Origin of the sequence: Variovorax paradoxus (assembly GCF_040544635.1) — a bacterium.
GTDB classification, from domain to species: Bacteria; Pseudomonadota; Gammaproteobacteria; order Burkholderiales; family Burkholderiaceae_C; genus Variovorax; species Variovorax paradoxus_R.
In genome coordinates, this window is the sequence record NZ_JBEPKJ010000021.1 from 1 (window position 1) to 55,148 (window position 55,148).

General features: G+C 65.5%; 58 protein-coding genes and 1 tRNA gene. 31 read left to right on the forward strand and 28 right to left on the reverse strand.

The genetic code is table 11. The features are described from left to right. Positions 1–99: 99 nt before the first annotated feature. Positions 100–678, reverse strand: a complete 579-nt coding sequence (gene ureE, locus ABIC94_RS26485; RefSeq protein ID WP_354376016.1) for an urease accessory protein UreE — start codon at positions 676–678, stop codon at positions 100–102. A gap of 64 nt (positions 679–742) precedes the next feature. On the opposite strand from ureE, the gene ABIC94_RS26490 reads away from it, so the two are divergent. Further along, positions 743–967 carry an AbrB/MazE/SpoVT family DNA-binding domain-containing protein gene (locus ABIC94_RS26490; RefSeq protein WP_354376017.1) on the forward strand — a complete coding sequence of 75 codons (225 nt, stop codon included), beginning with the start codon at positions 743–745 and terminating at the stop codon, positions 965–967. Then, positions 964–1,356 carry a type II toxin-antitoxin system death-on-curing family toxin gene (locus ABIC94_RS26495; RefSeq protein ID WP_354376018.1) on the forward strand — a complete coding sequence of 131 codons (393 nt, stop codon included), beginning with the start codon at positions 964–966 and terminating at the stop codon, positions 1,354–1,356. Before ABIC94_RS26490 ends, ABIC94_RS26495 begins: the two co-directional genes overlap by 4 nt. Before the next feature lie 12 nt (positions 1,357–1,368). On the opposite strand, the gene ureC is transcribed toward ABIC94_RS26495, so the two are convergent. From ureC to ABIC94_RS26515, 4 genes are read right to left on the reverse strand one after another with little or no spacing between them, the layout of a single operon-like run. Continuing rightward, a complete protein-coding gene (gene ureC, locus ABIC94_RS26500) occupies positions 1,369–3,111 on the reverse strand; it encodes an urease subunit alpha (RefSeq protein ID WP_354376019.1) in 1,743 nt (580 codons plus the stop codon). A 3-nt stretch (positions 3,112–3,114) separates the two neighbouring features. After that, complete coding sequence (locus tag ABIC94_RS26505) at positions 3,115–3,420, reverse strand: urease subunit beta (RefSeq protein ID WP_126746995.1); 306 nt, start codon at positions 3,418–3,420, stop codon at positions 3,115–3,117. A gap of 17 nt (positions 3,421–3,437) precedes the next feature. Continuing rightward, on the reverse strand, positions 3,438–4,037 hold the full coding sequence (locus ABIC94_RS26510; protein ID WP_354376020.1) for a HupE/UreJ family protein: 600 nt from the start codon (positions 4,035–4,037) through the stop codon (positions 3,438–3,440). 28 nt (positions 4,038–4,065) lie between these two features. Then, positions 4,066–4,368 (reverse strand): urease subunit gamma, encoded by a 303-nt coding sequence (locus ABIC94_RS26515; protein WP_015867014.1) that lies wholly within the window; start codon positions 4,366–4,368, stop codon positions 4,066–4,068. 105 nt (positions 4,369–4,473) lie between these two features. Between ABIC94_RS26515 and ABIC94_RS26520 the strand changes: the two genes are divergently transcribed. From ABIC94_RS26520 to ABIC94_RS26530, 3 genes are all read left to right on the forward strand, one after another. Then, a complete protein-coding gene (locus tag ABIC94_RS26520) occupies positions 4,474–8,103 on the forward strand; it encodes an ATP-binding protein (RefSeq protein ID WP_354376021.1) in 3,630 nt (1,209 codons plus the stop codon). Between the two features lie 25 nt (positions 8,104–8,128). Further along, positions 8,129–9,217: a response regulator transcription factor gene (locus ABIC94_RS26525; protein ID WP_354376069.1), complete on the forward strand. Its 1,089-nt coding sequence runs from the start codon at positions 8,129–8,131 to the stop codon at positions 9,215–9,217. Positions 9,218–9,321: 104 nt separating this feature from the next. Then, positions 9,322–10,029 (forward strand): hypothetical protein, encoded by a 708-nt coding sequence (locus tag ABIC94_RS26530; RefSeq protein WP_354376022.1) that lies wholly within the window; start codon positions 9,322–9,324, stop codon positions 10,027–10,029. Positions 10,030–10,041: 12 nt separating this feature from the next. Here the strand turns inward: ABIC94_RS26530 and ABIC94_RS26535 are convergent, their stop codons facing one another. Then, entirely contained in the window at positions 10,042–10,962 is a 921-nt protein-coding gene (locus ABIC94_RS26535) for a LysR substrate-binding domain-containing protein (protein ID WP_354376023.1), read from the reverse strand. A 99-nt stretch (positions 10,963–11,061) separates the two neighbouring features. On the opposite strand from ABIC94_RS26535, the gene ABIC94_RS26540 reads away from it, so the two are divergent. Further along, positions 11,062–12,273, forward strand: a complete 1,212-nt coding sequence (locus tag ABIC94_RS26540) for a pyridoxal-phosphate dependent enzyme (RefSeq protein ID WP_354376024.1) — start codon at positions 11,062–11,064, stop codon at positions 12,271–12,273. Between the two features lie 30 nt (positions 12,274–12,303). Further along, a complete protein-coding gene (locus ABIC94_RS26545; protein ID WP_354376025.1) occupies positions 12,304–13,284 on the forward strand; it encodes a Bug family tripartite tricarboxylate transporter substrate binding protein in 981 nt (326 codons plus the stop codon). Positions 13,285–13,301: 17 nt separating this feature from the next. Here ABIC94_RS26545 and ABIC94_RS26550 read toward each other — a convergent pair whose 3' ends face one another. Then, positions 13,302–13,610 (reverse strand): hypothetical protein, encoded by a 309-nt coding sequence (locus ABIC94_RS26550; protein ID WP_354376026.1) that lies wholly within the window; start codon positions 13,608–13,610, stop codon positions 13,302–13,304. Between the two features lie 192 nt (positions 13,611–13,802). On the opposite strand from ABIC94_RS26550, the gene secA reads away from it, so the two are divergent. Genes secA through ABIC94_RS26575 form a run of 5 tightly spaced genes read left to right on the forward strand, consistent with a single transcriptional unit; the run spans position 13,803 to position 21,201 of the window. Next, entirely contained in the window at positions 13,803–16,595 is a 2,793-nt protein-coding gene (secA, locus tag ABIC94_RS26555; protein ID WP_354376027.1) for a preprotein translocase subunit SecA, read from the forward strand. 30 nt (positions 16,596–16,625) lie between these two features. Continuing rightward, on the forward strand, positions 16,626–17,855 hold the full coding sequence (argJ, locus tag ABIC94_RS26560) for a bifunctional glutamate N-acetyltransferase/amino-acid acetyltransferase ArgJ (RefSeq protein WP_354376028.1): 1,230 nt from the start codon (positions 16,626–16,628) through the stop codon (positions 17,853–17,855). Then, positions 17,852–18,727: an ATP-binding protein gene (locus tag ABIC94_RS26565; RefSeq protein WP_354376029.1), complete on the forward strand. Its 876-nt coding sequence runs from the start codon at positions 17,852–17,854 to the stop codon at positions 18,725–18,727. Before argJ ends, ABIC94_RS26565 begins: the two co-directional genes overlap by 4 nt. After that, positions 18,724–19,179 (forward strand): (deoxy)nucleoside triphosphate pyrophosphohydrolase, encoded by a 456-nt coding sequence (locus ABIC94_RS26570; RefSeq protein ID WP_354376030.1) that lies wholly within the window; start codon positions 18,724–18,726, stop codon positions 19,177–19,179. Before ABIC94_RS26565 ends, ABIC94_RS26570 begins: the two co-directional genes overlap by 4 nt. Positions 19,180–19,233: 54 nt before the next feature. After that, entirely contained in the window at positions 19,234–21,201 is a 1,968-nt protein-coding gene (locus ABIC94_RS26575) for an acyltransferase family protein (RefSeq protein ID WP_354376031.1), read from the forward strand. 31 nt (positions 21,202–21,232) lie between these two features. Here the strand turns inward: ABIC94_RS26575 and ABIC94_RS26580 are convergent, their stop codons facing one another. The 10 genes from ABIC94_RS26580 to ABIC94_RS26625 form a co-directional block, all read right to left on the reverse strand. Then, positions 21,233–21,454 carry a DNA gyrase inhibitor YacG gene (locus tag ABIC94_RS26580; protein WP_354376032.1) on the reverse strand — a complete coding sequence of 74 codons (222 nt, stop codon included), beginning with the start codon at positions 21,452–21,454 and terminating at the stop codon, positions 21,233–21,235. 25 nt (positions 21,455–21,479) lie between these two features. After that, the gene (zapD, locus tag ABIC94_RS26585; RefSeq protein ID WP_354376033.1) at positions 21,480–22,235 is read right to left on the reverse strand and encodes a cell division protein ZapD; all 756 of its coding nucleotides are present in this window, start codon (positions 22,233–22,235) and stop codon (positions 21,480–21,482) included. A gap of 27 nt (positions 22,236–22,262) precedes the next feature. Beyond that, the gene (locus ABIC94_RS26590) at positions 22,263–23,303 is read right to left on the reverse strand and encodes a hypothetical protein (protein ID WP_354376034.1); all 1,041 of its coding nucleotides are present in this window, start codon (positions 23,301–23,303) and stop codon (positions 22,263–22,265) included. Position 23,304: 1 nt separating this feature from the next. Beyond that, positions 23,305–24,798, reverse strand: a complete 1,494-nt coding sequence (locus ABIC94_RS26595; protein ID WP_354376035.1) for an MBOAT family O-acyltransferase — start codon at positions 24,796–24,798, stop codon at positions 23,305–23,307. A gap of 75 nt (positions 24,799–24,873) precedes the next feature. Then, positions 24,874–25,479: a dephospho-CoA kinase gene (gene coaE / locus ABIC94_RS26600; protein WP_354376036.1), complete on the reverse strand. Its 606-nt coding sequence runs from the start codon at positions 25,477–25,479 to the stop codon at positions 24,874–24,876. Between the two features lie 10 nt (positions 25,480–25,489). After that, the gene (locus ABIC94_RS26605) at positions 25,490–26,455 is read right to left on the reverse strand and encodes a prepilin peptidase (RefSeq protein WP_354376037.1); all 966 of its coding nucleotides are present in this window, start codon (positions 26,453–26,455) and stop codon (positions 25,490–25,492) included. Continuing rightward, positions 26,455–27,684 carry a type II secretion system F family protein gene (locus ABIC94_RS26610; RefSeq protein WP_354376038.1) on the reverse strand — a complete coding sequence of 410 codons (1,230 nt, stop codon included), beginning with the start codon at positions 27,682–27,684 and terminating at the stop codon, positions 26,455–26,457. Before ABIC94_RS26610 ends, ABIC94_RS26605 begins: the two co-directional genes overlap by 1 nt. Before the next feature lie 27 nt (positions 27,685–27,711). After that, positions 27,712–29,451 (reverse strand): type IV-A pilus assembly ATPase PilB, encoded by a 1,740-nt coding sequence (gene pilB, locus ABIC94_RS26615; protein WP_354376040.1) that lies wholly within the window; start codon positions 29,449–29,451, stop codon positions 27,712–27,714. A gap of 116 nt (positions 29,452–29,567) precedes the next feature. After that, positions 29,568–29,644: transfer RNA gene (locus tag ABIC94_RS26620), tRNA-Pro, on the reverse strand. 49 nt (positions 29,645–29,693) lie between these two features. Further along, on the reverse strand, positions 29,694–30,686 hold the full coding sequence (locus ABIC94_RS26625; RefSeq protein ID WP_354376041.1) for a polyprenyl synthetase family protein: 993 nt from the start codon (positions 30,684–30,686) through the stop codon (positions 29,694–29,696). Between the two features lie 188 nt (positions 30,687–30,874). Here ABIC94_RS26625 and rplU point away from each other — a divergent pair, with 188 nt between their 5' ends. The 4 genes from rplU to proB all read left to right on the forward strand — a co-directional run bounded on the left by rplU (position 30,875) and on the right by proB (position 33,865). Beyond that, a complete protein-coding gene (gene rplU / locus ABIC94_RS26630) occupies positions 30,875–31,186 on the forward strand; it encodes a 50S ribosomal protein L21 (RefSeq protein WP_015866992.1) in 312 nt (103 codons plus the stop codon). A 12-nt stretch (positions 31,187–31,198) separates the two neighbouring features. Then, positions 31,199–31,459: a 50S ribosomal protein L27 gene (gene rpmA, locus ABIC94_RS26635; RefSeq protein ID WP_028259150.1), complete on the forward strand. Its 261-nt coding sequence runs from the start codon at positions 31,199–31,201 to the stop codon at positions 31,457–31,459. A gap of 84 nt (positions 31,460–31,543) precedes the next feature. Continuing rightward, positions 31,544–32,620, forward strand: a complete 1,077-nt coding sequence (gene cgtA / locus ABIC94_RS26640; protein WP_354376043.1) for an Obg family GTPase CgtA — start codon at positions 31,544–31,546, stop codon at positions 32,618–32,620. A 105-nt stretch (positions 32,621–32,725) separates the two neighbouring features. After that, positions 32,726–33,865: a glutamate 5-kinase gene (gene proB / locus ABIC94_RS26645; protein ID WP_354376044.1), complete on the forward strand. Its 1,140-nt coding sequence runs from the start codon at positions 32,726–32,728 to the stop codon at positions 33,863–33,865. Positions 33,866–33,901: 36 nt separating this feature from the next. Here proB and ABIC94_RS26650 read toward each other — a convergent pair whose 3' ends face one another. Further along, positions 33,902–34,324 carry a CNP1-like family protein gene (locus ABIC94_RS26650; protein ID WP_354376045.1) on the reverse strand — a complete coding sequence of 141 codons (423 nt, stop codon included), beginning with the start codon at positions 34,322–34,324 and terminating at the stop codon, positions 33,902–33,904. Between the two features lie 118 nt (positions 34,325–34,442). Further along, positions 34,443–35,111, reverse strand: coding sequence for an RNA pyrophosphohydrolase (locus ABIC94_RS26655; protein ID WP_354376070.1), 669 nt, complete (start codon positions 35,109–35,111; stop codon positions 34,443–34,445). A 143-nt stretch (positions 35,112–35,254) separates the two neighbouring features. Here ABIC94_RS26655 and ABIC94_RS26660 point away from each other — a divergent pair, with 143 nt between their 5' ends. Together ABIC94_RS26660 and ABIC94_RS26665 are read left to right on the forward strand one after the other, a co-directional pair. Continuing rightward, on the forward strand, positions 35,255–37,000 hold the full coding sequence (locus tag ABIC94_RS26660; RefSeq protein ID WP_354376047.1) for a proline--tRNA ligase: 1,746 nt from the start codon (positions 35,255–35,257) through the stop codon (positions 36,998–37,000). Then, positions 36,997–37,653: a lytic transglycosylase domain-containing protein gene (locus ABIC94_RS26665; protein ID WP_354376049.1), complete on the forward strand. Its 657-nt coding sequence runs from the start codon at positions 36,997–36,999 to the stop codon at positions 37,651–37,653. Before ABIC94_RS26660 ends, ABIC94_RS26665 begins: the two co-directional genes overlap by 4 nt. A gap of 24 nt (positions 37,654–37,677) precedes the next feature. Here ABIC94_RS26665 and ABIC94_RS26670 read toward each other — a convergent pair whose 3' ends face one another. From ABIC94_RS26670 to hemA, 6 genes are all read right to left on the reverse strand, one after another. After that, entirely contained in the window at positions 37,678–38,961 is a 1,284-nt protein-coding gene (locus ABIC94_RS26670) for a hemolysin family protein (RefSeq protein ID WP_354376050.1), read from the reverse strand. A 52-nt stretch (positions 38,962–39,013) separates the two neighbouring features. Then, positions 39,014–39,517, reverse strand: a complete 504-nt coding sequence (locus tag ABIC94_RS26675) for a cupin domain-containing protein (protein ID WP_354376052.1) — start codon at positions 39,515–39,517, stop codon at positions 39,014–39,016. A 19-nt stretch (positions 39,518–39,536) separates the two neighbouring features. Further along, positions 39,537–39,866, reverse strand: coding sequence for a Grx4 family monothiol glutaredoxin (gene grxD / locus ABIC94_RS26680; protein ID WP_124960760.1), 330 nt, complete (start codon positions 39,864–39,866; stop codon positions 39,537–39,539). Between the two features lie 31 nt (positions 39,867–39,897). Beyond that, a complete protein-coding gene (gene prmC, locus ABIC94_RS26685) occupies positions 39,898–40,761 on the reverse strand; it encodes a peptide chain release factor N(5)-glutamine methyltransferase (protein ID WP_354376071.1) in 864 nt (287 codons plus the stop codon). A 2-nt stretch (positions 40,762–40,763) separates the two neighbouring features. After that, positions 40,764–41,852: a peptide chain release factor 1 gene (gene prfA / locus ABIC94_RS26690; RefSeq protein ID WP_354376053.1), complete on the reverse strand. Its 1,089-nt coding sequence runs from the start codon at positions 41,850–41,852 to the stop codon at positions 40,764–40,766. Between the two features lie 98 nt (positions 41,853–41,950). Beyond that, positions 41,951–43,222 (reverse strand): glutamyl-tRNA reductase, encoded by a 1,272-nt coding sequence (gene hemA / locus ABIC94_RS26695; RefSeq protein WP_354376054.1) that lies wholly within the window; start codon positions 43,220–43,222, stop codon positions 41,951–41,953. Between the two features lie 140 nt (positions 43,223–43,362). On the opposite strand from hemA, the gene ABIC94_RS26700 reads away from it, so the two are divergent. Then, the gene (locus ABIC94_RS26700) at positions 43,363–43,641 is read left to right on the forward strand and encodes a hypothetical protein (protein WP_354376055.1); all 279 of its coding nucleotides are present in this window, start codon (positions 43,363–43,365) and stop codon (positions 43,639–43,641) included. 156 nt (positions 43,642–43,797) lie between these two features. Further along, on the forward strand, positions 43,798–44,568 hold the full coding sequence (locus ABIC94_RS26705; RefSeq protein ID WP_354376056.1) for a Crp/Fnr family transcriptional regulator: 771 nt from the start codon (positions 43,798–43,800) through the stop codon (positions 44,566–44,568). A 35-nt stretch (positions 44,569–44,603) separates the two neighbouring features. Here the strand turns inward: ABIC94_RS26705 and ABIC94_RS26710 are convergent, their stop codons facing one another. From ABIC94_RS26710 to flgA, 3 genes are all read right to left on the reverse strand, one after another. Further along, on the reverse strand, positions 44,604–45,050 hold the full coding sequence (locus ABIC94_RS26710) for a flagella synthesis protein FlgN (RefSeq protein WP_354376057.1): 447 nt from the start codon (positions 45,048–45,050) through the stop codon (positions 44,604–44,606). A gap of 5 nt (positions 45,051–45,055) precedes the next feature. Further along, positions 45,056–45,352, reverse strand: a complete 297-nt coding sequence (gene flgM / locus ABIC94_RS26715) for a flagellar biosynthesis anti-sigma factor FlgM (protein ID WP_354376058.1) — start codon at positions 45,350–45,352, stop codon at positions 45,056–45,058. 82 nt (positions 45,353–45,434) lie between these two features. Beyond that, complete coding sequence (flgA, locus tag ABIC94_RS26720; RefSeq protein WP_354376059.1) at positions 45,435–46,154, reverse strand: flagellar basal body P-ring formation chaperone FlgA; 720 nt, start codon at positions 46,152–46,154, stop codon at positions 45,435–45,437. A 165-nt stretch (positions 46,155–46,319) separates the two neighbouring features. On the opposite strand from flgA, the gene flgB reads away from it, so the two are divergent. From flgB to ABIC94_RS26775, 11 genes are all read left to right on the forward strand, one after another. Further along, positions 46,320–46,727: a flagellar basal body rod protein FlgB gene (flgB, locus tag ABIC94_RS26725; protein WP_354376060.1), complete on the forward strand. Its 408-nt coding sequence runs from the start codon at positions 46,320–46,322 to the stop codon at positions 46,725–46,727. A gap of 38 nt (positions 46,728–46,765) precedes the next feature. After that, a complete protein-coding gene (gene flgC, locus ABIC94_RS26730) occupies positions 46,766–47,161 on the forward strand; it encodes a flagellar basal body rod protein FlgC (protein WP_354376072.1) in 396 nt (131 codons plus the stop codon). A 34-nt stretch (positions 47,162–47,195) separates the two neighbouring features. Further along, positions 47,196–47,882, forward strand: a complete 687-nt coding sequence (locus ABIC94_RS26735) for a flagellar hook assembly protein FlgD (protein ID WP_354376061.1) — start codon at positions 47,196–47,198, stop codon at positions 47,880–47,882. A 92-nt stretch (positions 47,883–47,974) separates the two neighbouring features. Further along, positions 47,975–49,189: a flagellar hook protein FlgE gene (flgE, locus tag ABIC94_RS26740; protein WP_354376062.1), complete on the forward strand. Its 1,215-nt coding sequence runs from the start codon at positions 47,975–47,977 to the stop codon at positions 49,187–49,189. A gap of 7 nt (positions 49,190–49,196) precedes the next feature. Then, positions 49,197–49,943 carry a flagellar basal body rod protein FlgF gene (locus ABIC94_RS26745; RefSeq protein ID WP_354376063.1) on the forward strand — a complete coding sequence of 249 codons (747 nt, stop codon included), beginning with the start codon at positions 49,197–49,199 and terminating at the stop codon, positions 49,941–49,943. Between the two features lie 37 nt (positions 49,944–49,980). Then, positions 49,981–50,763 (forward strand): flagellar basal-body rod protein FlgG, encoded by a 783-nt coding sequence (gene flgG / locus ABIC94_RS26750; protein WP_124960772.1) that lies wholly within the window; start codon positions 49,981–49,983, stop codon positions 50,761–50,763. After that, entirely contained in the window at positions 50,760–51,443 is a 684-nt protein-coding gene (locus ABIC94_RS26755) for a flagellar basal body L-ring protein FlgH (protein ID WP_354376064.1), read from the forward strand. The genes flgG and ABIC94_RS26755 overlap by 4 nt, the downstream gene beginning before the upstream one ends. Positions 51,444–51,447: 4 nt before the next feature. Continuing rightward, a complete protein-coding gene (locus ABIC94_RS26760) occupies positions 51,448–52,563 on the forward strand; it encodes a flagellar basal body P-ring protein FlgI (RefSeq protein ID WP_436318109.1) in 1,116 nt (371 codons plus the stop codon). A gap of 8 nt (positions 52,564–52,571) precedes the next feature. Beyond that, the gene (gene flgJ / locus ABIC94_RS26765) at positions 52,572–53,564 is read left to right on the forward strand and encodes a flagellar assembly peptidoglycan hydrolase FlgJ (protein ID WP_354376065.1); all 993 of its coding nucleotides are present in this window, start codon (positions 52,572–52,574) and stop codon (positions 53,562–53,564) included. 22 nt (positions 53,565–53,586) lie between these two features. Then, a complete protein-coding gene (locus ABIC94_RS26770; RefSeq protein WP_354376066.1) occupies positions 53,587–54,087 on the forward strand; it encodes a chemotaxis protein CheW in 501 nt (166 codons plus the stop codon). 24 nt (positions 54,088–54,111) lie between these two features. Beyond that, on the forward strand, positions 54,112–55,148 hold a 1,037-nt coding region (locus tag ABIC94_RS26775), incomplete at its 3' end, for a methyl-accepting chemotaxis protein (protein ID WP_354376067.1).

Below are 55,148 nucleotides of genomic sequence, written 5' to 3' on the forward strand. Positions count from 1 at the left end.
CGTCGATGGGGTGCCTTGCGCAGCGAAATAAAGGAGGAGGCCGCAGGCCGGGGGACATTCGCGGAGCAAGGTACCCCGTCGGCGGGAGCGCGCCCTGAATCACGCATGGTCGTGATCGTCGAGCAGCTCCGGTGCAAGCACCAGCGGCTTGGGGCCTTTTGCATGCGAGTGACCATGGTCGTGCGCGTGGTCATGGCTGTGGCCAGCGCCGTGCGAATGCTCGTGTGATCCATAAGCGCCGCCCTCAGGCTCGAACGCTTCCTCGACCGCGACGACGATCAGGTGCATCGAACGCAGCATGTCGGCCAGCACATGGTCGGGTTCGATTTTCAGGTGGTCGGGCTTCAACTCGATCGGCACATGCCGGTTGCCCAGGTGATAGGCCGCGCGCGTCAAGTCGAACGGCGTGCCGTGGGCTGTGCAATGCGTGATGCGCAGCACCGGCTGCGGCGCGGCGATGACGCGCACCAGCGAGCCGTCTTCCGCCACCAGCACGTCGCCGCCGCGCACCGCAGTGCCGCGCGGCAGGAACACGCCGATCTGCCGGCCTTGCGAATCGGTGGCGTCGAAGCGGCTTTTCTGGCGCACGTCCCAATCGAGTTCGATGGTGGCGGCGCGCTTCAGCAGAACGGGCGCGAGGCCGCGGCCCTGGGGCATGAGTTTGTTGGCGATGAGCATGGAGACTTGCTTTCAGCGGGAAGACGTCGATAATATAACGGTTGTTATAACTTCGGAGTTCTTCATGTCGGCACTCAAATTGACCCAGATCGGCAATTCCGTCGGGGTGATTCTTCCCAAGGAAGTGCTGGCCCGGCTCAAGGTAGAAAAGGGCGATACGCTGTTTCTGACCGAGGCTGCCAATGGCATCACCTTGACGCCGTACGACCCCGATGTCGAAGAACAGCTGAGGCTGGGCCGCGAATTCATGCGTGAATTCCGCGACACCTTCCACCAGCTCGCCAAATGAGCGCCTGGCGCTGGATCGACAGGCGCACCTTGATCCTGCTGCATGATGAAAGCCTTGCGGAGCACGGCGGGGCCTCGGGGCTGCGCGACGAAACGATGTTGCAGTCGTCTCTGGCGCGCCCGCTCCACCTTGTGAGCTACGGATCGCCCGACGTGGCCGATCTCGCGGCGGCCTACGGCGTGGGATTGGCCAAGAACCATCCGTTCGTCGACGGCAACAAGCGCGTGGCATTCCTGTCGGTGGGTCTGTTCCTTGCGCTGAACGGCCAGCGGCTGGTGGCGATGCAAGCCGAGGCCACGCTGGTGATGTTCGACGTGGCCGCCAGCGTCATGGACGAAAGCAGCTTTGCCAGCTGGATCCGCGCCCACATGGTGCCCCGTTCGGCCTGAGGCCCGCGGCATCTAGAACAGAAAGTAGCGCTGCGTCAGCGGCAGCTGCACCGCCGGGTCGCAGGTCAGCAGATGCCCATCGGCGCGCACCGCATAGGTCTGCGCATCGATCTCCATTTTCGGTGTGTAGCCGTTGTGGATCAGATCCTTCTTGCGCACGTTGCGGATGTTCTTCACCGCGCTGAGATGCTTCGCCAGGCCGTAGCGCTCCTTGATGCCCGCCGCCAAGCCGGCCTGTGACACAAAAGTGAGCGAGCTTTTGGCGAGCGAGCCGCCGTAGCTGCCGAACATCGGGCGGTAGTGCACCGGCTGCGGCGTGGGAATCGACGCGTTGGGGTCGCCCATGGCGGCCATGGCGATGGTGCCGCCCTTGATGAGCGTGAAGGGCTTCACGCCGAAGAAGGCCGGTTTCCAGATCACGATGTCGGCCCACTTGCCGACCTCGAGCGAGCCCACTTCGTGCGCAATGCCGTGCGCAATGGCGGGGTTGATCGTGTACTTGGCCACGTAGCGCTTGGCGCGGAAGTTGTCGTTGCGCTCGTTGTCTTCCGGCAGCTTGCCGCGCTGCAGCTTCATCTTGTGCGCCGTTTGCCAGCAGCGCAGCACCACCTCGCCCACGCGGCCCATGGCCTGGCTGTCGGAGCTGAACATGCTGATGGCGCCCAGGTCGTGCAGCACGTCTTCGGCGGCAATGGTTTCCTTGCGGATGCGCGACTCGGCAAAGGCCAGGTCCTCGGCAATACCGGCGTCCAGGTGGTGGCACACCATGAGCATGTCGACGTGTTCGTCGAGCGTGTTCACGGTGTAGGGCATGGTGGGGTTGGTGGAAGAGGGCAGGAAGTTGTCCTCGCCCACCACGCGCAGGATGTCGGGCGCATGGCCGCCGCCGGCGCCTTCGGTATGAAAGGCGCAGATCGAACGGCCGCCCACGGCGGCGATGGTGTTCTCGACAAAGCCCGACTCGTTGAGCGTGTCGCTGTGGATCGCCACCTGCGTGTCGGTGGCGTCGGCCACGTCCAGGCAGTTGCTGATGGCGGAGGGCGTGGTGCCCCAATCTTCGTGCAGCTTCAGGCCCATGACGCCGGCCTCGATCTGCTCGTGCAGCGCATCGGGCAGGCTGGCGTTGCCCTTGCCCAGGAAGCCCAGGTTCATGGGAAACGCATCGGCCGCCTGCAGCATGCGCTCGATGTGCCAGGGGCCGGGGGTGGCGGTGGTTGCGAAGGTGCCGGTGGCCGGGCCGGTGCCGCCGCCCAGCATGGTGGTCACGCCCGAAGCGAGTGCTTCCTCGATCTGCTGCGGGCAGATGAAGTGAATGTGGCTGTCGATGCCGCCTGCGGTGACGATGTTGCCCTCGCAGCTGATGATCTCGGTACCCGGGCCAATGACGATGTCCACGCCCGGCTGCACGTCGGGGTTGCCGGCCTTGCCGATGGCGGCAATGCGGCCGCCCTTCAGGCCGATGTCGGCCTTGACGATGCCCCAGTGGTCGAGGATCAGCGCGTTGGTCAGCACGGTGTCGACGGCGCCGCCGGCGGTCGGTCCGCTGCCCTGGCCGTCACGCGTGCGCTGCGACTGGGCCATGCCGTCGCGAATGGTCTTGCCGCCGCCGAACTTGACTTCTTCGCCGTAGCCGCCTGCGCGCAGCGTGTAGTCGGCTTCGACTTCGATCAGCAGATCGGTGTCCGCGAGGCGAACCCGGTCGCCCACGGTCGGGCCGAAGATCTCGGCGTACGCACGCCTTCCAATCGTTGCCATGGCTTAGAGCTTTCCTTGAACGAGGCCGCGAAAGCCGTAGACGACGCGGTCGCCCGAAAAATCGACCAGCTCGACCGTGCGCTGCTGGCCCGGCTCGAAGCGCACCGCTGCGCCCGAGGCGATGTTCAGCCGCATGCCGCGCGCGGCCTCGCGGTCGAAGCCCAGCGCGCCGTTGGTCTCGGCGAAGTGATAGTGCGAGCCGACCTGGATCGGCCGGTCGGCGGTGTTCTGCACCACCAGCGTGAGCGTGCGGCGGCCGGGGTTGAGCGTGTGCTCGCCGTCGTCGGTAAAAAGTTCGCCGGGAATCATGGTGTCGCGGCGCCTTTTCAGACGGCCTGCGAGAGCAGCGTCGCGCCCAGCGCCACCACCGCGGCGCCTGCGACCCGCGGCAGCCAGGCATTGGCATGGCGCAGCGCCCAGCCGAGTCCGATGCCCGCGAGGTGCAGCAGCACGGTCGCGCCGACCATGCCGGCCAGCGTCAATGCCGCGCCCTGTTCGCTCGCGAGTTCGTGGCCGTGGGCCACGCCGTGGAAGATGGCGAACACGCCCACCACCGCCGCGGCTGCCGCGGCCGGCAGGTGGGTGCGCGTTGCAACCAGCAGGCCCAGCACGAGCAGCGAGGCCGCGATCATCGGTTCGACCGCCGGCAACTGCACGCCCGCCAGCCCCATCAGCGCACCTGCGAGCAGCATGCCCGCGAACGCCAACGGCGCCCACAGCAGATCGGGCCAGGCGCGGCGCGCGGCCAGCGCGCTCCAGAGACCGACCGCGACCATGGCGGCGAGGTGGTCCGCACCCGTGAGCGGGTGCAGAAAGCCGGTGGTGAAGCCGTGGTGCACGCCGCCGTCGGCGCCGGTGTGGGCGCTGGCCGCGAGCGGCAGCAGCATGGCAAGGAGGGCAAGGGTCTTGGAAGCGTTGTGGCGCATGACAGGGCTTTCTTGTTCTGGAGAAAAGTCAGACGATGGGTTGGTGAACGGTGACCAGCTTGGTGCCGTCCGGGAAGGTGGCTTCCACCTGGATGTCCGGAATCATCTCGGCGATGCCGTCCATCACGTCGGCGCGGGTGAGCACCGTTCGGCCCTCGCTCATGAGCGCCGCAACGCTCTTTCCGTCGCGGGCACCTTCCATGACGGCGGCGGAGATCAGCGCGACGGCTTCGGGGTAGTTGAGCTTCAGCCCCCGCGCCTTGCGGCGTTCGGCCAGCAGTGCTGCGGTGAAGATCAGCAGCTTGTCTTTTTCGCGCGGGGTCAGTTCCATGGGAGGCAGCGTCGGGTGGCGTGGAGGTCGGCCATTATTGGGCAGGCTTCGGCTTTGCAACAGTCATGCCGGTGTTCGCCAAAAGACGTATGGATGGCACGAAAGATGCACCGAAACGGTGTGAACCCCGCCGAGACTTCCACCACACCAGACGACGCGCCGCAGCGCATCGTCAAGGTGCGGCGCGACTACAACAGCTGGGTGGCGAGCGAAACGCTCGAGGACTACGCGCTGCGCTACACGCCGCAGCGCTTTAGAAAATGGTCCGAATGGCGGGTGGCCAACACGGCGTTCGGCGCGGCGTCGTTCCTCATATTGGAGGCGGTGGGCGCCACGCTGCTGGTGCAGTACGGCTTCGCCAATGCGTTCTGGGCCATCGTGGCCACGGGCCTCATCATTTTTCTGGCGGGCGTGCCGATCAGCGTGTATGCCGCCCGCTACGGCGTCGACATGGACCTGCTCACGCGCGGCGCGGGCTTCGGCTACATCGGCTCGACGCTCACCTCGCTCATCTACGCGTCGTTCACCTTCATCTTCTTCGCGCTCGAGGCGGCGGTGATGGCCTACGCGCTCGAACTCGCCCTCGGCGTGCCGCCGGTCTGGGGCTACCTGGTGTGCGCGCTGGTGGTGATTCCGCTGGTCACTCACGGCGTGTCGGCCATCAGCCGGCTGCAGCTGTGGACCCAGCCGCTGTGGCTGGTGATGCTGGTGGTGCCTTTTGTCTTCGTGCTTGTGCGCGATCCTGGTGCATTCGCGGGTATCGTGCACTACAACGGTGTCAAGACGGGTGCCAAAGGTTTCGATTTGCACCTGTTTGGCGCTGCCCTGACGGTCGGCATCGCGCTGATCACCCAAATGGGGGAGCAGGCCGACTACCTGCGCTTCATGCCCGCGCGCACCGCCGTGAGCGCCAGGCGCTGGTGGGCGGGCGTGCTGGCGGGCGGACCTGGCTGGGTGGTGCTGGGCGTGCTCAAGATGCTGGGCGGCGCGCTGCTGGCCTACCTGGCCATCACGCACATGGTGCCGGTCGAGCGCGCGGTCGATCCCAACCAGATGTACCTGGCGGCCTACGAGTATGTGTTTCCCAACTACGGCTGGGCCGTGGCCGCGACCGCGCTGTTCGTGGTGATTTCGCAGCTCAAGATCAACGTGACCAACGCGTATGCGGGCTCGCTGGCGTGGAGCAATTTCTTCTCGCGCGTGGCGCACAGCCACCCGGGGCGCGTGGTCTGGGTGGTCTTCAACGCGCTCATCGCCTTCATGCTGATGGAGATGAACGTGTTCGAGGCGTTGGGCGACGTGCTCGGCCTCTTCGCCAACATTGCCATCGCCTGGATGATGGCCGTGGTGGCCGACCTCGTCATCAATAAACCGCTGGGCCTTTCGCCGCCGGGCATCGAGTTCAAGCGGGCGCACCTGTGGGACATCAATCCGGTGGGTGTCGGTGCCATGGCGCTGGCTTCGCTGCTTTCCATCACCGCCCACCTGGGCGTTTTCGGGCCGCTGGCGCAGGCTTTCTCGGCGCTCATCGCGCTCGGCACGGCGCTTGTGGTTTCGCCGCTGATTGCCTGGGCGACCGGTGGCAAGTACTACCTGGCGCGGGGTTCGGTGGCCCATGGCGCGGTGCCTTTTGCGCCGGCAGAGGGCTCGCGCGCGGTTCGGTGGGCGCGCGTCGAGAACGACGTGGACGAGCGCGGCGCGGACGGCAGCTACCAGCGCCTCAAGGTGCAGCACTGCGTGATCTGCGAGCGCGAATACGAGGGGCCCGACATGGCCCATTGCCCGGCCTACCAGGGGGCGATCTGCTCGCTGTGCTGCACGCTCGATGCGCGCTGCGGCGATCTGTGCAAGCCGCATGCGAGCCTTTCGGCACAGTGGTCGTCGGCGCTGCGCTGGCTGCTGCCGCGCCTCAGCTGGCGTTATCTCGACACGGGGCTCGGGCATTTCCTTTTGTTGATGCTGATCATCGTGCCGGTGCTGGCGGTGGTGTTCGGCGTGCTCTACCAGCAGGAGCTGCGTGCGCTGAGCGAGAGCGCCCTGCAGCTCGCATCGCAGTCGGAGCTCGCCGAAGCGCTGGCAGGCGTGCAGCAGTCGTCGCTGCGCTCGGGTTTTCTCAAGGCCTACATGGCGCTGCTGGTGATCGCGGGCGTGGTGGCCTGGTGGCTGGTGCTGGCGCACCAGAGCCGCAAGGTCGCGCAGGAAGAATCGAACCGCCAGACCCATCTGCTGATGCGCGAAATCGAGTTGCACCGCGCCACCGACCGGGCGCTGCAGTCGGCCAAGCAGACGGCGGAAGAGGCGCGCGAGGTGGCCGAGCAGGCCAAGCTCGCGGCCGAGCAAGCCCGGCGCGCCGCCGACCAGGCCAACCAGGCCAAGAGCCGCTACATCAGCGCCATCAGCCACGAGCTGCGCACGCCGCTCAACAGCATCCTCGGCTATGCGCAGTTGATGGGCGAAGACCAGTCGGTGCCGCCGCACCGCCAGCAGGCGGTGGCGGTGATCAAGCGCGGCGGCGAGCACTTGCTGTCGCTCATCGAAGGCACGCTGGCCATTGCCCACATCGAGGCCGGCAAGCTCACCCTGCATGCACGGCCCATGCGCTTTGCCGACACCCTGCGCGAGCTGGCCGACATGTTCGAGCTGCAGGCGGCCGAGAAGGGGCTGCGGTTCCGCTTCGAGGCGGCGGGAGCGCTGCCGGAAGTGGTGCGCGCCGACGAGAAGCGGGTGTGCCAGATATTGATCAACCTGCTGGGCAACGCCATCAAGTTCACGGCCGCGGGCGAAGTGACGCTGCGGCTTTCGTATGCGCGCGAATTCGCCTCGGTCGAAATCGAGGACACCGGGCCGGGCATGACGGCCGAAGACATCGAACGCATCTTCGAACCCTTTGCGCGCGGCGACGCGGCCGCCTCTTCGACCCCCGGCGCCGGACTGGGCCTCACCATCGCCAAGATGCTGACCGACCTGATGGGCGGGGAGATGAAGGTGCGCAGCACGCCCGGGGAAGGCTCGCTTTTCCGCGTGCGGCTTTTTCTGCCGCGGGTGCATGAGGCGGTGGGCGCCTCGGGCCGGCCGGCTCCGGTGCAGCGCGTGCGGCGCGGCTACGAAGGCCCGCGCCGGCGGCTGCTGGTGGTCGACAACGAGGAGGCCGACCGCGACCTGCTCGGCCATGTGCTGGCGCCGCTCGGCTTCGACCTGCGCACCGCCGCCAGCGGCCACGATGCGCTCGACCTGATTGCAGCCGGCTTGCGGCCCGACGCGATGTTCGTCGACCTGGCCATGCCGGGCATCGACGGCTGGGAGACGATTCGCCGCGCGCGCAAGCTCGGCCTGGTCGATGCGCCGGTGGCCATCGTGTCGGCCAATGCCTTCGACAAGGGCCTGGAGAACGACGTGGGCATTGCGCCCGAAGATTTCTTCGTCAAGCCCGTGCGGCACACCGAACTGCTCGACTGGCTCGAGCGCCGGCTCGGCCTGCAATGGACAGAAACGGCCGCCAAGCCGGCGCTCGCCGCCGCGCCGCGCGACGTGCAGGCGCCTTCGCTGGCCCGGCTGCGCGCACTCGACGAAGCGGTGAGCCTGGGCTACTTTCGCGGCATCATGAACCAGCTCGACGAGATCGACACCGAAGAGCCCGAATGCATGGCATGGACCGAGGCGCAGCGCGTGCTTGCGCGGCAGTTCCAGTTCGAGGCCATGAGCCGGGCGCTTGCCGCCGCGGTGAGCGCGGCCTGAAAAAATGGCGACCGGCATGACCTCCATGGAAACCACACCGCTTGCGAAAACGTTGCGCGAACAGGGCGCCAATGGCGACCTGGTGCTGATCGTCGACGACGTGCCCGACAACCTCGCGGTGCTGCACGACGCACTCGACGAGTCGGGCTACACCGTGCTCATTGCCACCAACGGCGAGCAGGCGCTGCAGCGCGCCGCGCAGGCGCGCCCCGACATCGTGCTGCTCGACGCGATGATGCCGGGCATCGACGGTTTCGAAGTGGCGCGCCGGCTCAAGGCCGATGCCGCGACGGCGCACATTCCTATCGTGTTCATGACCGGCCTCACCGAAACCGAGCACCTGGTGGCCGCGCTCGAGGCCGGCGGGGTCGACTACGTCACCAAGCCGATCAAGCCCAAGGAAGTACTGGCCCGCATGAACGTGCACCTGCAGGGCGCCCGCCGCGCCCGGCAGGACGCACGCCAGGCCGGCCAGGCGCGCAATGCGCTCGACGCTTTCGGCTACGCCAGCATTACCGTGCGCCTGCCCGAGGGCCGGCTGATCTGGCAGACGGCGCTCGCGCGCGAGCTGCTGGAGCGTTATTGCGACACCCGCGCGCCCGAAACACCGCCCGTGGTGCTCGAATGGCTGCGGCGCCACGCGCCCGATGCCAGGCAGCAGGGGATCGAACCGCCGGTGCTTTCCATCCCGCTGAGCGCCGCCGGGCCGCCCCAAGGCGCGAGCAGCCCCCCAGGGGGGCAGCGAGGACACGCAGTGCCGAGCGTGGGGGCCTCTTCGAGCGCGAGCAGTCTCAGCCTTCGCCTGCATCGGCAAACAGGGCAGGACGATGACGGCGACGAATGGATGATCGTCATGCGCGAGGTCTCCGACACCGCCGTGATCGAGGCCATGAGCCTGAGCCTGAAGCTCACGGCGCGCGAGGCCGAGGTGCTCTACTGGGTGGTGAAGGGCAAGACCAACAAGGACATCGGCGAAATTCTCGGCAGCAGCCCCGCCACGGCCAAGAAGCACCTGGAGCGGGTGTACGTGAAGCTCGGCGTCGAAACCCGTACGGCAGCGGCCGGCGTAGCCATCAAGCGCATCCGCGAGCTTCAGCCGCAATTCGAAATCTGAAGGCTGCGCGCGACGAGCACCGGGCTCTCGCAGGCCCGTCGAGCCGGGTCATGGCGGCGACTTTCGCCGTCCCTAGAATGCGCGAGTCCTTGGCGAGGCCGGCGATGAAAGACAACAAGCGCAAAACAACAATTCGACGCCCGCAACCCGCCCGGCTGCTGGTGGTGGCCTGCCTTCTGGCAAGCGCGGGAGCGCGGGCTGCAGGCCATTTCGACGTCGACGATGCGGGCACGCTCGATGTGGGCCAATGCCAGTACGAGACGTGGTGGGGCCGCACCGGCCCGGAGCCGGTAACCGGCTTGCACATCGGCCCCTCCTGCCGCGTGGGGCCTGTCGAACTGGGGCTGAACCTGGACCGGCTTTCGGCGCAGGGCGTGCATTCGGTCACCGCCGGGCCGCAGCTCAAATGGAACTTCTTCGGACCGGCGGCCGATGCGCCGCTGAGCGCGGCGCTGTCGGCCGGTGCCTTGTTCGACCTGACGCGCGGCGGCCGTGCGGGCGGCCAATTCGTGCTGCCGGTCACGTGGCGCCCGACGGGCAGCCTGCAGATTCATGCCAACGTCGGGGCCGACTGGGCCACCGGCACCGGGGTTCGCACGCCGCGCGGCGGGCTGGCTGCCGAGTGGGCGCTCGACGACAAGGTGTCGCTCATCGCGGAGCGCAACCGCGCCTCGGGCGTCTGGACCTCGCGCATCGGCGGCCGCTTCAGCCTCACGCCGCTGATCAGCGTGGATGTCAGCGCTTCCCGGACGGGACCGCAGGGCGTGCGGGGCTTCGTCGTGGGGCTGAACCAAGCGTTCGCCTGGAAGTAAGCCCGTGCGGAATCAGCGCAGGTAGCGCTGAATGCGCTTCTCGTCTTCCGCCAGTTGCTGGCGCATGAGCGAAAGGAAGTCGCGGGCGGTGGTGGAAAGCACCTTGCCCGCGGGCAGGGCCAGCACGCAGGTAAAGAATACGTCGACCGAGAGCCGGCGCACCACGAGGCCGCGGTCCGCGTAGTCGAGGGCGGTGATCGGGTTGACCAGCCCCACGCCCAGCCCGCGCACGGCCATCTCGCACACGCTGGCCGCGTAGGGCGTCTGCACCATCACGCGAAGTGCCGCGCCCCGTTCGGCAAGGGCGATTTCGAGCCCGCGGTGCGAAGGGTCTTCGGGATTCAGGGCCAGGAAGGGCGCCTCGGCGAGTTGCTCCGGCTCGATGCACTTGAAGCGCGCCAGTGCATGGCCTTGCGGCATCACGATCACACCGGGAAACCGCGCGAAGGTCGAGTGCTCGATGCCTTCGAGCGGCAGTTCGTCGGCCATCAGGCCGAAATCGGAGACGCCCAAGGCCACGCGGTCGCGCACGTCCTTGGAGCTGAGCACCTGCAGCGACACCTGCGGCCAGGGCCTGTCGACCCGGTGCGCTTTCAGGCGTTCCAGCGCACGGGGCATGAAGCCGAGACCGAAGGCCGGGTAGCAACTGAGCTCGAGCTGGTTGGTGCCGAAGTCGCGCAGGCTGCGCATGCGGTGCTCGATGGCGTCCATGCCGATGAAGACGCGCTCCACCTCGGTCCACAACGCGCGCGCCTCGGGCGTGGGCACCAGCCGCCCACCGGTGCGCTGGAACAGGAGCATGCCGGCCTGCGCCTCGAGCCGCTTGAGCGACTGGCTGACGGCGGGTTGCGTCACATGCAGCAACGCCGCGGCCTTGCGGGTGGAGCTGGCGCGCATCAGGGCCCGGAACGTCTCTATTTCGGTGAAACGCATCGATAAATTTTGTTATCGCTTGAGTATTTCAAGCTAGATGATTTTATTGCCAGATGCCTAAGATTTCGGCACGACTTCCTACCCAAGACCGCCTGAAAAATGCCTGCGCCTGTAATGCACTTCAAGTTCGCCTCGCCCTCCGAGCCGCCCGCCGAATCGCCAGGCGCCGCGCGGGCTCGTCCGTCGCGCCCGGTGAGAAATCCCCGATTGCAGGGCTTTCGGTGCCTGCGCTGCGATGCCCCTTATCCGCTCACACTGGCGAACGACGGCTGCCCGGCCTGCCGCGCCATGGGCGTTCATGCCGGTTTGCGCGCCGACTACCGGCCCGACAGCGGCAGCCCCCTACCCATGCCCTACGCACCGGGCTTCACGCTGGGCGAGGGCGGTACGCCACTGCTGGAGATGCCGGAACTGGCGCGTCAGCTTGGCGTGGCGCGGCTCGCACTCAAGGATGAATCGGGCAACCCCACCGGCTCGCACAAGGACCGCATGACGGCCGTGGGCGTGGCCCAGGCGCTGGACTTCGGTGCCCGCACGCTGGTGCTGGCCTCTTCGGGCAATGCCGCGATCTCGGCGGCGCACTATGCCTGGGCCGCAGGCCTGGGCTGCGAAGTGGCAACCTATGAAGGCCTGCCAGCAGCCTATGCACGGCAGCTCGACGCCCTCGGTGCCCGGCGCTACATCTTTGCCGACAACGCCGGCCGCTGGGCTTTTGTGCGTGAGCGCTCACAACATCCGGACTATTTCGCGCTGACCAATTACCGCTTGCCCGCATTGGGAAGCGCGCCGCTGGCGATCGAGGGCTACAAGCCCATTGCCCTGGAGTGCCTGGCGGAGGGCGGCTTGCCCGATCACATCGTGATCCCCACCGCCCGGGGCGATCTGGCCTGGGGCATCCACGCGGGCTTTCGCGACCTGCTGGCCGCCGGGCGCATTTCGCGTTTGCCGCGGCTCTGGCTGGTGGAGCCTTTTGCGCGCCTCTCGCGCGTGCTTGCCGGCGGCGCGCTCAACGGCAACTACCCCGGCCACACCGCGCAGTTTTCCACCGCCGGGTCCACCGTGACCTTCCTGCAGTGGCAGGCTGCCGTCGCCTCGGGCGGTGGCGCGGTGGTGGTGAGCGACGACCAGGCCCGCGCGGCCCGGCGAAAGCTCACGGCCGCCGGCGTGAGCGCCGAACTGTGCGCGGCGGCCGGACTGGACGCCCTGCGCCAGCTGCGCGAAAGCAATGCCATTGCCCGCGATGCCCACGTGGTGCTGATGCTCACCGCCAACGCCTCGCGCGACCCGAGTTGGCCCGACCACGCCGTCTGAAGTCCGAGCCACCCAGAAGGAATCGAAACCATGCAAGCAATGCAACGCCGCGCCTTCCTGGCTGCCGGTTCGGCCGCCCTCTTCACCACGGCGCAGCGCGCCTGGGCGGCCTTTCCCGACAAGCCCATCAAGCTGATCGTGCCGTGGGCAGCCGGCGGCAGCACCGACGCCATTGCACGCGCCATGGCGCAGCGCATGAGCCAGACGATCGGCAGCTCGGTGATCGTCGACAACCGGCCCGGCGCCGCCGGCCAGATCGGCACCGAGGCAGCGGCCAAGGCCGCGCCCGACGGCTACACGCTGGCCATCGTCGAGTTGCCGCACGCCATTGCGCCCGCGGTAACGACACGGTTGCCCTACGACCTGCTGCGCGACTTCACGCCGGTGACGATGATCGGCACGTCGCCCCTCGTCTTCTTTGCGGGCATGGACGACGACAGCCGGGATTTCAAGACCTTCATCAAGGCGGCGGCCGCCCGGCCGATGCCGCCGGCCATTGCGCACAGCGGCGCCGGCTCGGTGAGCCATCTGGCGGCCGAACTGCTGGCGAGCCGCACGAAGATCAACTTCAACATGGTTCCCTATCGCGGCTCGGCGCCGGCGCTCACCGACGTCGCGGCGGGCACGGTAGCCGGGCACTTCGCGACGCTGGCCAGCGGTTCCAGCCTCCTGGGCGCCAACAGGATCCGCCCGCTGCTGGTGACGAGCACGCAGCACGTGAACATTCCGGGCCTCAAGGATGTGGCTGCCCTGGCGGAGAGCGGGCTCAAGGGTCTGGAGATCGACCAGTGGTGGGCCATGGTGGCGCCCGCCACCACGCCGCTGGATGTGATCGAGCGGCTGCGGCGCGAGGCGATCGCGGCGCTGGACCATCCGTCGGTGAAGGAACGCATGGCGGTGCTCGGCGTGCAGTTGAAGGGTTCCACCACGGGTGAGCTGCGGGCTTTCATGCGCGCGGAAGCCGAGCGCTGGCAGAAGGTGGCGCGCGACATCGGCCTTCAGCCGCAATAGGCCAGGCCGATTTTATTTCAGCGGCCGGATTGCACCTTGATCCGGATCGTCTTCACGTCCCAGCCCTTGTTCTGCAGCCGGCTGACCAGCATGGGGGACAACTGGCGCAGCTTGGCGGCCGCGGCGCTGCCGTTGACCAGCAGGCACCACACATCGCCTTCGGCCGGGCCCGCCTGGACGGCCGGGCGCATGGCGGGTGGGATCAATCCCTCCACGGCCCGCAGCCGGTCGCCCGCGTCGCGCGCACGGGCAATCAGGCTCGCCAGGGTGGGCGAACCTTCGGCGGCCTGCTGCAACGTGAAGGGCGGGGCGGAGCGGCGATTCATGGGTAATCCGGAGGGTGGAACAAGGGCAGCTAAAATGCCCGGTTTGCCGACGCTTGCGCCGGCAGATCCGGTCTGGAGCCGCTTGCTTTCGAGGCTTGCATTCGAAGAAGGCGCGCCCAACTGCTTTCACCATATCTTAGGGAATCCGGTCGCAGTGCCTGTCGAGTCAGGTGCCCGCCCATCTCCACGCCAATGGCAACCAACTTCCTGACCCAGATTTTCGGCAGTCGCAACGACCGGCTCCTCAAGCAGTATCGCAAGACGGTAGAACGCATCAATGCGCTCGAACCCGAGTTCGAGAAGCTCACTGACGACGGGCTCCGCGCCAAGACTCAGGAGTTCAAGGACCGCATCGCCAAGGGCGAAACCCTCGATGCCCTGCTGCCCGAAGCCTTTGCCACCGTGCGCGAAGGTTCCAAGCGCGTCATGAAGATGCGCCACTTCGACGTGCAGCTGCTCGGCGGCATGGCGCTTCACAACGGCAAGATCGCCGAAATGCGCACCGGCGAAGGCAAGACGCTGACCGCCACGCTGCCGGTGTACCTGAACGCCCTGTCGGGCCAGGGTGTGCACGTGGTCACGGTGAACGACTACCTCGCCAACCGCGACGCCCAGTGGATGGGCCGCCTGTACAACTTCCTGGGCCTGACGGTGGGTATCAACCTGCCGCAGATGCCGCGCGAGGAAAAACAGCAGGCCTACGGCAGCGACATCACGTACGGCACCAACAACGAATACGGCTTCGACTACCTGCGCGACAACATGGTGTACGAGCCGGGCGACCGGGTTCAGCGCAGCCTGAACTACGCCATCGTCGACGAGGTGGACTCCATCCTGATCGACGAAGCCCGCACGCCGCTGATCATCAGCGGCCAGGCCGAAGACCATACCGACCTCTACTTGGCCATCAACAAGGTGGTGCCCCTGCTGACCAAGCAGGAAGGCGAGGCCGATCCGCGCACGGGTGAAGGCGTGACGGTGCCGGGCGACTTCACGGTCGACGAAAAGACCCACCAGGTGTTCCTGACCGAAGACGGCCACGAAAAAGCCGAGCAGTTGCTGTCCGAATTCAAGCTGCTGCCCGAAGGCGCTTCGCTCTACGACCCGGCCAACATCACGCTGATGCACCATCTGAACGCCGCGCTGCGTGCACGGCACCTGTACCACCGCGACCAGCATTACGTGGTGCAGCAGGGTGAAGTGGTCATCGTCGACGAATTCACCGGCCGGCTGATGACGGGCCGCCGCTGGAGCGACGGCCTGCACCAGGCCGTGGAAGCCAAGGAAGGCGTGCAGATCCAGGCCGAGAACCAGACGCTCGCTTCCATCACCTTCCAGAACTACTTCCGCCTGTACGGCAAGCTGGCCGGCATGACCGGCACGGCCGACACCGAGGCCTACGAGTTCCAGGAAATCTACGGCCTCGAGACGGTCATCATTCCGCCGAACCGCATCAGCAAGCGCGACGACCAGCTCGACCGCGTCTACAAGACCACGCGTGAGAAATACGAAGCGGCAATCCAGGACATCCGCGAGTGCTACGAGCGCGGCCAGCCGGTGCTGGTGGGGACCTCGTCGATCGAGAATTCCGAAATCATCGACGGCCTGCTCACGAAGGCGGGGCTGCCGCACCAGGTGCTCAACGCCAAGCAGCATGCGCGCGAAGCCGACATCGTGGCGCAGGCCGGCCGCACGAAGATGATCACCATCGCGACCAACATGGCCGGCCGCGGTACCGACATCGTGCTGGGCGGCAACATCGAGAAGATGATCGAGGCGATCGAGAACGACGAAGGCCGCGACGACGCCACCAAAGAGGTCGACATCGCGCACGTTCGCGCCGAATGGACCAAGGACCACGAATTCGTCAAGTCGCTCGGCGGCCTGCGCATCATCGCGACCGAGCGCCATGAGTCGCGCCGCATCGACAACCAGCTGCGCGGCCGTTCGGGCCGCCAGGGCGACCCGGGCTCCTCGCGCTTCTACCTGAGCCTGGACGATCCGCTGATGCGCATCTTCGCGGGCGACCGCGTGAAGGCGATCATGGACCGCCTCAAGATGCCCGACGGCGAAGCCATCGAAGCGGGCATCGTCACGCGCAGCATCGAAAGCGCGCAGCGCAAGGTCGAGGCGCGCAATTTCGACATCCGCAAGCAGCTGCTCGAATACGACGACGTGTCGAACGACCAGCGCAAGGTGATCTACCAGCAGCGCAACGACATCCTCGACGCGGCCGACCTCACGGCGCAGATCGCGGCGCTGCGCGAAGGCTGCTTCATCGATCTCGTGCGGCAATACGTGCCGGCCGAATCGGTCGAGGAACAGTGGGACCTGGCGGGGCTCGAGAAGACGCTGTTCAACGAGTGGGGCATCGACATGCCCCTGAAGAAGGACATCGAGGCGGCCGAGGCCGTGGACGACAACGACCTCGTCGACAAGGTGGTCAAGACCGCCAACGACAGCTTCGATGCCAAGGTGGCGCTGATCGGCCAGGAAAACTTCACCCAGTTCGAACGCATGGTGCTGCTGCAGAGCATCGACACGCACTGGCGCGAACACCTGGCTTCGCTCGACTACCTGCGCCAGGGCATTCACCTGCGCGGCTATGCGCAAAAGCAGCCCAAGCAGGAATACAAGCGCGAAGCCTTCGAGCTCTTCGGCCAACTGCTCGACTCGGTCAAGAACGAGGTCACGCGCCAGCTCATGACGGTGCGCGTGCAGTCGGGCGAGCAGCTCGAGCAGGCGGCCGATGCGCTCGAGAGCCGCGGCGAGAACGTCTCGAACATCACCTACAGCGCGCCGACCGAGACCGGCGAGGTCGAGATCCGCGTCGACGAGGAAAACCAGCGCCGCATCGCGGCCGCGGGACTGGGGCTCGGCACGCTCGGCGCCGAAGCCGCCGCCTTTGCGCGCGTCGGCCGTAACGATCCATGCCCTTGCGGCAGCGGCAAGAAATTCAAGCACTGCCACGGCAAGCTCAGCTGACCCAGAAACTCCCGAAAAGAAACCACTGCCATGCCCGTGAACCTGTCCGCCCCTGATCCTGCCGCCTTGTTTGCGGTGCCCGGCGTCCGCATCGGCGTGGCCGAAGCGGGTGTGCGCAAGGCCAACCGCAAGGACTTGACCGTCGTGCTGATCGACGAAGGTTCGGCGGTCGGCGGGGTGTTCACCCAGAACCGCTTCTGCGCGGCGCCGGTGCAGGTGTGCCGCGATCACCTGGCGGCCAGCTACGGCATTCGTGCCATGGTCATCAACACCGGCAACGCCAACGCCGGCACGGGCGAAGACGGACTGATGCGCACGCGTTCCACCTGCATCGCGCTCGCGCGCATGCTGGAGATTGCGCCGGAGCAGATCCTGCCGTTCTCGACCGGCGTGATCATGGAGCCGCTGCCGGTGGACCGCATCGAAGCCGGGTTACCCGCCGCGCTGGACGACGCCTCGGAGAACCACTGGGCGCGCGCGGCCGAGGGCATCATGACCACCGACACGATTCCCAAGGCTTTCAGCCAGCAGGCGCAGGTCGGCGGCGCTACGGTCACCATCACCGGCATCAGCAAGGGTGCCGGCATGATCCGGCCGAACATGGCAACCATGCTGGGCTTCATGGCGACCGATGCCCGGATCGATCCGTCGCTGATCCAGCCGTTGGCCAGACAACTGGCCGATGCCTCGTTCAACCGCGTGACGATCGACGGCGACACTTCGACCAACGACTCCTTCGTGGTCATCGCTACCCAGAAGGCCGCGCACGCCACCATCACGTCGCTGGATTCGCCCGAGGGGCAGGCGCTCGTGGCTGCCATGCAGAACGTGGCGCGCCAGCTGGCGCAGGCCATCGTGCGCGACGGCGAAGGCGCGACCAAGTTCATCACCATCCAGGTCGAAGGCGGCCGCGATGCGGCGGAGTGCAAGCAGGTGGCCTATGCCGTGGCGCATTCGCCGCTGGTCAAGACCGCGTTCTTCGCCAGCGACCCGAACCTGGGCCGCATCCTGGCGGCCGTCGGCTATGCAGGCATTGCCGATCTCGACCAGACCGGCATCGACCTGTTCCTCGACGACGTTCACGTGGCGGTCAAGGGCGGGCGCAATCCGTCGTACCGCGAGGAAGACGGCCAGCGTGTGATGAAGCAAAGCGAAATCACCGTGCGCATCGGCCTGGGCCGCGGCAATGCGAGCGAAACGGTCTGGACCTGTGACCTGAGCCACGACTACGTGACCATCAACGCCGACTACAGGTCATGAATGAACAGTTCCAGAAGCTGCTAGAGCGCGCCGAGCAGCTGATCGGCCGCATCGAGTCGATCCTGCCGCAGCCGCTGGCGGCACCGGCCGACTGGAACGCGTCGATCGCATGGCGCTATCGGCGCCGCAGTTCGGGCCATGGCGTGCTCGAGCCGGTCAAGCATGTGGCCGCGATGGCGCTCGATTCGCTGAAGGAAATCGACGTCCAGAAGGAAAAGATCGAACGCAACACACGCCAGTTCGTCGAAGGCAAGCCGGCCAACAACGTGCTGCTGACCGGTGCGCGCGGCACGGGCAAGTCGTCGCTCATTCGCGCCTGCCTGCAGGCCTATGCGCCGCAGGGGCTGCGCCTGATCGAAGTGGACAAGGCCGAACTGACCGATCTGCCGGACATCGTCGAGGTGGTGTCGCAGCGGCCCGAGAAATTCATCGTGTTCAGCGACGATCTGAGCTTTGACGAAGGTGAGCCCGGCTACAAGGCGCTGAAGTCGATTCTGGACGGTTCGATTGCGGCGGCCACGCCCAACGTGCTGATCTACGCGACCAGCAATCGGCGCCACTTGCTGCCGGAATACATGAAGGACAACCTCAGCTACACCCACACCGAGGACGGCGAAGTCCATCCCGGCGAGGTGATCGAGGAGAAGATTTCGCTGTCGGAGCGCTTCGGTCTCTGGGTGAGCTTCTATCCCTTCAGCCAGAACGAATACCTGGCGATCGTCGCGCAGTGGCTGTCGTCGTTCGGTGTCGACAAGGCCGCCATCGAGGCAGCCCGGCCCGAGGCGCTGGTCTGGGCGCTCGAGCGCGGTTCGCGCAGCGGCCGCGTGGCTTACCAGTTCGCGCGCGATTACGCCGGGCGGGCCGCTGCATGAGCGCGCAGCTTCAAGAGCCGCAGCAAGGCCGCAAGCACACCGAAGTGGCCGTCGGCGTGCTGATTCGCCTGGCCGACGACGCACTGCTGCTGTCGACGCGTCCCGCAGGCAAGCCCTACGCGGGCTTCTGGGAGTTTCCGGGCGGCAAGATCGAGGCCGGTGAAACGGTGGAGCAGGCACTGCGCCGCGAGTTGCAGGAAGAACTGGGTATCACCATCGCGGGCGCCGAGGTCTGGAAGATCACCGAGCACGACTACCCGCATGCACTGGTGCGGCTGCACTGGTGCAAGGTCACGGCCTGGAGCGGCGAGTTCGAAATGCGCGAAGGGCAGGAAATGCGCTGGCAGCAACTGCCGCTGGATGTGACGCCGGTGCTGCCCGGCGCAATACCGGTGCTCGAATGGCTGGCCGAGGAACGCGGCATTCCGTACGCCGCCGGGTCAGCGGCGTAGTCCCTCTTCAAAAAACAATCAGGACCGCCACAGCGCGTTCAACGACCCCTCGAGATGCTGCATCCCAAGTACCGACCGGACATAGACGGCCTGCGTGCCATTGCCGTGGCCTCCGTGGTGATCTATCACGCGTTTCCCGGTGCGCTGCCCGGCGGCTTCATCGGTGTCGACATCTTCTTCGTGATCTCGGGCTTCCTGATCTCGACCATTCTTCTGCAGAGCCAGGTGGCGGGCGATTTCAGCTATCGGGACTTTTATGCCCGGCGCATCCGGCGCATCTTTCCGGCGTTGATCCTGGTGCTGTTCGCCACCTTGTGCTTCGGCTGGTACATGCTGCTGTCCGACGAGTTTGCGCAGTTGGGCAAGCAGGTCACGGGCGGTGCGGCCTTCTTTGCCAATTTCGTGTTCTGGGCCGACGCGGGCTATTTCGACACCGCCGCGGAAACCAAGCCGCTGCTGCATCTGTGGTCGCTGGGCATCGAGGAACAGTTCTACATTTTCTGGCCGGTGCTGCTGGGCGTGGCCTGGCGCCGGCGCTGGCCGATGATCCGCGTGATCCTGGTCATTGCGGTGGTGTCGTTTCTCGTCAATGTGCTCACGATCCATCCGTTTCGCACGGCGGCTTTCTATTCGCCGGCTTCGCGCTTCTGGGAGTTGATGGTGGGCGGCATCCTGGCGTGCATGCGGCTGAAGCCCGTTGCGCCGAGCCGCATGCGCAGCCACGTGCAGTCTTTCGTCGGGGTGGGCCTGCTCGCACTCGGGCTGGTGATGATCCGCGGCGACAAGGCCTTTCCCGGCTGGTGGGCCTTGCTGCCCACGCTGGGTGCCGTGAGCTGCATTGCGGCCGGGCCCACGGGCTTCCTCAACAAATACCTGCTGTCGAACCGCGTGATGGTGTGGATCGGGCTCATCAGCTATCCGCTCTATCTCTGGCATTGGCCGCTGCTCGCCTATGCGCGCATCCTGAGCGACGGTTTGCCGTCACTGCCTGTGCGCGTGGGAGCGGTTGTTGCGAGCGTGGTGCTGGCCTGGTTGACCTACCGGTTCGTCGAGCGCTACACGCGCACGCGCACCAGCCCCGGCTTGCTGCGCGTGCTGGCGGGCCTGGGCATTGCGCTGGTGGTCGTGGGCCTGGTGGTTTTCTCCGGGGCACTGCAACCGCGCCACCACGACATCCGTCTCCAGCAGATCTCCGAGGCCGCGGCCGACGTGGGCTACTACGACGACTTCAAGAACTACGAACTCGGGCGGCATCTGCTCTATCAAGTCGGCAAAGGCCCGCGCAAGAGCCTGTTGATCGGCGACAGCCATGTTCAGCAGTACGGTCCGCGCGCCGAGGAACTCGCCCGCACGGCGCCGGACAAGGCAAACACCATCTACTTCGCGACGCAGGGCTCCTGCCCGCCGATCCCAGGCGTTTTCGCCGATGCGAACGTGGGCTGCGCCGAGCGGCGCACGGCCGTGCTGGACTTTGCCCGCAGCCCCGAGATCGACACGGTGGTGATTGGCGGCTGCTGGAACTGCTATTTCATCGCCGGGGGCGCACCGGGCTATTACTTCCGGGATGCGAGCGGCGCGGCGCATCAGTTCCGGGGCGGCGACGGCATGGCGCTGGCGTTCGATTCGCTCGGCCGGCTGCTGCGCGAACTGTCGAGCAAGGGCAAGAAGGTCTATCTGCTGCTCGACATTCCGGTGACCCCCGATTTCGAGCCCAAGCGTCTGCTCGAAGGCAGCCGGCTGACGTCCATGAAGGTGTCGACCTCGATGCCGACGCTGCCGATACCGCAGGACCAGCGCGAATTGAACGACCGCCTGCGGCAGATCGGCATTGCGAGCGGCGTGGAGGTGATCGACGCGGTTGCCAACCTGTGCACGTCGGATGGCCAGTGCCTGCGGACCATGTCCGATGGTGCCCCCGCATACAAGGACGCCGGCCACTTGCGGCCCAAGTACACGCGTTCGTTTGCGACCTACATGGATCGCGCGCTGCTGGACGCGGGTAGCGGGGCGCCGAAGAAATAGATAGCGAGATAGCGCGGAGGGAGCCGCAGCGCTACTGCTGCAGCTTCGGATCGCCGAAGGATTCGTCGTCAGGCGGTTCCTCAGCGGGCATCTTGAATTCCTCGTTGGCCCATGCGCCGAGGTCGATGCCCTTGCAGCGCGCGCTGCAGAAGGGCCGGTAGGGGTTGCTCACGGCGTAGACGCTGTCGCCGCCACAGGCTGGGCAGCGGACGATGCGCTCGCCGATGTCGTTATGGGTCCTGCCGTTGCTCATGGCGTGTCCTTGCCGTCTGCTGCGCTCAAGCGCAGAGCGTGAGTTCGAAGGCGGCGTCTTCCGTGCTCTGGTGCAGGCGGTCGTCGGCCTCGTGCTGCATCATCCGTACCGAAACCATGAGCCGGTTGCCGCTGATTTCCGGCACCAGCCCGAGCCTCGGGTCGATGCGCAGGCGCAGCAACTGGAAGCTGCGCCCCTGCGGCAGGTTCTGCTGAAACTGGCCGTGGGTGGCGATCACCTTGTAGGGCACGTCGGCGTCGCGCAGCAGCTTGAGCAGCAGGTAGATGGATTCGGCCAGCGGCGCGAGCGTGCTCGACCAGCGCTCCAGATCCGCGCGCCGGCTCGATGCGCTGCGATGCTGCCAGGCGTAGTACGCGGGCAGGTCGAACTCGCAGGTACCGCCCGGAATTCCGGCGCGGCTGCGGATGCTCATGAGCCACTCGTTCTCCGTCAGCGCCTGGCCTGCCTTGCCGGCCACGCTGTTGAGCGCCGCGAAATTGCGTTCGAGCTGGGTAACGACCTGGTCCAGGGCGGCCTCGGCGATCGCCGGATTGCCCCGATAGCTGTTGAAGACGTTCTTGTGCTTCTCGAGGTCGCGCATGACGTCGGCCTTGAGGTCGGCGCGCGCGGCAACATCCATGATCTCGAAAATCGTGATCAGGGCGAAATGATGGGAGAGCGCGGATTCCGCGGGCACCAGCTCGCCAAGGCGGCGGAACAGATGCTCCAGCCTCAGGTAGGTCCGGATGCGCTCGTTGAAAGGGTACTCGTAGAGGATCACGCGTTCGGGTTCATGTGAGGGACGAGTTCATGGCGATTTCGTAGCCGCCGGAGCCGGCTGCACTTCTCGCACAGCCTCCAGCATACGCTGACCGAAGAGCAAGTACCCGGCGGTGGAAACATGCGTTTCGTTGGCGGGATACAAGTCTGTGATTTTGAAGCGGTTCTGCTCGGACAGTGTAAAAAGATCCGGGCCGATCTTCAGGTCGTTGAACCTGCTCCGGAATGCAGCGGCATGGCTCTGGTCGAGATACACCGTGCTCTTGTTGGGCACGACCATCCAGATAATGCGCAGGGACGGTGCCATTTTTTCTGTGAACTTTGCCATGAAGGTGGCGGAGTCCGCGGTGAGCGGCGCCATCAGACGGTCTTCGGCCGTCATGAGCAATTTGTTGCAAGCCACATGGCTGAATTGCTTGCAGCCGTCGGGTACGGTGCGCGCGTCGATAAGGGGGCCCCAGCGGTCGGGCGTGTTGGTCCAGCTCTCGGAACGTTCGATGGCGCGGGTGTTCCGGTAGGTCAGCCAGCCCCTCAGCAGTTCTGCGTCCCAATTCAGATGGAAACCGGTAGGTGCGGGCTTGGACGGATTTTCGAAGGGAGGGGGCGACGGCAAGAAGGCGTACTTCATGCCCGCACATTTTTCCGAGACTTCGATGCGCCCCTGAAGCAGGCGCTCGATGCTTTCGATGATGACGACCTTGCCCTTGAAGCCGGACTTGCGCACCCAGTCCGAGAAGTCGTCGCACATCGGCCCTGTTTTATCCCAGTGCGCCGTCGCCACGCGGTAGCCGGCGCCGACCAGTGGCGACTGCCAGGCATAGCGGACCGAAAAACTGTCGCCGATCACCAGCACATCGGCTTCCTGGATCGACGAGGCCTTGATGTTGGCGTCCGGAATCGGCGGGGGCGGGTGGTGCCATCCGAAATCGCGCTCGGAAATGCGCCCGATGCGGGTCAGGTCGCCATAGGGAATGGGTGTCAGCAGGCTCATGACCAGCAGCACGCAGCAGACGAGAAAGCCTGCGGCGAAGATGGCGAGCCACATGCGGGCCGGTTTCGTGTCTTCCATGTCAGAACTGGAAATAGAGGAAGGGACTGTAGTTGCCGAATTTCGACACGCACAGGCCGAAGAGGAACACGCATCCCAGGCCCGTCAGCACGGTCGCGATGCGGTTGAGCGCGGGGCGGCCGGCCAGTGCAGCGACCGACGGGATCCAGCGGTCGAGCGTGATGGTCGGGGGCAGGGCCAGGCAGATGAAGAGGCCGACCAGCATGGTCTGGAAGAACTCGGGCTTGCGGAACGGCACCTTGAACTCGCCGAAGGCACTCGGCAGCACGCCGTGCAGGCCCAGCATGCCCTTGTAGATCTCGATGGCCGCGGTCATGCTGTCGGCGCGGAACACCACCCACGCCACCATCACGCACAGGAAAGTGATGAACCATCCGAGCACACGGCCGAGGCGCGACGAGCTTGTGTTGCCGCGCCGGACCGTGGCGTTCCAGAGATGGTTGACCATGAGGAAGAGGCCGTGCAGTGCGCCCCAGATCACGAAGGTCCACGCGGCGCCATGCCACAGGCCGCCCAGCAGCATGGTGAGAAACAGGTTCAGGTAGCGCCTGGCCGGCCCCTTGCGGTTGCCGCCGAGCGGCACGTAGAGGTAGTCGCGCAGGAAGTTGGACAGCGAGATGTGCCAGCGGCGCCAGAACTCGATGATGTTGGTCGACTTGTACGGCGAACGGAAATTCAGCGGCAGCTGCACGCCCACGCACAGAGACAGGCCGACCGCCATGTCCGAATAGCCCGAGAAGTCGAAATAGATCTGCAGGGTATAGGCCAGCACGCCCAGCCACGCCGTGTACAGCGAGGGCAGCACGCCTTCATGGACACCCTTGAACATCATGTCCGCATACTGTCCGAGCGGGTCGGCGATCAGCATCTTCTTGGCCAGTCCGAAGACGAAGATGCCCAGGCCGAGCGCAATGTTGCTGGCGCTGATCCGGTAGGTGGACGGGTTGCCGAACTGCGGCATCATCTGCGCGTGATGCAGCACCGGGCCCGCGATCAGGTGTGGGAAATAAGTGACGAACAGCACGTAGTGAATGAAACTGCGCTCGTGCACCTTGCCCTGCCAGCAGTCGACCAGGAAGGCGATCTGGGTAAAGGTGTAGAACGAGATGCCGATCGGCAGCACGATGTGCAGCAACGGCAACTGCGAGAGGCCCGCCGCGGCCAGCCCGTCGTTCACATTCGAAACGAAGAAGTTGGCGTACTTGAAGATCGCCAGCACGCCGAGGTTGACCACCAGCGCAACGATCAGCAGGGACTTTCGCTTGCGGTCGTCCCGCCCTGGGGCCGGTGTCAGGCGCAGGCCGAACCAGTAGTTGATGCAGATCGACGCCAGCAGCAGCGGAAGGGCCTTGACGCTCCACCAGCCGTAGAAGAACAGCGACGCGAGGGCGAGAAATCCGGCGGCGGCCCGGGCATTGCGCTTGCCGATCAGGAAGAAACCGATCAGGACCAGCGGGAAAAAGACAAAAATAAAGGGGTACGAATTGAAAAGCATCGCGGGGAATGGCACCCCGGTGAGCGCCTTCTCTGTCTTGATCGTTATGCAGCCGCTGCAGCGGCAAGTCTCGAATTATCGCGTGCCGGGCGAAGCCCACAGCTTCCAGAGACTCCGCACCTGGGCGCCGAGTTCCTCCAACGAGAGCGACTCGTTGAAAATGACCGCATCCGCGGCCGCCCTGCGCAGCTTGCGCGGGGCTTGCTGGGCGATCACCGCACGCACGGCTTCGGGTGCCCAACCCGAGCGGGCCACGACGCGGCGCAACTGCGTCTCCTCGGTTGCGTCGACCACGAGCACCCTGTCGACGAGGGCGCGCCAGCGGCCGGATTCAACCAGAAGCGGCACATCGAAGACGACCGTGGCGTCCTGGCCGGCGGCGAAGGCCAGGCGCTCCGTCTCGGCGCCGATCAGCGGATGCAGGATCGATTCGAGGCGCTTCCTTGCGCTGCTGTCGGCGAAAACGAGTTGCCGCATGCCGGCGCGATCCAGGCCGCCATCCGGCGCAATGACGGTGCGGCCGAATGCGGTCTCGATGGCCGGCATTGCGATGCCGCCGGGTTCTGCAATGCGGCGTGCAATGGCGTCGGTGTCGACCAGCACGGCGCCTTCGGCGACCAGCAGCGCAGCAACAGTGCTCTTGCCGCTTCCGATCCCGCCCGTCAAGCCGATGCGCCGCATCACGCGCTCTTCAGCGAATCAATGGGTCGAGCGGGAAGGCGAAGGGAATCCATTGCCGCACAAGTTCAGGGCCTGCCACGAGGCAGACCAAGCCCGCGCCGGCAAGGAAGGGGCCGAAGGCCATGGGAATGTCCTTGTGCGCCAGCTTGCCGACGAAACGCAATGTCAGGCCGATCACCGCGCCCACCAGCGAAGAAACGAGGACGATGGCGATAAGGTAATCGGCCCCGAGCCAAGCGCCCAATGCAGCCAGCAGTTTGAAGTCGCCATATCCCATGCCTTCCTTGCCCGTGACCAGGCGATAGCCATGGTACACAAGCCAGAGGCTCAGGTAGCCGAACACGGCGCCCCAGACCGCGGAATTCAATGAAGTGCCGGTCCATCCCATGGCCGCCCCGATGAGGCCGAGCCACAGCAACGGGTAGTTGAGTGCGTCGGGAAGGAACTGCGTGTCGAAATCGATCAGGAACTGGCAGACCAGCAGCGCTGCGAATGCCGCCCAGAGCGCACCCGTGGGCGTCAGGCCGAAGCGGTAGGCACACAGGGCGAACAGCGCTCCAGTGATCAGTTCGACGATCGGGTAGCGCGGGCTGATGGTGGTCTTGCAGGAGGCACAACGGCCCCGCAGCACCAGGTAGCTCAGCACCGGAATGTTCTGGTACCACCGGATCTTGTGCCTGCAGGCCCCGCAGCGCGAAGCCGGACGAGTCAGATCGAACGGCGGCAGCGCCTCGATGGCCGCGGCCGCCTTGTCCGCCGCGGCTTCGAGCCCCGCAGGAGGCGGTGTCTTCGGCCCGAACACCAAGGTCCAGAGCGACGGCACGTCCTTGGACGACATGAGATTGGCCACGGCATCGGCCAGCCAGCCCCGGTACATCATCACCGGGGTGCGGTAGATCACCACATTGAGGAAACTGCCGACCAGCAACCCAAGGACGCCTGCGAAAACGGCGTCGAACTCCTGCGAAACCAGCATCAAACGACTTGGCCCAGCTTGAAGATCGGCAGGTACATCGACACCACGATGCCGCCGATGATGGTGCCCAGGAACACGATGATGATGGGCTCCATCAGGCTCGAGAGGCCCGCAACCATGTCGTCCACTTCAGACTCGTAGAAGTCGGCGGCCTTGCCGAGCATGTGGTCGATGGAGCCGGACTCCTCGCCGATGGCCGTCATCTGGATCACCATCGAGGGGAACAGGTTGACGTTGGTCATGGCCGTGGTGAGACTGGTGCCGGTCGAGACCTCTTGCTGGATCTTGGCCGTGGCGTCGCCGTAGACGGTGTTGCCCGAAGCGCCTCCCACTGAATCCAATGCTTCGACCAGCGGAACGCCAGCGGCGAACATGGTGGCGAGGGTGCGAGTCCAACGGGCGATACACGATTTCTCGATGAGCGTACCGAAGATCGGCACGCGCAGCAGTGCACGGTCCATCACTCGCTGCACACGTTCGTTACGCTTCCAAGCCTGCAGGAAGAAGTAAATCCCGCCGCCGATCACGCCGAAGATCAGCCACCAATACGCGACGAAGATTTCGCTGATTGCCATCACGAACAGCGTCGGTGCGGGCAGGTCGGCGCCGAAAGATGTGAACACCTGCTTGAACGCTGGAATCACGAAGATCATGATGATGGCCACCACGACGAATGCGACGACCACCACGGAGGTCGGATACATCAGCGCCGACTTGATCTTCGACTTGATCGCCTCCGTCTTCTCCATGTAGGTGGCAAGACGGTCCAGCAGTTCTTCCAGGATGCCGGCCGCTTCGCCGGCTTCCACCAGGTTGCAGTAGAGATTGTCGAAATACTTCGGGAACTTGCGGAAGGCCGCCGAAAGCGAGGTGCCGGTCTCCACGTCGCTTCGGATGTCGTTCAGCAGCTTGGCAACGCTCGGATTGGCATTGCCCCGGCCGACGATGTCGAACGACTGCAAAAGCGGCACGCCGGCCTTCATCATCGTTGCCAGCTGGCGCGTGAAGATCGCGATGTCCTTGGGCTTGATGGACTTGCCCGAGCGCATGCGGCGCTTCTTGATCTTGGATGCAAGAACCCCTTGGCGCCGCAATGCGGCCTGCACCTGGTTTTCGCCGGCGGCCCGAAGCTCGCCGCGCACCAGCTTGCCGTTGCGGTCCTTGCCTTCCCACTCGTAGACAAATTCCTTGAGTGTGTTTGAAGTGCGGGTGGATGCCACTGTTGCCATTCGATCTCCGATTTTGCAGTGTGTTCGTTATTCGTTGGTGACCGCCACCACTTCTTCGAGTGAGGTGAGCCCTTGCATGACTTTTCTGAGCCCGGACTGCCGCAGCGAGCGGACGCCCTCGGCTTCGGACTGGCGTGCGATGTCCATCGCGCTGCCATCGCGCAGGATGATGGCCTGGATGGCTTCCGAGATCGGCATCACCTGGTAGATGCCGACACGGCCCTTGTAGCCGCTGCTGCACGCCGAGCAGCCGACCGGCCGATAGGGTTTCCAGGAACCGTCGAGCTCTTCTTCCTTGAAGCCCGCGTCGAGCAGTGCCTGGCGTGGTACGTCGGACGGCGCGCGGCACACATGGCAGAGACGGCGCGCCAGCCGCTGCGCGGTGATCAGGATGACGCTCGAGGCGATGTTGAACGGGGCAATGCCCATATTCCGCATCCGCGTGAGCGTGGTCGGGGCGTCGTTGGTGTGCAGCGTCGAGAGCACCAGGTGACCCGTCTGGGCCGCCTTGATCGAGATGTCGGCCGTTTCGAGGTCCCGGATTTCGCCGACCATGATGATGTCGGGATCCTGCCGCAGAAAGGCGCGCAGCGCGGTCGCGAACGTGAGGCCGGCGCGCTCGTTGACGTTGACCTGGTTCACACCCGGCAGATTGATTTCGGACGGGTCTTCCGCCGTGGCAATGTTCACGCCGGGCTGGTTGAGCAGGTTCAGGCAGGTGTAGAGCGACACCGTTTTGCCCGAACCCGTGGGGCCGGTGACCAGCACCATGCCGTAGGGGCGGCCGATTGCATGAAGCAGCCGTTCCTTTTCGTCGGCGTCGTAGCCGAGCGCATCGATGCCCAGGCGCGCGCTGCTCGGATCCAGAATACGGATCACGATCTTCTCGCCGAACAGCGTGGGCAGCGTGCTGACGCGAAAGTCGATCACCCGATCGGGGCCGATCTTGAGCTTCATGCGCCCGTCTTGCGGAATGCGCTTTTCGGAAATGTCGAGCCGCGAAATCACCTTGATCCGCGACGCCAGCTTGTCCTTGATCAGCGTCGGCGGGCTGGCGATCTCGCGCAGCTCGCCGTCGATGCGAAAGCGCACGCGGTAGTTGTGCTCGTAAGGCTCGAAGTGAATGTCCGAGGCGCGCATGCTGACGCCGTCAAGCAGCATCTTGTGCAGAAACCGAACGACCGGCGCATCCTCGACTTCGGCGATAGCCGCCTGTTCGTTCGCATCGCCCGACGCATCGGCCGTGACGTCGTCGAACTCGAACTCCCCGCCACCAACGATATTGTTGAGGGTTTCCGACGCGCTGACCGCGGCGGCCTCGATCATGCGCGACAGCTTGTCGTACTCGGCAATGACCCAGTCCACACCCATCTGGGACGCGAACTTGATCTTTTCCACTGCCTGCTGGTCCGAGGGGTCGGCTGTTGCAACAATGAGACGGTTGTTGCGCTTGCTGAGCACCACGATGCGGTAGGCGAGGCACAGCTTCGGGTCGAGCAGGTCCTTGGGCAGCCGCTGATGGTCGATCGCGTCCAGGTCGAGCAGCGGGGCGCCGAAGGCGGAAGAAAGCGTGTGGGCCAGGTCGGCGGCCGAGACGGCGCCGCTGCCGGTCAGCTCGGCAATGAAACTGGTTCGGCCGCTCAGCGACTTCTGATAGATGTCTTCCGCAATCTTCGCAGGAAGCTTACCGGCCGAAACCAGGGCGCGCGCAAGGCCCGGGAGGGCGATTTGCGTGTTTTCTTTAACAGGAAGTTCGGCAGCAGCCATTCAGCGAAATTGCAAGAGATGTGAAAAAATGCTTCACGATCATCGCTGAACGCCCTCGCCCTGTAAATCGCTAAGCAGCAACAGGCATGGGCATTATTGGTGCCAGCCAAAAAGACTGGTCGGGGTGAGAGGATTCGAACCTCCGGCCTCTACGTCCCGAACGTAGCGCTCTACCAGGCTAAGCTACACCCCGATTGGTTGCAGAAAAAGAGAATTCGTCCTTGCCAACTCTTGTGAGGTGTTCAGGCACGTCGCTCAAGCAACTGAGCCGCCAATTGTAGCAAACCGTCGGCGTGCGAATTGGACGGAAAGTTGCGCAATGCGTGAATCGCACGCTTCGCCTCGTCGGCCGCGGCGGCACGCGATGCTTCCAGCGCCCCGGTGCTATGGACGATTTCCACGATCTTGCCCAGCTGGGCCGTATCACCCGCCTGGATGGCCGCGCGCACCAAGGCGGCCTGCTCGGCATTGCCGCGCCGCATGGCGAAAATCAGCGGCAGCGTGGTCTTGCCTTCGCGAAGATCGTCGCCCACGTTCTTGCCTGTTTCGTGGGCGTCTCCCGCGTAGTCGAGCACGTCGTCGATCACCTGGAACGCCGTGCCCAGCGCCTGGCCATAGGTGGCGCAGGCTTCCTCGACTTCGGGCGTGGCGCCGGCCAACACGGCGGCGAGCCTCGTGCTGGCTTCGAAAAGCTTGGCGGTCTTCGAGCGGATCACGCGCAGGTAGGCGGCTTCATCCAGCGAAGCGTCGTGCATGTTCATCAACTGGAGCACTTCGCCTTCCGCGATCACGTTGGTCGCCTCGGCCAGAATTTGCATGATGCGCATGTTGTTTGCATCCAACATCATCTGGAAGGCGCGCGAATACAGGAAGTCGCCGACCAGCACGCTGGCCGGATTTCCGAACGATTCGTTGGCCGTGGGGCGTCCGCGCCGCAGCGTCGATTCGTCCACGACGTCGTCGTGCAGCAGGGTGGCCGTGTGGATGAACTCCACCACCGCCGCCAGGTTGAAGCGCTGCTCGCCGGTGTAGCCCAGGGCCCCAGACATGAGAAGCAGCAGCGCAGGCCGCAAGCGTTTGCCGCCTGCGGAAATGATGTACTTCGAAACCTGGCTGACCAGGGGCACGCCTGTGTCGAGGCGCCGCGCAATCACGCGGTCGACTTCGACCATGTCGCCGGCGATCAAATCCAGCACGGTGGCGGTGGGGGAGGTATCGGCGGCGTGAACTGGCAAAGCGTTTGCGCGCGGCGCGTCTGAATACGAAGGTAGCGGCGGCACAAGGCCGGAAGGCGCAGATTATAGGGACGAGCGGATGCTGTCCGGGCCGGCTTCGACTGAAACCATGTTAGCGCGCGCAAACCGTGCTAGAATCTAGGGCTCTGCGGAATTCGCCGTAGAGCTCATATTCCCAAGAGGTTCACATGTACGCGGTCATAAAAACCGGCGGCAAGCAGTATCGCGTTGCTTCCGGCGAAAAAATTAAAGTAGAACAGATTGCTGCGGATGTAGGCCAGGAAATCGTGATCGATCAGGTTCTCGCAGTCGGCAACGGCAGCGAAATCAAGATCGGTACGCCCCTGGTGTCCGGCGCAACGGTGACAGTCACGGTACTGTCGCACGGCAAGCACGACAAGGTCGGCATCTTCAAGATGCGCCGTCGCAAGCACTATCAGAAACGTCAAGGCCATCGCCAGCAGTTCACTGAACTGCAAATCGGCGCGATCGCCGGCTAAGGAGCAGATTCCATGGCACAGAAAAAAGGCGGCGGCTCAACGCGAAACGGGCGCGATTCCAAGCCCAAGATGCTCGGCGTGAAGGCATTCGGCGGCGAACTGATCAGCGCAGGCTCGATCATCGTGCGCCAGCGCGGCACCCAGTTCCACCCCGGCGTGAATGTCGGCGTGGGCAAGGACCACACGTTGTTTGCACTGGTCGACGGCCACGTGTCGTTCGGCGTCAAGGGCGCACTGAACAAGCACATGGTCAACGTGACCCCCGCGGCCTAAAAACCCGGTCACTCACGAGTTACCACTCGATCAGTCCGAAGCCCCGCTTTGCCGGGGCTTCTTCATTTGTACACTGGATACCCCATGAAGTTCGTCGACGAAGCCTTCATCGACATCGCCGCAGGCGATGGCGGCAACGGCTGCGTGTCGTTCCGTCATGAAAAATACAAGGAATTCGGCGGCCCCAACGGTGGCGACGGCGGCCGTGGCGGCCACGTCTACGCGGTGGCCGATTCCAACCTCAACACCCTGGTCGACTTCCGCTATTCGCGCCGCCACGAAGCCAGGCGCGGCGAGCACGGCATGGGCTCCGACATGTTCGGCGCCGCGGGCGACGACATCGTCCTGAAGATGCCCGTCGGCACCATCATCTCGGACGCCGAAACGGGCGAGGTGCTGTATGAGCTGCTGACGGAAGGCGAGGTCATCACCATCGCCAAGGGCGGCGACGGCGGCTTTGGCAACATGCGCTTCAAGAGCGCCATCAACCGTGCTCCCCGGCAGAAGACTCCGGGTTGGCCGGGCGAGAAGAAGAGCCTCAAGCTCGAGCTGAAGGTGCTTGCCGATGTGGGCCTGCTCGGCATGCCCAACGCGGGCAAGTCGACGCTGATCAGCGCCATCTCGAACGCCCGTCCGCGCATTGCGGACTACCCCTTCACCACGCTGCACCCGAATCTTGGCGTGGTGCGCGTCGGTCCGGAGCAAAGCTTCGTGGTGGCGGATCTTCCCGGGCTGATCGAAGGCGCATCGGAAGGCGCGGGCCTGGGCCATCTGTTCCTGCGCCATCTTCAGCGCACCCGCCTGCTGCTGCATGTCATCGATCTGGCGCCGTTCGACGAAACCGTCGACCCGGTCGCGCAGGCGAAGGCCATCGTCGGCGAGTTGAAGAAGTACGACACTGCGCTCTACGAGAAGCCGCGCTGGCTCGTGCTCAACAAGCTCGACATGGTGCCCGGCGACGAGCGTGCGGCGCGCATCAAGGACTTCGTCAAGCGCATGCGCTTCAAGGGGCCCGTGTTCGAAATCTCCGCGCTCACGCGGGAAGGCTGCGAGCATCTGGTGCAGGCGGTCTACCAGCACATCAAGGCGCAACAGGTGGCTGAGCAGGTTCCGGCCGAGGTCGATCCGCGCTTTGCCGAATTGCCGCCCGACCCAAGCTGAGTGACAGACAAGAATCCATGCGGCATCGATGTCCGCATGGATGTCGATGCGACCGACCGTCCATAGACAGCAGAACACGAGTATTCACGACCGCTACATCCTCACATGACCTCGAATTCCGGATCCACTGCCTTGCGGGACGCCCGCCGAATCGTCGTCAAGGTGGGCTCGAGCCTCGTGACCAACGAGGGGCGGGGTCTGGACGAAGGCGCCATCGGCGAATGGTGCCGCCAGCTGGCGGCACTCGTGCGCGACGGGCGAGAGGTCGTGATGGTCTCGAGCGGCGCCATTGCCGAAGGCATGAAGCGTCTCGGCTGGCGCACCCGGCCGCACGAGGTGCACGAACTCCAGGCGGCCGCGGCCGTCGGGCAGATGGGGCTGGCCCAGATGTACGAGACCAAGCTGCGCGAGAACGAAATGGGCAGCGCGCAGGTGCTGCTGACCCATGCCGACCTGGCCGACCGCGAACGCTATCTCAATGCGCGCTCGACCCTCGTCACGCTGCTCAGACTGGGCGTAGTGCCGGTCATCAACGAGAACGACACCGTCGTCAACGACGAGATCAAGTTCGGCGACAACGACACGCTCGGCGCGCTCGTGGCCAACCTGGTCGAAGCCGATGCGCTGGTCATCCTGACCGATCAGAAGGGTCTCTTCACCGCCGATCCGCGCAAGGACCCGGACGCCAAGTTCGTGCACGAGGCGGCGGCAGGCGATCCGGCTCTCGAAGCGATGGCAGGCGGGGCCGGCTCCAGCCTCGGCCGCGGCGGCATGATCACCAAGATCCTGGCAGCCAAGCGCGCCGCCGGTTCCGGCGCTTCCACCGTGATTGCCTGGGGCCGGGAGCCCGATGCCCTGTTGCGCCTGGCGCGCGGCGAATCCATCGGCACCTTGCTGGTTGCCCAGACTGCCAAGCACCAGGCTCGCAAGCGCTGGATGGCCGACCACCTGCAATTGCGCGGCTCCGTTACCGTCGATGCCGGCGCCGCGGCCAAGGTGCGCGCCGAGGGCAAGAGCTTGCTGCCGATCGGCATGACGGGCGTGTCGGGCGAGTTTTCGCGTGGCGACGTGATTGCCGTTCGCGACCCCGAGGGGGTGGAACTGGCCCGCGGCCTGGCCAATTACTCAAGCATGGAAGCTCGCCTCCTGTGCCGCAAGCCCTCGTCGGAATTCGAGCGTTTGCTGGGCTATGTCGCGGAGCCGGAGATGGTCCACCGCGACAACATGGTGCTGATGCCCGGCTAGCCGATAAAAAACGGGGCGCGAGGCCCCGTTACTGGGTCACTGCACTTCGCGCACCGGGTTGCGCAGGTTCTGGACCATGTCCCCGACCGAATTGCGCGGCGCATTGCCGCGGCACAACGCCTGTGTCGACAGCGCCTTGGCGTAGCGCGAGTTCAGGTCGCTGATCCGCTTCCACTCCGGTGTCTTCGTTTCCTGCCAGGTGCCGTTGTTGTAGCGGGCGTAGCTCTTCATTTCCCCGGTCGAGCAGCGCACCCCTTCATAGAAGGCGTTGGCGCCGCCGCCGTTGCGGTTTTGCGCCACCACCACGTAGCGCACGATGCCATCGCGCGTGATGGCAATGGTGCTCGGGTCGACGCCGAACTTCAGGCTCATGTAGGGCGGCATCTCGATCGGCAGCAGACGGCTTTCGCTGAAAGCCGGCGGCGGAGGTGCAGTGGTTTCCTCCCATTCGGTGTCCATCTCGGACCGCTTGGGTGGCGGTGGCATGCCCGATTGCGCCCAGTCGGGGTTGTCTGTGTCGTGCTTGCCCGATGCGCATCCGGCAAGCACGGCGACACACAGGAGAAGCAGGGCGCGTTCAGCGTTGCGACGGAAAGAAAGGCGTTTTGCTGTTGGGAGAAGAAGGTTCATCGCTCACGGAAGGAATGTCGGGATGCGGGTCGAAACTGCCGCCGGGCGGCAGGTCCAGTCCCGCGGGAGCACCGCCGTCTGGCATGTGGCGCTCGAACTCTCGGGCGCGCACATTGCTGCGCAGGAAGCGGTTGCGGAAATCCTGCCGCGGCAGGTAGCGAGCGAGCTCGGTCAGTGCCATCTCGTAGACGCCGCGTTTGAATTCGACGACCACATCGAGCGGCACCCAGTAGTCGTGCCATCGCCAGGCGTCGAACTCGGGGTGGTCGGTCGCGCGCAGGTTCAGATCCCAGTCGTGACCGATCAATTGCAGCAAATACCAGATTTGCTTCTGGCCCTTGTAGTGGCCCCGTGCGTCACGGCGAATGAACCGATCCGGCACCTCGTAGCGCAACCAGTCACGGGTACGGGCCACGATGCGCACGTGCTCCGGATGGAGCCCGACTTCCTCGTGCAGTTCCCGAAACATGGCTTGTTCGGGACTTTCCCCGCGGTCTATGCCGCCTTGCGGAAACTGCCAGGAATGCGTGCGTATGCGTTTGCCCCAGAAAACCTGGTTTCTCTGGTTGAGCAGGATGATGCCGACGTTGGGCCTGAAGCCGTCCCGGTCGAGCATAATCAAACCCCAATTTTTGAACTGAGTCGATTATGCATGCCGGGTTGCGCTCGGCAAGCGGCCAGTTCGAGGCTCACGGGCTCCCGGAGGTCTCTTCCGGCACCCGTTTTCCCTACGACTTTGAATCCACCAGCCCGATCCCGATGAAAGCTTCCCGATTTTTTGTCTCCACCCTCAAGGAGGCGCCCGCCGATGCCGAGGTCGCGAGCCATCGGCTCATGATGCGCGCCGGCATGATCAAGAAGCTCGGCACCGGTATCTATACCTACATGCCGATGGGCCTGCGCGTGATCCGCAAGGTCGAGGCGATCGTGCGCGAGGAAATGAACCGCGCCGGAGCGGTCGAGCTCACGATGCCCGTGGTGCAGCCGGCCGAGTTCTGGCAGGAGACCGGCCGCTTCGACAAGATGGGCCCCGAGCTGCTGCGCATCAAGGACCGGCATGACCGCGACTTCGTGATCCAGCCCACCAGCGAAGAGGTGGTGACCGACATCGCGCGCCAGGAAATCCGCAGCTACAAGCAGCTGCCGAAGAATTTCTACCAGATCCAGACCAAGTTCCGCGACGAGCGCCGTCCGCGCTTCGGCCTCATGCGTGGGCGCGAGTTCATCATGAAGGACGCCTACAGCTTCGACCGCGACCTGGGCGCGGCCAAGGCCAGCTACCAGGTCATGGCCGATGCCTATCGCCGCATCTTCGACCGCTTCGGCCTGCGCTACCGTGCCGTGGCGGCCGACAGCGGCGCCATCGGCGGCGACCTGAGCGAAGAGTTCCAGGTGATTGCCGCCACCGGCGAAGACGCCATCGTCTACTGCCCGGGCAGCGACTACGCGGCCAACATGGAAAAGGCCGAGGCACTGGCCCCCGCCGGCCCGCGCCCCGCGGCGGCCAAGGCGCTCGAGAAGACGCCGACCCCCGGAAAGAGCACCTGCGCGGATGTGGCCGAGCTGCTCGGCGTGCCGCTCTCGACCACCGTCAAGTCGCTGGTGCTGGCCACCGACATCCTCGATAAGGCCGGCAACCCCAAGGGTTCGCAGGTCTGGCTGCTGCTCTTGCGCGGCGACCACGACATGAACGAGATCAAGGTCAGCAAGGTGCCTGGCCTCGACAAGGGCTTTCGCTTCGCGACCCTGGCCGAAATCGAGGACCACTTCGGCTGCAAGCCCGGCTACCTCGGCCCGCTGAACCTCAAGAAGCCCGTCAAGCTCGTGGCCGACCGCGAGGCGGCCGTCATGGCCGACTGGATCACGGGCGCCAACGAAATCGACTTTCACATGACCGGCGTCAACTGGGGCCGCGACCTGCCCGAGCCCGAGCTGGTGGCCGACCTGCGCAACGTGGTGGCGGGTGACGCCTCGCCCGACGGCAAGGGCGTGCTCGCCATCGAGCGCGGCATCGAAGTCGGCCATGTGTTCGTGCTCGGTACCAAGTACAGCAAGGACATGAACGCCACCTACCTCGACGAAGCCGGCAAGCCGCAGTTCCTCGAGATGGGCTGCTACGGCATCGGCATCACGCGCCTGCCTGCCGCCGCCATCGAACAGAACCACGACGAGCGCGGCATCATCTGGCCCGACGCACTGGCGCCGTTCACCGTGGTGGTCTGCCCGATCGGCATGGACCGCAGCCCGGAGGTCAAGGTGGCGGCCGAGGCGCTTTACGAAGAGCTGCTCGCCAAGGGCGTCGACGTGCTGCTCGACGACCGCGGCGAGCGTCCCGGCGCGATGTTCGCCGACTGGGAACTGATCGGCGTGCCGCACCGCGTCGTCATTTCCGACCGCGGCCTGAAAGAAGGCCAGCTGGAATACCAGCATCGCCGCGACACGGCGGCCACCAAGGTGCCGTCTGCCGGCATCGCCGAATTCATCACCGGCAAGCTCGCGGCATGAGCTTGGAGGGAGGCCTCTCGCGACGCCGGTGCCTGGGCGGCGCCGTGACTGCGGGCGCCCTGGCGGCGCTGTCGCTGCCGCAGGCCGCCCACGCCGGCGCGCAGATCGAAGAACCTTTGATCGACTCGGTGCGCACGGCGCTGAGTTCGGCCGTTCACAACAAGGCACCGCCGGTGCCCGAGTTCATGAGTACCGAGGCCCGCCTGACCTACCTGCGCTGGCTGGGCGAGATGAGCGAGCGCCTCAAGAAGAAGATTGCCGACTGGCCCACGCGCAAGGAATTCCTGCAGACCGTCTGGTATGAAGCCAAGCGCTCGGGCCTCGACGTGAGCCTGGTGCTCGGTCTGATCCAGGTCGAGAGCAACTTTCGGAAGTTCGCGGTGTCCAGCGCCGGTGCGCGAGGCTACATGCAGGTCATGCCGTTCTGGACCCGCGTGATAGGCGACAGCGACTCCGCCAAGCTGTTCCACATGCAGACCAACCTGCGCTTCGGCTGCGTCATCCTGCGCCATTACCTCGACCGCGAGAACGGCGACCTGTACATGACCCTCGGCCGCTATAACGGCAGCCGCGGCAAGGCACCGTACCCGAACGCCGTGTTCGCGAACCAGCGCCTCTGGACCTTCGTGGACCGGGATCGCTCGGCCGCCTGATCTTGCGCGCAGACTGGGGGCGAGCTAAGTGCGTGTGACCATGACCTGGTCGATGCGGTAGCTGTCGACGTCCATCACCTCGAAGGTGTAGCCAGCCCAGCTCACGCTGTCGGTGCGCTTGGGCACCCGGCGCAGCATCACCATCAGGAAGCCCGCCAGCGTTTCGTATTCGTCCGAATGCGGCAGCTCGTCGATGTGCAGCGCGCGCTGCACATCCTGGATCGGCGTCACGCCGTCGATCAGCCATGAGTTCTCGTCGCGCTTGACGATCTGTTCTTCGTCAAGCATCGACACCAGGTCGCCCATCACCGTGCTCATCACGTCGTTGAGCGTGATCACGCCCACCACCAGGCTGTACTCGTTGACGATGATGGCGAAGTCTTCGCGCGCCTGCTGGAACTGCTCGAGCACTTCGGTGAGCGAGAGCCGGTCGGGGATGACCAGCGCCTTGTGCAGCGTCAGGCCCTGGTCGAAGGCCAGCGGCTGGCCGCTCAGCACGCGCTGGAACATTTCCTTGGCGTCGACATAGCCGAGCACATGGTCGATGTCGTCGTCGCACACCGGGTAGGCCGAAAAAGGCTCGGCCACGATGCGCGCCCTGAGCACCGATTCGGGGTCGTCGTGCAGAAACCAGGCGATGTTGTCGCGCGCCGTCATCACGCTGCTCACGAGGCGGGTGTCGAGTTCGAACACGTTGGCGATTACCTGCTGCTCGCGCACCGCGAGCACGCCCGCGCGGGCGCCGGCCTCGGTCATGGCCAGGATGTCGGCCGAGGTGATCTTGTCGTCGCGCGCCATCGGCATGCCGAGCACCTTGAACAGCAAGTCGGTGCAGCGCGTGAAGAACCACACCAGCGGCTTGAAGGCGGTGATCAGCACCAGCATCGGCCCGACCATGCGCACCGCGATGCGCTCCGGGTCGCTCATGCCCAGCCGCTTGGGAAACAGGTCGGCGAACACCAGGAAAACCGCGATGACGATCACGAACGAGCACAGGAAGGCCACGTTCGCCGAGGCCTCCACGCTCATCCAGTTCTCGAAGAAACGCGCAAAGTACGGGCTGAGCGAGCCCTCACCTACAACGCCGCCGAGGATCGCCACAGCGTTGAGGCCGATCTGCACCACGGTGAAGTAGTGGCCCGGCTGCTCCTGCACGCGCAACACGCGTTCGGCCCGTGCGTCGCCCTCGTCGGCCATCTGGCGCAAGCGCAGGCGGCGCGATGCGGCCAGGGTGATTTCGGCAAGGGAGAAGAACGCGCTCATCGCGATCAGCAGGATGATGATGAGCAGGCTGTGGGTCAGGGTCATGGTGGCACGGCGAAGAGTGCCATGGTGCCATGACTCGGCTCGGCAAAAACGATCAGATTCCGCCGTGCGGATGGGTCGGGTCGACCCAGAGCACCGATTCGGGTTTTTCTACCGGCTCGATATCGAGATTGACCGCCACCGCCTCGCCATCGCTGCGGCACAGCACGCACTCGAGCGACTCGGTCGCGCTGGCATTGATTTCCTGGTGCGGCACATAGGGCGGCACGTAGATGAAATCGCCCGGCCCGGCTTCGGCCGTGAACTCGAGCTTCTCGCCCCACCGCATGCGGGCCCGGCCGCGCACGACATAGATCACCGACTCGAGGTGCCCATGGTGATGGGCGCCGGTCTTGGCATCGGCGTGAATGGTGACGGTGCCGGCCCACAGCTTCTGCGCACCGACGCGGGCGAAGTTGATGGCTGCCGCCCGGTTCATGCCGGGCGTCTGGGCCGTGTTGACGTCGAGCTGGTTGGCCGCGATCACGCGCACGCCGTCGTGCTTCCACGCCGATGCGGACTTGCCACCGTGCGCGTGGTCTTCGTGATCGTGGCTCATCGCGGGCCCGGAAGAAAAATCAGGCCGGATTGCTGCCGCCCAGCACCTGCTGCAGCTCGCCCGATTCGTACATCTCCATCATGATGTCCGAGCCGCCCACGAATTCGCCCTTCACGTAGAGCTGGGGAATGGTCGGCCAGTTGCTGTATTCCTTGATGCCCTGGCGGATGCCGTCGTCTTCGAGCACGTTGACGGTCTTGAGCGTCTTGGTGTCGACACCGACCGCCTTGAGGATCTGGATCGCGCGGCCCGAAAAGCCGCACATCGGAAAGCTCGCGTTGCCCTTCATGAAGAGCACGAGGTCGTTGGTCTTGACGAGATCGTCGATGCGTTGTTGAGCGTCGGACATGGGGACTCCTGAAAAAGTGGGCTTGAGGGGATTATTTCACCGGGCGCCAGATTCCGCCGGAACAGCGCGCGATGCCGGCAAGGTCATCGCGGCTTTGAACTTCCGCGAAACCCCGCGTTTCGAGCAGCTGGCGCACCGCGGCGGCCTGGTCGTGGCCGTGTTCCAGCAGCAGCCAGCCGCCTTCCGCGAGGTGCGAAGGGGCGTGCTGCACGATCTGGCGGATGTCGTCGAGCCCGTCGGCCCCCGCCACCAGCGCGGCCGAGGGCTCGTGCTGCAGCGCGGGCAGATGCGGGTCGTCGATGGCGATGTACGGCGGATTGCTGGCGATGATCGCGTAGCCGCTGGCGGCACCGTCGAGCCAATGGGCCTGGCTGAAGCGCACCGGCAGGCCGAGGCGCCGGGCGTTGGCCTGGGCGACGGCCAGTGCATCGGCGCTGGCATCGACCGCGTCGACCTGCGCGTCCGGACGCGCATGCTGCAGCGCCAGCGCGATGGCGCCGCTGCCGGTGCCCAGGTCGAGCACGCGCGGCGCATTGCGACCGTCGAGGCATTCCAGGGCCCAGTCGACCAGCGTTTCGGTGTCGGGGCGCGGCACCAGCACCCGCGCGTCCACCTGCAGGGTAAGGCCGTGAAACTCTTTTTCGCCGAGCAGGTAGGCCACCGGCTCGTTCGTCAGCCTGCGAGACAGCCGCGCCGCCAGCGCGGACCACGCCGCGCCGGAAATGGCGTCGGTGTCGTGTGCCAGCAGCCACGCGCGGTCATGCGGCGCGCGGCCGAGCGTGTGCAGCAGCAGCAACTGTGCGTCGAGCCTGTCGACGCCCAGTGCCACCGCCGCAGCCAATGCCTGCGCCACGGTGGCGGGCGCGTCGGGCACCGGGGTGGGCGGGGTCGTCATCGTCACGCCGGCAGGCTCGATTCGAGCTCGGCCAGCTGCTCGGCCTCGCGCGCGGCGCGCAGGGCGTCCAGCACGTCGCCAAGGTCGCCTTCCATGATCGCCAGCAGCTTGTAGAGCGTGAGGTTGATGCGGTGGTCCGTGAGCCGGCCCTGCGGAAAGTTGTAGGTGCGAATGCGGTCCGAGCGGTCGCCGCTGCCGATCAGCCCCTTGCGCATGGCGGCGTCCTTGGCGGCGCGCTCGCTGCGCTCCTTCTCCTGGATGCGTGCCGAGAGCACCTGCAGCGCCTTCGCCTTGTTGCGGTGCTGGCTGCGGTCGTCCTGGCACTCGGCCACGATGCCGGTCGGAATGTGCGTGATGCGCACGGCCGAGTCGGTCTTGTTGATGTGCTGGCCGCCGGCGCCGCTCGCGCGGTAGGTGTCGATGCGCAGGTCGGCCGGGTTGATCTGCACCGCCACCGTTTCGTCGGGCTCGGCCAGCACGGCCACCGTGCAGGCGCTGGTGTGGATGCGGCCCTGGGTTTCGGTGGCCGGTACGCGCTGCACGCGGTGGCCGCCCGACTCGAAGCGCAGATGGCCGAACACGTCGTTGCCGACGATGCGGATCACCACTTCCTTGTAGCCGCCGAGTTCGCTCTCGCTCTCGCTCACCACCTCGCAGCGCCAGCCGGCGCGCTCGCAATAGCGCGTGTACATGCGCAGCAGGTCGCCAGCGAACAGGGCCGATTCGTCGCCGCCCGTACCGGCCCGGATTTCGAGGAATGCGTTGCGCGAATCGTCCGGGTCCTTGGGCAGCAGCAGGCGCTGCAGCTCTTCCTCTAGCTGGATCAGCTCGGCTTCGGCACCCGCGATTTCTTCCTGCGCCATCTCGGCCATGTCGGGGTCGTCGAGCATTTCGCGCGCGCCGGCAATGTCGGCCTCGCGCTGCTTGTAGCGTTCGTAGCGGCCCGCGATCTGCGTGATTTCGGCATGCTCGCGCGAGATGGTGCGGTACTGCGCCATGTCGCTCATGATGTCTTCGCGCGACAGCAGAAAGTCGAGTTCGCCGAGGCGCTGGGCGTAGCGCTCGAGTTGGTGGCGCAGAAAAGGTTTCACGTCGAAAGGGGCCGAAAAAGAAGGAGGGAGCGCGGCTCGCGGCGGCAAGGCGCGGGATGGCCGCGGCAACGGGCCGGGGCCGGCTGCGGCAAGCGTCGCTAACGCTCTTTGCGCAGGAAGAGCCGCGAAATCGTGTGGGCCGTTTGCTCGCGCGAAGCCGCGTCGCCCGCATGCAGTTCGGCCAGCGCGCCGTGCAGCATCTTCTGCGTGAGCCCGCGGGACATGGCCTCGAGCACCGCGTCGACCGGTTCGCCCCTGGCCAGCAGCTTGCGCGCGCGGGCCATCTCGGCCGCACGCCACTCGTCGGTCTGGGCGTTGAGCTGCTGGATCAGCGGCACCGTACCGCGCTGGCCGAGCCAGTGCATGAAGCTCTGCACACCGGCGTCGATGATCACTTCGGCCTGCGCCACCGCCGCCTGCCGATTGGCTTGGCCCTGCTGCACCACCTGGGCGAGGTCGTCCACGGTGTAGAGATAGATGTCTTCCAGTGCCTTCACTTCGGGCTCGATGTCGCGCGGCACCGCCAGGTCGACCATGAACATCGGGCGGTGCTTGCGCGCCTTGAGCGCGCGCTCGACGGCACCCAGGCCGATGATGGGCAGCGTGCTCGCGGTACAGCTCACCACGATGTCGAATTCGGCGAGCCGCGCCGGCAGGTCGGCCAGCCGCATCGCCTCGCCGCCGAAGCGCGAGGCCAGCTTTTCGCCGCGCTCGAGCGTGCGGTTGGCAATGGCGATCGACTTCGGGTCCTTGGCCGCGAAATGCGTGGCGGCCAGGTCGATCATTTCACCCGCGCCCACGAACAGAACGCGTGTCTGGTGCAGGTCTTCGAAGAGTTGACCGGCCAACCGGACCGCAGCGGCCGCCATGCTGATGGAATGCGCGCCGATCTCGGTGGCGGTACGCACTTCCTTGGCAACCGCGAAAGAACGCTGGAACAGCTGGTTGAGCGTGCTGCCAAGCGCGCCGGCGGTTTCGGCCGCGCGCACGGCGTCTTTCATCTGGCCGAGGATCTGCGCTTCGCCCAGCACCATGGAATCGAGCCCGCTGGCCACGCGGAACGCATGGCGGGCAGCCTCGTCGTCGTGCAGCGTGTAGGAGTGCGAGCGCAGCAGCGCCGGTGCCACCCCGCCGTTTTCGGCCAGCCAGCCCACCGTGTGATCGAGCGCGGCGTGCTCGGCGGCGCAGTAGATTTCGGTGCGGTTGCAGGTCGAGATGATCGCGGCCTCGACCTGCGGATGGCGGCCGGTGGCGAACGAATTGCGCAAACTCTGCAGCGTGGGCGCCAGTTGATCGAGCGCGAACGCGAAACGACCGCGCAGATCGAGCGGCGCGGTCGTGTGGTTCAACCCGAGGGTCCAGACTGACATATCCCCTGATTATAAAATCAGCAGGAGCTATGCGGCTGCCGAGGGGTTTGCCGTGTAATCAGGAAAACCAGAAAGGGCGCCGCGAGCGCCCTTGGCTTTATCTGGCGGGCCTCCATCCCTCTCTTCTCCCTTTCTCCCTCATGTCCCTGCTGGATCTTCTCAACCACCTGCTCAATTTCGTGGCGCCCGCCCTGGCCGTCGGCTTCCTGTGCGCGCTGATGGGACGGGTTTTCGTCCGCCGGGCCGCCGGGGTACCCACCTGGTGGGTTCAGGGGGCAATCAACGCCGGCGTGGGAGCGCTGGTGCTCCTGGGCGGGTTGGTATTTTTTGGGCGCGATGGCGCGATGACCACCTACGCCGCGCTCGTGTTGGCCTGCGGTACAAGCCAATGGTGGGTGTCGCGCGCCTGGCGAGGGTAGATTTGGCGCGAGACAAACGTTACGATTTGCGTGTCAAGATGTTACTTCGGTTAATATATTAATTAAGAAGGTAATTTTTCACACTTGAGAACGGGAAGAGTTGCAGGCAAACCGCCTTGAGAGCATGCGTGGCAAGGCGGCCCATGGACGGTATCGATGTATTTGCATCCCCTTATTGCCAGCGTCCCCCAAGATGAGCGGGCCGCGTTTGTCCAGCGTATAGAACTTCGTTCCTACCGCCGCAACGAAGTCGTGTTGAGTGCGGATGAGTGGACCAACCACGTTTACTGTGTCGCCACCGGCCTGCTTCGGGTGGTGGTGCAAGGAAGCGAGGACAGCGGAGACGTCACCACCGATTTCATCCGGCAGGACGACCTGTTCCTGAATTCCGCCCTGGTCGATGAGCGGTACCAGCCGGGCGCCACGCTGGTGGCGGCCTTGCCCACCTCCCTGTACCTGGTGCCCACGCTGGAACTGCGGGCCTTGTGCGACCGGCATCCGGCGGTGACCATGGGCCTGCTCGAAGTCGTGATGAAGCGCACCACGGTGCTGCGCAGGCAGATCCGGCAGATTTCGTCGGCCTCGTCCGAGCGGCTCATCAGCCGCATCCTGCATGAGCTCACCGTGCTGGCCCCGGGCACCGGGGGCGGCTACGACAAGCGCATTACCCAGTCGGTCATCGCCTCTTATTCAGGGCTTTCCAGAATGCAGGTCAACAAGACCATGCGGGATCTGGAGCGCCGCGGCCTGGTCAGGAGGGACGAGCACGGGGTCTACGTTCCGCCCCACTTCGCCTCGTCGGACTTCCAGGAGCTTCCACCGGGCGAGGCGAGCAGCCCGCCTGCGAACCCGTCCGGCGAGGTCGACCCGTCGTTCTTTTCGGAATTGTTCGAAGCGCCCAAGTCGGGCAAACCGCGCAAGGGCTGAGGCCGCTCGGGGCGGCCCTTTCCCCCGTTTCCCGGCTAGCCGACCGCCAGGCGGGTTCCCGTGCCGCCTGCGGCTCTGCGGATTCCGTCCGGCCCATAAAAAGGCTGGGCGCTGGCCTGCAGGTAATGCAGGGCGTTTTGCGTGAAATCCAACTGGCTGTACACCATCGAGCCGTTGCGGCGGTTGTCGGCCCTGGCCTGCTGCGCAAGCTCCATCAGAGTTCTCCAAGCCGCGAGCGACGCTTCGCCATCGGCGGCAGCAGCCGCATCGGCACCCGCGCGGCCGGGCTCGAAGCCGCGCGCCACCTGGGCCGCCTCGCGGGCCTGGTCGAGTGCCGCCATGCGGTCGAGCAGGCCGGTCTTGCGTTCGGTCAAGAGGGGCAGCTCCTTGAAGCGGCCGTTCTTCATGGCGTCTGCTTCCTGGTCGAGCAGAGACAGGAACTCTTCGACGCAGGATTTTTCAGCCAACAGATGAACCAGCATGGCGGTTACAGCTTTCCGTTTTCTTGCAGCAGTTCGCGCACGCTGCTCAGCAGGCCGCGGGCGATCCGCTCGGGATGAATTTCATAGCGCCCGGCCCGGATGTCCTCGCGGATCGCGGCCACGCGCGCAGCATCGAAGTCGGCGTTGGGCGTTTCGGGCAGCGAATGCACCTGGCCCGACGAGAGCTGCACCACGTCCTTGCCGCCCTGGACGGCATCGGTGCCGCTGGCTGGCGAGGACGATGCGCTCTTGTTCGTTCGGGTGAGCAGTGTGGCCGAAGGGGCGGATGGATCGATTTTCAAGATGGTTCCTCAAAGGGCTGCCTTGTGTATCGGCAGTTCGGGCCGAAACTTTAGGGCATGGCGCATCGCGCCGTGAATTCGGCTACTGCGCCAGCCGGATCTGGCCTTCCTCATCGGCGATGCCGCTGACCAGGCGGCCATCCAGGGTCTTGGCCCGCACCGTCGAGCCCGCCCCGGCGCTGGTCATCGCCCGGGCCTCGGTACTGACACTGTAGCCGGGGCCCTCGGCCACCACCTTGACCGTCTGGCCCTGCTGGATCACGGACACGCTGCGCACCAGCTCGCGCCGCAGCGGCGCACCCGATGCGATGCGGTTGGCGGCCACCACGCCCTGGAGCTCCGCGGCATCGGTGACGACCGAACGGGGCAGGGCGGTGAGATCGCCGGTGCGCGCGGCGAGATCGCCCGCGCCGAAAGCCTGCCCCGTTTCGATGTTTCGCACCGCGACGAAGTAGCGCCCCTCGACCGCGACATGGGCCAATACGAAGCGCGTCCAGGGCTTCTGGTCCGAATCCGAATGGCAGCGCAGGCCGACCGACACCCGGCCCCAGGCTGCGGCGCCGCGAGGCAGAAAAGCCTCGAGCGCATCGCAGGGCGGCAGCGCACCCGAGCCGGGAGCCTCGACGCGGATGCTGACCTTGCCCGGCAAGCCGACGGTCTGCGCCTGCAGAAACTTGTCGACGGCGGCACGCGCGTCGCCTGCGAGCGGCGCTGCGGCAACGGAGGCTGCCGCGGCAAGTCCTGCTGCCAGGGTCGGCAGCACGGTCTTCAGCAGGCGCGTGCGGGAGTGGGTTTTTTCCATCATGGGTGTCCGGCAATTCTAGGAAGACACCCCCGATCCGAAGATTCGAAGTGCACGCCAAATGCCCCTTTGTTCGAGCCATTGCGAAAGCAGTGCATGCATAGACTCGCTTTCCATCAGTCGCCATGCCCGCCAGGGACGCGATGCCACAAATGATGGAAACACATGATCGACAAGCTGGATGCGGCGCTTCGGTTCAACCGCGAAGCACTCAATCTTCGGACACAGCGCCAGGAAGTGCTGGCCGCCAACATCGCCCACGCCGACACGCCCAACTACAAGGCGCGTGACTTCGATTTCGCCAGCCGCCTCACGCAGGCAGTAGAGCAGGGTCGCGGGGGGCAGTCGGTGCAGATGGCCGCCACGTCGCCCCGCCACATCCAGGCCCAGGCGCCGTCTTCGATGCCCGACAGCGACCTGCTGTACCGCGTGCCGAGCCAGTCCAGCATCGACGGCAACACCGTCGAGATGGATGCCGAGCGCATCAACTTCGCCGACAACGCGCTTCGCTACGAAGCCAACCTCACGGTGGTCAGCGCCAAGATCAAGTCGCTGCTCTCCGCAGCGCAGTAAGCCAAGGAGAGCCACGCATGCCGCATCCCAGCGCTTCCATGAACATCTTCAACGTGGCGGGCTCCGCCATGGCCGCGCAGTCGCAGCGCATGAACGTGACGGCGAGCAACCTTGCCAACGCGGAAAGCGTGGCCGGCCCCGATGGCAAGCCCTACCGCGCCAAGCAGGTCGTGTTCGAGGTGGCCGCCTCGGGCCAGCAGGACATCGGCGGCGTCAAGGTCGCCGGCGTCGTCGAAGACTCCTCGCCGATGAAGATGGTCTTCGACCCGAAGAACCCGCATGCCAATGCCGAAGGCTACGTGACGATGCCCAACGTCAACGTGGTCGAGGAGATGACCAACATGATCTCCGCCTCGCGCAGCTACCAGGCCAACGTCGAGGTACTGAACACCGCCAAGACCTTGATGGTCAAGACGCTGAGCATCGGCCAGTAACTCGTACTCCCCCCGTACATCGAAACAAAAAACCATGGCCATTTCCGACACCTCCTCCATCTCCGGACTGAACGCAGCCACCGCCGCAAAGAGCGGCAGCAACGTCTCGGAAACGGACAGTGAACAGCGCTTTCTCAAGCTGCTGGTGACGCAGCTCAACAACCAGGACCCGCTCAACCCGATGGAGAACGCCGAGCTCACCTCCCAGCTCGCGCAGATGAGCACCGTGAGCGGCATCGAGCGGCTCAACACTGCGCTCAGCGGCCTGGTGAACCAGACCGGCGCCAACCAGGTGCTGCAGGCGGCATCGCTCATTGGCTACAACGTGCTGTCTCCCGGCAACTCCATCGGCACCACGGAACCGAAGGCCGGCGAGGAGCCGGCGGCCGTGCCCTTTGCGGTGCAGCTGCCGGATACGGCCGGCAACGTCGAGGTGAAGATCGTCAATGCCGCCGGCAACACGGTGCGCACCTTGTCGCTCGGCTCCATGACCGAAGGCGTCAACGCCGTCAGCTGGGACGGAAAGGCCGACGACGGCACCGTGGCACCGGCCGGCTCCTACAGCTTCACCGTCTCGGCCAGCAACAACGGCACCGCCGTGGAGGCCACCTCGCTGGTCTTCTCGCAGGTGGCCGCCGTCAAGCAGGGCGCCAGCGGCGTCACGCTCGAACTGATGTCGGGCCAGAGCATCGGCCTGGCCGATGTGCGCATGTTCCTCTGAGCACGGACCGCATGTCTTCTTCATCGGCAGCGGCCTGCGCGCCGCAGGCCATTTCCATTTCTTCTTCCTCGCACTGAAACAAGGATTCGATCATGGGCTTTTCTCAAGGCATCAGCGGCTTGTCCGCAGCCGCCGCCAACCTGGACGTCATCGGCAACAACATCGCCAACTCCAACACCGTCGGCTTCAAGTCGGGCGCGGCAACGTTCCAGGACGTGTATGCAGGCTCGCGCGTCGGTCTCGGCGTGGCCGTGTCGGGCATCGTGCAGAACTTCACGCAGGGCTCGGTGCAGACCAGCAGCCGGCCCCTGGACATCGCGATTCTCAACGGCGACGGCTTCTTCCGCCTGAGCAGCCCGAGCGGCGAGGTGATGTATTCGCGCAATGGCCAGTTCACGCGCGACAAGGACGGCTTCATCGTCAACGGCGGCGGCCTGCGCCTGACGGGCTACGGCGTTTCCGCTACCGGCGGGCTCGACGGCGGCACGCCCGGCCCGTTGCAGATCCAGACCACGGCCATGAGCCCGAGGGCCACGACCGCCATCGATGCCACCTTCAATCTCGACGCGCGCGGCACGGTGCCCACCAAGACACCGTTCTCTCCGACCGATTCGGACACCTTCAATTATTCGAACGCGCTCGGCCCGATCTTCGATTCGCTCGGCAACCCGCATGAGCTCGGCGTTTTCTTCGTGAAGTCCGGCCCCAATGCCTGGAACGTGTACGGCGCGGCCGACGGCACCGCGCTGAACGCCGGCGCGCCCATCTCGACGATGACCTTCGACGGCAACGGCAACCTGCTCACGCCCGCGGGCGGCTCGATCACCTTGCCGACGATGAACTTCGGCAACGGCTCGGTGGCGCTCAATTCCACGGTGGACCTCTCGGGCACCACGCAGTTCGGCAACGCCAACGAGATCAAGACGCTCAAGCAGGACGGCTACACCTCGGGCACGCTGACCTCGTTCTCCATCAATCCCGACGGCACCATCACCGGCAAGTTCTCCAACGAACAGACCACGCTGATGGGCCAGGTCGTGCTGACCTCGTTCGCCAACCCCAACGGGCTGGAGCCGAAGGGCGAGAACGTCTGGGGTGAAACGCTGGCCTCGGGCCAGCCGCTCACCGGAACGCCGGGCTCGGGCACCAAGCAGGGCTCGCTCGCCTCCGGGGCGCTGGAGGCATCCAACGTCGACCTGACCTCCGAGCTCGTCAATCTCATCGTCGCGCAGCGCAGCTACCAGGCCAACGCGCAAACGGTGAAGACGCAGGATCAGGTCGTCCAGACGCTGATCAACATCCGCTGAGTAGCTTATGGACCGCATGCTGTATGTCGCGATGAGCGGCGCCAAGCAGGCCATGGAGCAGCAGGCCTCCGTTGCCAACAACATGGCGAACGCTTCCACGCCCGGGTTCCGCGCGCAGATCAACAGCTTTCGCGCAGTGCCGGTGACCGGCGGCGAAGAAGCACCGACTCGCGCCTACGTGGTCGCCACCACGCCCGGTGCCGACTTCAGCCATGGTCCGTTGACCGAAACCGGCCGCGCACTCGATGTCGCGGTGCACGGCGACGGCTGGCTCGTGGTGCAGACGCCCGACGGCGGCGAAGCCTACACCCGCGTGGGCAACCTGCAGGTGGACGCCGAAGGCCAGCTGACGACCATGGGCGCGCGTCCGGTGCTCGGCGATGCCGGCGCACTGGTGGTGCCGCCCGGCTCCACCGTCTCGATTGCCGCCAACGGCCTGGTCACGGCGCGCGGTGCCGGCGATCCGGCCATCGGCATCGCCGAGGTCGGCCGCCTGAAATTGGTCAACCCGCCCATTGCGGACCTGGTGCGCGGCGACGACGGCCTGTTCCGCATGCGCGAGGGCCTGCAGCCGGCGGAAGCCGACGCCGCAGTGACCGTGACCACCGGCGCCGTCGAGGGCAGCAACGTCAACGGCGTCGAGGCCATGGTAGCCATGATCGCCAACGCCCGCAGCTTCGAGATGCAGATGAAGTCGATGCGCACCGCGGACGAGAACGCGCAATCGGCCAACAAGCTGCTGGCGTACGGCTAAGCCTGCGCTCTACACAACTCCCAAGGAATTTTTCACCATGATGCGCTCGCTCTACATCGCCAAGACCGGTCTCGATGCACAACAGACCCAACTCGACGTGGTGTCGAACAACCTCGCCAACGTCGGCACCACGGGCTTCAAGCGAAGCCGTGCCGTGTTCGAGGACCTGATGTACCAGAACCTGCGCCAGGTCGGCGGCCAGACCTCGGACCAGACCCGCCTGCCTTCAGGCCTGCAAGTGGGCACCGGCGTGCATGTGGTCGCCACCGAGCGCATCCACTCGCAGGGCAACCTCACCAAGACCGACAAGCCGACGGACGTCGCCATCAACGGCGGCGGTTTCTTCCAGGTGCTGATGCCCGATGGCACCACCTCGTACACGCGCGACGGTTCCTTCCAGACCGACCGCGACGGGCAGCTCGTCACCGCCAGCGGCTTTCCGGTGCAGCCGGCCATCACGCTGCCCGCGAACGCCACCAGCCTGACCATCGGCCGCGACGGCATCGTGTCGATCACGCAGGCCGGGCAAACCAACACGGTGCAGGTCGGTCAGCTGCAGCTGGCCACGTTCCTGAACCCCGCCGGCCTGCAGAGCAAGGGCGAGAACCTCTATGCGGAAACCGACGCCTCCGGCGCACCGAACCAGGTGAACCCCGGCATCGACGGCGCCGGCATCCTGAGCCAGGGCTATGTCGAGGCATCGAACGTCAATGTGGTGGAAGAGCTGGTGAACATGATCGCCACGCAGCGCGCCTACGAAATCAACAGCAAGGCGGTCCAGACCTCGGACCAGATGCTGCAGCGCCTCGCCCAGTTATGAGCTGCCTCAACCTGCGCCTGGTGCTGTCGGTTGCCGTCGTGCTGGCCTCGGGCTGCGCGCAGGTTCCGCGAGAGCCGCTGGTGCACCAGCCGATGACGGCGCGAGCCGAGAACATGGCTTCTGCGCCGCGGCGTGCGAACGGCGCGATCTTCCAGGAGGGCCCCGGCGGCAGTGCGCTGTTCGAGGACCGCAGGCCGCGCAACGTCGGCGACATCCTGACCATCGTCATCAGCGAGCGGGTCAACGCCAGCAAGAACTCGGGCGCTTCGGCAAGCCGCACAGGCAGCTTGGCCGCGGACTTTGCCGGCGGCATCCCGAAGCTGCTGGGCTCGCTGCTGAACGGCCAGGACGCCAAGCTGTCCGGCGGCAACAAGCTCGACGCCAAGGGCGGCGCGAATGCCAACAACACCTTCAACGGCGTGATCACGGTCACGGTGGTGGATGTGATGCGCAACGGCAACCTGCTGGTCAGCGGCGAGAAGCAGATGGGCATCAACCAGGGCACCGAGTACATCCGGTTCTCGGGCGTGGTGAACCCGCGCACCGTCTCGGGCAACAACACCGTGCCGTCGACCCTGGTGGCCGACGCACGCATCGAATACACGGCCAAGGGCTACATCGACGAAGCGCAGCACATGGGTTGGATGCAGCGCATTTTCCTGAATGTCATGCCGTTCTAGCACCATGAAAAACATCTGCAATACCGTGCGCCGTATCGGCCTGCTGGCGCTGTGCGCCATGGCCCTGCATTCACCTGCCCAAGCGGAGCGGCTGAAGGAACTGGCGAGCATCCAGGGCGTGCGCGACAACCCGCTGATCGGCTACGGCCTGATGGTGGGCCTGGACGGCACCGGCGACCAGACCATGCAGACGCCGTTCACCACGCAGAGCCTGAACAACATGCTGCAGCAGCTCGGCATCACGATTCCGCAGGGCGTGAACATGCAGCTCAAGAACGTGGCGGCGGTCATGGTGACGGCCACGCTGCCTTCGTTCGCGCGGCCCGGCCAGAACATCGACGTGACGGTGTCGTCGATGGGCAATGCCAAGAGCCTGCGCGGCGGCACGCTGCTCATGACGCCGCTCAAGGGCGTCGATGGCCAGGTCTATGCCATTGCGCAGGGCAACATGGTGGTCGGCGGCGCGGGCGCATCGGCCAACGGCAGCAAGGCCCAGATCAACCAGCTGAGCTCGGGCCGCATTCCGGCCGGCGCACTGGTCGAGCGCGGTGTCGAGGCGCCGGTGGGCGGCGAGGGCATGTTCTCGCTCGAACTGAACCGGTCCGATTTCGGCACGGTGCAGCGGGCGGTCGATGCCATCAACCGGCAGTTCGGGCCGGGCACAGCGCAGGCACTCGATGCCCGCGTGATCCATGTGCAGGCCCCCGCGCCGCAGGAGCGCGTCGGCTTTCTCGCGCAGCTCGAAAGCCTGGAGGTCACGCCGACGCAAGCCGTGGCGCGCGTGGTCGTCAATGCGCGTACCGGCTCCGTGGTCATGAACCAGGCGGTTCGCGTGAACGACTGCGCGGTGGCGCACGGCAACCTCTCGGTGGTCATCAACACCGAGCCCGTGGTGAACCAGCCCAATGCATTCTCTGGCGGACAGACCGTGGTCGGGCAGACCTCGCAGATCTCCATCAACCAGGGCGGCGGCGCATTGCAGATGGTGCGCGGCGGCGCCTCGCTGGCCGACGTGATCAAGGGCCTGAACAGCCTGGGCGCCAATCCGCAAGACCTGGTGTCGATCCTGCAGGCCATGAAATCCGCCGGCGCGCTGCGCGCCGAGCTCGAAATCATCTGAGTACCGGCATGGCAATCACGGAAAGCAGAAGCAGCGGCGCGCTGGACCAGCGGCTTGCACTCGACGTACAGAGCGTCGATGCATTGCGGCACACCGTTCGCACCTCGCCCGAAGAGGGCCTGAAGCAGGTCTCGCGGCAGTTCGAGGCGCTGTTCATGAACATGGTGCTCAAGAGCATGCGCGAGGCCACGCCTTCGAGCGGCCTGCTCGAGAACCGCGACGAGAAGGTCTACCTGTCGATGCTCGACCAGCAGCTTGCGCAGAACCTCTCGGGCCGCGGCGTGGGCCTGGCCGAGGCGATGCTCGCGCAACTCAGCCGCGCCTCGGCGTCGGGCGGTGAGTCCGAAGGCGGCACCGAGGGCATGTCGCTCGCGCCCCGCGCGGGCATTCCACTCACGCCGCAGGCGGGCATTCCGCTGGGCTCGTCGCCCTCGTGGTCCTCGTCACCCTCGTCGGCCGTGCCGCCGAGACAGCCGGCCGCATCGGTCGATCTGGGCATCTACCAGCGCAACAGCGATCGCTCCGCGCAGGGCGCCGTGGCATCGCTGCAGGGCAACGTCGACAGTTTCGTGCAGCGCATGGGCGGTTCCGCGCAGGTGGCGAGCGCCGCCAGCGGCGTGCCCGCGCCGCTCATTCTTGCGCAGGCCGCGCTCGAATCGGGCTGGGGCAAGCGGGAGATCCGCGCCGACGACGGCACCCAGAGTTTCAACCTGTTCGGCATCAAGGCCGACCGCAGCTGGAAGGGCCCCGTGGTGGAAACCACCACGACCGAGTACGTGGACGGCGAACCGCAGCGCGTGCGCGCGAAGTTCAGGGCCTACGCCTCGTACGACGAAGCCTTTACCGACTACGCCAAGTTCATTACGCGCAATCCGCGCTACGCCAACGTGCTGGCGGCCGACACGCCGGCCGAGGCGGCGCATGGCCTGCAGAAGGCCGGCTACGCAACCGATCCCCAGTACGGGCAGAAGCTCGTTCGCATCATGCAGAAGTTCAGCTGAAGGAATTTATATGGCAGAGATCATGACCGCCCCACAACAACACCACCGCGGGGCCCCGGCGCCTGCCGCTTCCAGCCGGCTGGAGGTCGTGACCTTCACGCTGGGCCAGGAAGAGTACGGCATCGACATCCAGAAGGTGCAGGAGCTGCGCGGCTACGACGCGGTGACGCGCATTGCCAATGCGCCGGAATACATCAAGGGCGTGGTGAACCTGCGCGGAATCATCGTTCCGATCATCGACATGCGCATCAAGTTCCAACTGGGCGCGCCGACCTATGACCAGTTCACGGTGGTGATCGTGCTGAACATCGGCGGGCGTGTGGTGGGCATGGTGGTGGACAGCGTGTCGGACGTGATCACGCTGAGTGCGGAGCAGATCAAGCCTGCGCCGGAGATGGGCGCCGTGCTGGACACGGACTACCTGATCGGGCTGGGCACGCTGGACGAGCGGATGCTGATCCTCGTGGACATCGACAAGCTGATGTCCAGCGACGAGATGGGCCTGATCGAAAAAGTCATCTGACCTGACGCACACGGAGCAACCGAAATGAAGAACCTGAAAATCGGCACACGGCTTGGCATTGGTTTTGCGCTGGTGCTGGCCCTCATGGCGTGCATTGCAGGCATCGGTGTGTTCCGTTTGCAAGGCGTAGGCACCGCGGTGCAGGAGATGGTGCAACGCTCGCTCGTGAAAGAGCGGCTGGCGGCCAACTGGCTGTTGAACACCAGCAGCAACAGCGTGCGCACCTTCGCGCTGGTCAAGAGCAACGATGCGCAAGTGCAGGAATATCTGCAGAAGCACATGACCAAGACCAGTGCGGGCATCACCGAGACGCAAACCAAGCTCGAGGCCATGCTCGATTCGCCCGAGGAACAGGCGATCAGCGCCGACATCAAGGAAAAGCGCACCCAGTACGTGGGCTTGCGCAACACCATCCTCAAGCTCAAGGCCGAAGGCAAGCAGGACGAGGCCGCCAGGCTCACCAACGACAAGCTGGTGCCGATGCTCGACGTGTACGACGCGAGCATTCGCAGCATGCTGACGCACCAGGCCGAGCGCATCGACAAGGCGGCCGAGGCCGTGGACAGCCTGAACCGCGCGGGCCGCGCCAACGTGATCGTGTTGGCCGTGATCGCGCTGCTGCTCGGTGCCGTGCTCGCATGGCTCTTGACGCGCAGCATCACGCGCCCGCTGAACGAAGCGGTGCGGGTGGCGCAAACCGTGGCGGACGGCGACCTCACCAGCCACATCGAATCGTCGTCCACCGACGAAACGGGTCAGCTGATGCAGGCGTTGAAGAACATGAACACGAGCCTGGCCGCCGTGGTCGGCGGTGTGCGCACCGGCACCGACGCCATCGCCACCGCCTCGGGCCAGATTGCCGCAGGCAACCAGGACCTGTCTTCGCGCACCGAGGAGCAAGCCAGTTCGCTGGAAGAGACCGCCGCCTCGATGGAAGAGCTCACCTCGACCGTCAAGCAGAACGCCGACAACGCCCGCCAGGCCAATCAACTCGCGCTCTCGGCCTCCGAAGTGGCCATCAAGGGCGGCAACGTCGTGGGCCAGGTGGTCGACACCATGGC

Coding starts and splice junctions, on each gene's coding strand:
- ABIC94_RS26610 (WP_354376038.1), bottom strand. CDS start 27,684: ATGGCAACAGTGGCATCCACCCGCACTTCAAACACACTCAAGGAATTT.
- ABIC94_RS26550 (WP_354376026.1), bottom strand. CDS start 13,610: ATGAATCGCCGCTCCGCCCCGCCCTTCACGTTGCAGCAGGCCGCCGAA.
- coaE (WP_354376036.1), bottom strand. CDS start 25,479: ATGCGGCGCATCGGCTTGACGGGCGGGATCGGAAGCGGCAAGAGCACT.
- rpmA (WP_028259150.1), top strand. CDS start 31,199: ATGGCACAGAAAAAAGGCGGCGGCTCAACGCGAAACGGGCGCGATTCC.
- ABIC94_RS26490 (WP_354376017.1), top strand. CDS start 743: ATGTCGGCACTCAAATTGACCCAGATCGGCAATTCCGTCGGGGTGATT.
- ABIC94_RS26605 (WP_354376037.1), bottom strand. CDS start 26,455: ATGCTGGTTTCGCAGGAGTTCGACGCCGTTTTCGCAGGCGTCCTTGGG.
- ABIC94_RS26535 (WP_354376023.1), bottom strand. CDS start 10,962: ATGCGTTTCACCGAAATAGAGACGTTCCGGGCCCTGATGCGCGCCAGC.
- flgJ (WP_354376065.1), top strand. CDS start 52,572: ATGGCAATCACGGAAAGCAGAAGCAGCGGCGCGCTGGACCAGCGGCTT.
- ABIC94_RS26495 (WP_354376018.1), top strand. CDS start 964: ATGAGCGCCTGGCGCTGGATCGACAGGCGCACCTTGATCCTGCTGCAT.
- hemA (WP_354376054.1), bottom strand. CDS start 43,222: ATGTCAGTCTGGACCCTCGGGTTGAACCACACGACCGCGCCGCTCGAT.
- ABIC94_RS26505 (WP_126746995.1), bottom strand. CDS start 3,420: ATGATTCCCGGCGAACTTTTTACCGACGACGGCGAGCACACGCTCAAC.
- flgB (WP_354376060.1), top strand. CDS start 46,320: ATGATCGACAAGCTGGATGCGGCGCTTCGGTTCAACCGCGAAGCACTC.
- ABIC94_RS26545 (WP_354376025.1), top strand. CDS start 12,304: ATGCAAGCAATGCAACGCCGCGCCTTCCTGGCTGCCGGTTCGGCCGCC.
- secA (WP_354376027.1), top strand. CDS start 13,803: ATGGCAACCAACTTCCTGACCCAGATTTTCGGCAGTCGCAACGACCGG.
- rplU (WP_015866992.1), top strand. CDS start 30,875: ATGTACGCGGTCATAAAAACCGGCGGCAAGCAGTATCGCGTTGCTTCC.
- ureE (WP_354376016.1), bottom strand. CDS start 678: ATGCTCATCGCCAACAAACTCATGCCCCAGGGCCGCGGCCTCGCGCCC.
- ABIC94_RS26745 (WP_354376063.1), top strand. CDS start 49,197: ATGGACCGCATGCTGTATGTCGCGATGAGCGGCGCCAAGCAGGCCATG.
- argJ (WP_354376028.1), top strand. CDS start 16,626: ATGCCCGTGAACCTGTCCGCCCCTGATCCTGCCGCCTTGTTTGCGGTG.
- flgC (WP_354376072.1), top strand. CDS start 46,766: ATGAACATCTTCAACGTGGCGGGCTCCGCCATGGCCGCGCAGTCGCAG.
- ABIC94_RS26670 (WP_354376050.1), bottom strand. CDS start 38,961: ATGACCCTGACCCACAGCCTGCTCATCATCATCCTGCTGATCGCGATG.
- ABIC94_RS26590 (WP_354376034.1), bottom strand. CDS start 23,303: ATGGAAGACACGAAACCGGCCCGCATGTGGCTCGCCATCTTCGCCGCA.
- ABIC94_RS26705 (WP_354376056.1), top strand. CDS start 43,798: ATGTATTTGCATCCCCTTATTGCCAGCGTCCCCCAAGATGAGCGGGCC.
- flgG (WP_124960772.1), top strand. CDS start 49,981: ATGATGCGCTCGCTCTACATCGCCAAGACCGGTCTCGATGCACAACAG.
- ABIC94_RS26580 (WP_354376032.1), bottom strand. CDS start 21,454: ATGAGCAACGGCAGGACCCATAACGACATCGGCGAGCGCATCGTCCGC.
- ABIC94_RS26770 (WP_354376066.1), top strand. CDS start 53,587: ATGACCGCCCCACAACAACACCACCGCGGGGCCCCGGCGCCTGCCGCT.
- ABIC94_RS26710 (WP_354376057.1), bottom strand. CDS start 45,050: ATGCTGGTTCATCTGTTGGCTGAAAAATCCTGCGTCGAAGAGTTCCTG.
- flgA (WP_354376059.1), bottom strand. CDS start 46,154: ATGGAAAAAACCCACTCCCGCACGCGCCTGCTGAAGACCGTGCTGCCG.
- ABIC94_RS26565 (WP_354376029.1), top strand. CDS start 17,852: ATGAATGAACAGTTCCAGAAGCTGCTAGAGCGCGCCGAGCAGCTGATC.
- ABIC94_RS26755 (WP_354376064.1), top strand. CDS start 50,760: ATGAGCTGCCTCAACCTGCGCCTGGTGCTGTCGGTTGCCGTCGTGCTG.
- proB (WP_354376044.1), top strand. CDS start 32,726: ATGACCTCGAATTCCGGATCCACTGCCTTGCGGGACGCCCGCCGAATC.
- ABIC94_RS26760 (WP_436318109.1), top strand. CDS start 51,448: ATGAAAAACATCTGCAATACCGTGCGCCGTATCGGCCTGCTGGCGCTG.
- ABIC94_RS26660 (WP_354376047.1), top strand. CDS start 35,255: ATGAAAGCTTCCCGATTTTTTGTCTCCACCCTCAAGGAGGCGCCCGCC.
- ABIC94_RS26520 (WP_354376021.1), top strand. CDS start 4,474: ATGCACCGAAACGGTGTGAACCCCGCCGAGACTTCCACCACACCAGAC.
- ureC (WP_354376019.1), bottom strand. CDS start 3,111: ATGGCAACGATTGGAAGGCGTGCGTACGCCGAGATCTTCGGCCCGACC.
- ABIC94_RS26570 (WP_354376030.1), top strand. CDS start 18,724: ATGAGCGCGCAGCTTCAAGAGCCGCAGCAAGGCCGCAAGCACACCGAA.
- ABIC94_RS26530 (WP_354376022.1), top strand. CDS start 9,322: ATGAAAGACAACAAGCGCAAAACAACAATTCGACGCCCGCAACCCGCC.
- pilB (WP_354376040.1), bottom strand. CDS start 29,451: ATGGCTGCTGCCGAACTTCCTGTTAAAGAAAACACGCAAATCGCCCTC.
- ABIC94_RS26665 (WP_354376049.1), top strand. CDS start 36,997: ATGAGCTTGGAGGGAGGCCTCTCGCGACGCCGGTGCCTGGGCGGCGCC.
- ABIC94_RS26655 (WP_354376070.1), bottom strand. CDS start 35,111: ATGCTCGACCGGGACGGCTTCAGGCCCAACGTCGGCATCATCCTGCTC.
- ABIC94_RS26735 (WP_354376061.1), top strand. CDS start 47,196: ATGGCCATTTCCGACACCTCCTCCATCTCCGGACTGAACGCAGCCACC.
- ABIC94_RS26540 (WP_354376024.1), top strand. CDS start 11,062: ATGCCTGCGCCTGTAATGCACTTCAAGTTCGCCTCGCCCTCCGAGCCG.
- prmC (WP_354376071.1), bottom strand. CDS start 40,761: ATGACGACCCCGCCCACCCCGGTGCCCGACGCGCCCGCCACCGTGGCG.
- grxD (WP_124960760.1), bottom strand. CDS start 39,866: ATGTCCGACGCTCAACAACGCATCGACGATCTCGTCAAGACCAACGAC.
- ABIC94_RS26700 (WP_354376055.1), top strand. CDS start 43,363: ATGTCCCTGCTGGATCTTCTCAACCACCTGCTCAATTTCGTGGCGCCC.
- cgtA (WP_354376043.1), top strand. CDS start 31,544: ATGAAGTTCGTCGACGAAGCCTTCATCGACATCGCCGCAGGCGATGGC.
- ABIC94_RS26575 (WP_354376031.1), top strand. CDS start 19,234: ATGCTGCATCCCAAGTACCGACCGGACATAGACGGCCTGCGTGCCATT.
- ABIC94_RS26650 (WP_354376045.1), bottom strand. CDS start 34,324: ATGGACACCGAATGGGAGGAAACCACTGCACCTCCGCCGCCGGCTTTC.
- ABIC94_RS26595 (WP_354376035.1), bottom strand. CDS start 24,798: ATGCTTTTCAATTCGTACCCCTTTATTTTTGTCTTTTTCCCGCTGGTC.
- ABIC94_RS26510 (WP_354376020.1), bottom strand. CDS start 4,037: ATGCGCCACAACGCTTCCAAGACCCTTGCCCTCCTTGCCATGCTGCTG.
- flgE (WP_354376062.1), top strand. CDS start 47,975: ATGGGCTTTTCTCAAGGCATCAGCGGCTTGTCCGCAGCCGCCGCCAAC.
- ABIC94_RS26515 (WP_015867014.1), bottom strand. CDS start 4,368: ATGGAACTGACCCCGCGCGAAAAAGACAAGCTGCTGATCTTCACCGCA.
- ABIC94_RS26525 (WP_354376069.1), top strand. CDS start 8,129: ATGGAAACCACACCGCTTGCGAAAACGTTGCGCGAACAGGGCGCCAAT.
- ABIC94_RS26675 (WP_354376052.1), bottom strand. CDS start 39,517: ATGAGCCACGATCACGAAGACCACGCGCACGGTGGCAAGTCCGCATCG.